This window comes from Roseococcus microcysteis, assembly GCF_014764365.1.
In the GTDB taxonomy this organism is placed as follows: Bacteria; Pseudomonadota; Alphaproteobacteria; order Acetobacterales; family Acetobacteraceae; genus Roseococcus; species Roseococcus microcysteis.
The window spans coordinates 1784852-1839245 of record NZ_CP061718.1 but is presented as its reverse complement, the minus strand read 5'-3'; the positions used below and the strand labels follow the sequence as shown (position 1 = coordinate 1839245).

The following is a 54394-nucleotide window of genomic DNA, read 5'->3' as shown; positions in this document are numbered from 1 at the left end:
CGCGGCTTCTCCCGGAACTGCAACGGAATGTCACACCGGGCGTTGCCCTGGCCGGAACGCACGTCGCGTCCCGCATCGGAGTTGCTGACATGACCCAGTTCAAGATCCTCGCCGCCGGCCTGCTGCTGCTGGGCGCGGCCTGCGCCCAGACCCCCGGCAACCCGCCCGGCACCGAGGCGAGCCGCGCCGCGGACCGCGCCGCGGGGACGAACATCTCGGGCGCCTACCCCTCGCAGCGCGACGGCACGCCCGGCAACCCGCCGGGCACCCAGGCCACGCGCGCCCTGGACCGCGCGGCGGGCACCAACACCTCCGGCGCCTATCCGGGCCAGGCCGATGGCACGCCGGGCAACCCGCCGGGCACGGCGGCCGGCCGCGCGCTGGACCGCGCGACTCGCTGAGGCGTCACGCCTTGTGAAGTTCCAGGAGGGCGGCGGCGAATTCCGCCGGCGCCTCCTGGGGCGGATTGTGGCCCACATTGACCAGGATGCGCCGGGTGAAGCCCGGCGCCACGCCGGGGCCGGGCGGATGCACGCCATCCGCCGCCCCGTGCAGGTCGAAGGCCGGCACGATGATGGGCGGCTTGCGCGCTAGGGCCGTCTCAATCGCCTCATGCGCCGGGTCGCCCGCCACCAGCCCGAAGCGGTGGCGGTAGGAATGCAGCGCCACCTCCACATAGTCCGGATTGTCCCAGTGCGCGGCACTGGCGGCGAATTCTTGCTCGGTGAAGTGCCAGCTGGGCGACCACATGCGCCACAGCAGATGGCCGAATTCACGGCGGTTGGCCGCCAGGCCGCGGGCGCCGCGTTCCCCATGCAGATAGTATTGATACCAGTAGCGCGCTTCGACCTCCGGTGGGCCGGGCTCGTTGGCGCGCGCGATGTCCTGAATGTTGTAGCCGGTGCAGGAGACGAGGCCCGCGCAGCGCGCCGGGTGCAGGGCGGCGACGATGCAGGCGGCCCGCCCGCCCCAGTCATAGCCCGCGAGCAGCGCGCGCGGGATGGCCATGGCGTCCATCAGCGCCAGCAGGTCCGACCCCAGCGCGCCCTGCGCGCCGGAGCGCAGCACGCCGGGTTTCAGCCGGGTTTGCCCATAGCCGCGCAAATGCGGCACCAGCACGCGCAGCCCGGCCTCGGCCAGGAGGGGCGCCACACCGTCATAGCAGCGCGCCGCATAGGGGAAGCCATGCAGCAGGAAGACGGGGGCGCCGCTGGCCGGGCCATGGGCCTCCACCGCCACAACCGCCTGCGGGGTCTCGACGGTGAGAAGCTCCATGGCGGGGTGGTCCTCAGCCCTTGGCGTCGTTCGCCGCCTCGGGGCGGATCACGGCGGAGATGGTGCCCCGCACCACGGTGACGCGCACGCCGTTCGCGATCTCGACCTCCACCTCGTCCGAGGTCTCCTTCACGAGCTTCACCTCGCCCAGGATGCCGCCCGCGGTCACCACGCGGTCGCCGCGCTTCAGCGCGCCCAGCATGGCCTTGTGCTCCTTCATCTTCTTCTGCTGCGGACGGATCAGCAGGAAATAGAAGACGACGAAGATGAGGATGAGCGGCAGAAGCTGCATCACGATGGCGCCAGCGCCGCCGGCGGCGTCCTGGGCGTAGGCCGGGGAGATGAACATGGGTCCTCGCAGGGGCGATGGGGGAGATGGAGAGGCCGCAACCTAGCCACCCGGCCCCCAGCGTCAAGAAGAGGGGGCGTCAAGGCAAGGCGTGCCGGCCCCCACTGGACTTGCGGCCGGGGCGGCGCTTCAACATCCGCATGGACGCTGAACTGCTGGCCCGCATCGCCGCCGCCCTCGAACGCCTGGCCCCGCCGCCCCCGCCGCCGCCGACCCTGGAGGGGGCCGATGCCTTCGTCTGGCACCCGCCCGCCCGGCTGCAGCCGGTGCCGGTGGTCAGCCGGGTGGACATCACGCTGTTGCAGGGGGTGGCGCGGCAGAAGGCGATCCTGCTGGAGAACACGCTGCGCTTCGCCCGCGGCCTGCCGGCCAACAACGCCATGCTCTGGGGCGCGCGGGGGATGGGGAAGTCCTCGCTGGTGAAGGCTGCCCATGCCGAGGCGAACGCCCAGCACCCGGGCAGCCTGGCACTCATCGAGATCCATCGCGAGGACATCCGCACCCTGCCCGAGCTGCTGAACCACCTGCGCGGGCAGGACCGCCGCGCGCTGGTCTTCTGCGACGACCTCTCCTTCGAGAAGGAGGACGCCGACTACAAGGCGCTGAAGAGCGTGCTGGATGGCGGCATCGAGGGGCGGCCGGCGAATGTCCTCTTCTACGCCACCTCCAACCGCCGCCACCTCATGCCGCGCGACATGATCGAGAATGAGCGCAGCACGGCCATCAACCCCGCCGAGGCGGTGGAGGAGAAGGTGTCTCTCTCCGACCGCTTCGGCCTCTGGATCGGCTTCCACAACTGCGACCAGGACACCTTCTTCGCCATGATCGACGGCTATGCCGGGGCGATGAACCTGCCGGTGGGCCAGGAGGAGCTGCACAAGGCGGCCATCGAATGGTCCGTCACGCGCGGCGGGCGGTCGGGGCGCGTGGCCTGGCAGTTCATCCAGGAGATGGCCGGGCGGCTGGGGGTGAAGGCGTGAAGTTCCTGGGCAGCCTGGAGGAGCTGCACGCCCTCTATGGCGTGCCTACCCCCGCCTCGACGCGCAAGGAGGCGCCGCGGATCATCCCCGAATACCGCCGCATCATCGAAGCCGCGCCCTTCCTGGCGCTGGCGACGGCGGGGCCGGAGGGGCTGGATTGCTCGCCGCGCGGCGACCGGCCGGGGCAGCTGGTCCGCATCCTGGACGACACGACGCTCGCCTTGCCCGACCGGCGCGGCAATGACCGGATCGACAGCCTGCGGAACATCCTGCGCGACCCGCGCGTGGCGCTGATGTTCCTCATTCCCGGCAGCGGCAATGCGCTGCGGGTGAATGGCACGGCGCGCATCACGGCGGATGCGGCGCTGTGCGAGAGCTTCACCATGGAAGGCCGCGCCCCGCGCAGCGTGGCCGTGATCAGCGTCGAGACGATCTATTTCCAATGCGCCCGTGCCGTGATCCGCGCGGCGCTCTGGGAGCCGCACGCCAAGCCCGACCTGCCCACCCCCGGCCAGATCCTGGCCGCGCTGACGGCGGGCGAGGTGGGCGGCGCGCGCTATGACAGCGAATGGCCGGAGCGCGCGGCCAAGACGATGTGGTGAGGCTCGGCCCCGCCACCCGCGACGCGCGCGGGCGCTTCCTCAACCCCGATGGCGGCCAGGCCTTCCAGCCGCTGCACCGCGTCGCGCGGATGCTGACCGAAAGCCGGGGCACCCCCTGGCCGCGCGACCTGCGTGATCCGCCGCAGCCCCCGCCGCCCGCCAGCGTGCCGGCGGGACAGGGGGCCTTCACCTTCCTCGGCCACTCCACCTTCCTGGTGCGGTTGGCGGATGGCACCACCCTGCTGACCGACCCCATCTTCAGCGAGCGCTGCAGCCCCTTCACCTGGATCGGCCCCCGCCGCGCCCGGCCGCCCGCCCTGGCGCTGGAGGAACTGCCGCGCATTGACGCCGTGCTGGTCAGCCACGGGCATTACGACCACATGGACCTGCCCAGCCTGCGCGCCCTGCACCAACGCTGGCAGCCGCGGCTCATCACGGGGCTGGGCCATGCCGAATTCCTGGCGCGCAACGGCGTGCCGGGCGCGGTGGAACTGGATTGGGGCCAGGCGGCGCCGCTGCCCGGAGGGCATCAGGCGACCTATGTGCCGATGCGCCACTTCTCGGCGCGCGGCATCCGCGACCGTGCGATGGCGCTGTGGGGCGGCTTCGCGGTGGAGGTGGCAGGCGGCGGCCGCTTCCTCTTCACGGGCGACACGGCGGCGGGCGGGCATCTGGACGCCATCGGCGCGCATTTCGGCGGCTTCGGCGCGGCGCTGATCCCGATCGGCGCCTATGAGCCGCTGTGGTTCATGCAGCATGTCCATATCACGCCGGAACAGGCGTTGGAGGCGCAGCTGCAATTGCGCGCCCGCACCGCCATCGCCATGCATTTCGGCACCTTCAAGCTGACGCAGGAGGGGATCGAGGAGCCGGCGCGGCGCCTGCTCGCGGCGCGGGGCGCGCAGGATTTCCGCGTGCCGGGCTTTGGGGAGACGCTGGTGGTCGGGCTGGGGTAGGCGCCGCAGGACTTGTGCTGCACCCCACCTGCCGACTCTCCCGCAGCGAGCCTGTCCAGGCGCGGAGCGCCTCTTCGCGCCCACCGGCCGCAGGGCGGCCGGCGCGCCCAGACCGCCCGGCCCACCAGCAGGCCCGCGCGCGGCGCGAAAGCCAAGCGGCCAGCGGCCGCGCCCGGCGTTTGAGGGCGTGAACAACATCGGCGCCCGGCGCCTGAGGGCAAAGACTAAGTCCTGATCAGCCGCACCCGCCGGCCCGCCACGCCCAGCGCCAGCCTGCCCTGCTTCAGTGCCAGCGCATCCTCGCCGAACACCTCGCGCCGCCAGCCGGCGAGGCAGCGCACATCGGGCTCCGCCTCGCTGGCGAGCCGCTCCAGATCCTCGGTGTCGGCCAGGAGCTTGGGGGCGACGTTGTGGGCCTCGGCGGCGGCGGCCAGCAGCACCTTCAGCAGCGCCACCAAGGCGGGCGAGGCGCCGGCGCCCTTGCGCGCCTCCAGCGGCTCCGGCAGGGCGTCATCGGGCAAGGCGCGCGCCTCGGCGATGGCCGCCAGCAGGCCGGCACCCGACTTGCCGCGCGCGAAGCCCTCGGTCACGCCGCGGGCGCGGGCCAGTTGCTCGGGGGTGGTCGGGGCGGAGGCCGCGAGCTCCAGCAACGTCTCGTCCTTCACCAGCCGCCCGCGCGGGATGTTCACGCGCTGCGCCTCGGCCTCGCGCCAGCCGGCGGCGGCGCGCAGCACGCCCAGGAAGCGGCGGTTGCTGGTCTTGGGCTTGAGGCGTTCCCAGGCATTCTCGGGGCGGGTGATGTAGGTTTCGGGCTCGGCCAGCGCGTCCATCTCCTGCGCCACCCAGTCGAGCCTTCCCTCGTTCAGCAGCTTTTCCCGAAGCTCCCGGTAGACGCGGCGCAGATGCGTCACGTCGGCGGCCGCATAGGCGATCTGCGCGGGCGAAAGCGGCCGGGCGGACCAGTCGCTGAAGCGGTGCGCCTTATCAATGGCGGCACCCGCGAGCGCGCGCACCAGGCTGTCATAGCTCGCCTGGTCGCCGAAGCCGGCCACCATGGCGGCGACCTGGGTGTCGAAGAGGGGCGTGGGCACGGCGCCGAATTTCAGCAGGAAGATTTCCACATCCTGCCGGGCGGCGTGGAAGACCTTCACCACGGCGGGGTCGGCCAGGAGTTCGCCCAGTGGCGCCAGGTCCATGCCCTCGGCCTGGGCGTCCACCACCGCGACCTCCTCCTGGCCCGCGAGCTGGACGACGCACAGTTCGGGCCAATAGGTGCGTTCGCGCATGAACTCCGTGTCCACCGTCACATAGGGTTCGGTGCGGAGGCGCTCGCAGAGGGCGGCAAGCTCCTCGGCGGAGGTGATGAGGCGGGGGGTGGGGTCGGTGCTGCGGGCCATTGCCCTTGCGTTTAGGGCCTCGCGGGCGGCGCGCAAAGTGCGCCCCGGCCGGTGGCTTGACTTCCCGCCGGGGGCAAGGCCCTTTGCCGCCCCTGCCTCTTCCGTTCGCCAGACCAGGGTTCCCATGCACGCCTACCGCACCCACACCTGCGGCGCCCTCCGCGCCGAGCACGCCGGACATACGGCCCGCCTCTCCGGCTGGGTGCACCGCAAGCGCGACCATGGCGGGCTGCTGTTCATTGACCTGCGCGACCATTACGGCATCACGCAATGCGTGATCCCTTCGGGCTCGGCCGTCTTCGCCGCGGCCGACGCGGTGCGGGTGGAGAGCGTGATCACCGTCACCGGCGAGGTGGTGAACCGCGAACCCGGCACGGTGAACGACAAGCTGCCCACCGGCGCCATCGAGCTTCGCGTGAAGGAGCTTGTGGTGCAGTCCACCGCCGATGTCCTGCCCTTCCAGGTGGCGCAGGAGCAGGAGGCGCCGGAGGAGATGCGCCTGCGCTACCGCTTCCTGGACCTGCGTCGGGAGCGGCTGCAGCGCAACATGATCCTGCGCGCCAAGATCATCGACAGCATCCGCCGCCGCATGATCGAGATCGGCTTCAATGAGTTCCAGACGCCGATCCTGACCGTCAGCAGCCCCGAGGGCGCGCGGGACTTCCTGGTACCGGCCCGCCTGCACCCCGGCAAGTTCTACGCGCTGCCCCAGGCACCGCAGCAATACAAGCAGCTGACCATGGTGGCGGGCTTCGACCGCTACTTCCAGATCGCGCCCTGCTTCCGCGACGAGGCCGGCCGCGCCGACCGCACGCTGATGTTCTATCAGCTCGACGTGGAGATGAGCTTCGTCACGCAGGAGGATGTGTTCTCCGCTATGGAGCCCGTGATCCGCGGCACCTTCGAGGAATTCGCCGAAGGCCGCCCGGTGGATGCCGGGCCCTGGATCCGCATCCCCTATGCCAAGGCCATGCTGGACTATGGCTCCGACAAGCCGGATTTGCGGAACCCGCTGGTGATCCGCGACGTGACGGAGCATTTCGCGGGCTCGGGCTTCGGGCTCTTCGCCAAGATCGCGGCGGGCGGCGGCGTGGTGCGGGCCATCCCGGCCCCTGGCGCTGGCGCCAACCCCCGCAGCTTCTTCGACAAGCTGAACGAGTGGGCGCGGGAACAGGGGGCGGGCGGCCTCGGCTACATCACCTTCGATGCCGAGGGGCCGAAGGGGCCGATCGCCCGCAACCTGGAGGCCGACCGCGCCGAGGCCATCCGTCAGGCCTGCGGGCTGAACCCCGGCGACGCGGTGTTCTTCGCCGCCGGCAAGGAGGCCGATGCCGCCAAATTCGCCGGGCAGACGCGGCTGCGCCTGGGCAATGAGCTGGGCCTGACGGCCAAGGAAGGCTTCCGTTTCTGCTGGATCACCGACTTCCCGTTCTACGAGCTGAACGAGGACACGGGCCAGGTGGATTTCAGCCACAACCCCTTCTCGATGCCCCAGGGCGAGATGGCGGCGCTGGAAAGCCAGGACCCGCTGACCATCCCTGCCTACCAGTATGACATCGTCTGCAATGGCTATGAGATGGCCTCCGGCGCCATCCGCAACCACAAGGCCGAGATCATGGTGAAGGCCTTCGGCATCGCGGGCTATCCGCCCGAGGCGGTGGAGGAACGCTTCGGCGGCATGCTGAACGCCTTCCGCTACGGCGCCCCCCCGCACGGCGGCATGGCGGCGGGCATTGACCGGATCGTGATGCTGCTGGCGGAGGAGCCCAACCTGCGCGAGGTGAACCTCTTCCCCATGAACCAGCAGGGCGAGGAGCTGATGATGGGCTCGCCCTCCACGGTGGAGGAGGCGCGGCTGAAGGAATTGTCACTGCGTGTATCCCTGCCCCCCGCGAAGGCTGCACCCGCCCCGCAAAAGGGCTAGAAGGGCCATATGATCCGACGCGCCCTCCTGACCGGCCTCACCCTGCTGCTGCTGGCACCTGCCGTGCCCGCGCAGCAGGCCACCCCTCCCGCGACTCCAGGCGCCGAGCCGGGGCATGAGCGCATGCTCGCCCACAGGGCGGCCTACCGCCTCACGCTGGACGGCGCGCGCGACGGTTCGGGAGTGGCGGAGGCCCAGGGGCTGATGCTCTTCGACATCCTGGACGCCTGCGATGCCTGGGCGGCGCGGCAGCGCTTCACCCTCATCATCCAGGACCGCGACGGCAACAGCATCGAGACCAGCTCCGAATACAACACGCTGGAGGCGAAGGACGGCACGCGGCTGCGCTTCTCGCTGAACCAGATCACGGAGGGCGCCGTCACCTCCCGCGTGGCCGGCACGGCGGAGCTGACGCCCGAGGGTGGCGTCGCGCGCTATGACGAACCCACCAATGCCGAGGAACGCCTGCCCCCCGGCACGCTGCTGCCCATGCAGCACACCATCCGCGCCCTGGCGGCGGCGCGCTCGGGGCAGCGCATCATGGTCTCCCCGCTTTTCGACGGCACCAGCGACGAGGGCGCGCAGGACACCACGACGCTCTTCGCCGGCGGCTGGACGGCGCCGCAGGCCCATGCGCAATTCCCGCTGCTCTCGCCGCTCGGCAGCGCGCGCATGCGCATCGCCTTCTTCGACCGCGACCAGGCGGCGCAGGGCGGGGCCTCCACCCCCAGCTACGAGGTCAGCCTGCGCTACTACGAGAATGGCGTGGCCGATGAGCTGCTGATGGATTTCGGCGATTTCCGCGTCCGCGGCGAGTTGGCGGAACTGACGCCCATTCCGAGCCCCTGCTAGGCCGTACGGCCTGGCCTGGGTTGCCACCCTCTCCCCCGCGGCCAATCCTGTCGCGGCACCGCCCGGGGGAGACGCCATGCCGATGATCCTTGCCGCCAATGCCAATGCCCAGGGCAGCCATGTGGGCGAGTGGCGGCACCCGGATGCCTGGGACCGGCCGGCCGCCAACCTCGCCAACGCCGTGCGCCTCGCGCAGATCGCGGAGGAGGGCTGCTTCGACCTGCTCTTCCTCGCCGATGGCAATGGCGTGCGGAACATGGACAAGCCTGACCTCTTCGCCGCCACTTCGCCCTCCGACCGGCCGGGCATCTTCGAGCCGGTGACGCTGCTGGCCGCGCTCGCCATGGCGACTTCGCGCATCGGCCTCGTCGCCACCACCACCACCACCTATGACGAGCCCTTCCATGTGGCGCGCCGCTTCGCCTCGCTCGATCACATCAGCGGCGGGCGGGCGGGGTGGAACCTGGTCACCACCTCCAACCCCGGCGACGCCCTGAACTTCAGCCACGACGCGCATGTGCCACGCGACGACCGCTATGAACGCGCCTTCGAATTCGCCGCCGTGGTGAAGGGGCTGTGGGATTCCTGGGCGGATGACGCCTTCCCGCAGGACAAGGCGAGCGGCCGCTTCCTCGACCCCGCCCGTGTCCATGCGCTGAACCATGCCGGCAAGCATTTCCAGGTGGCGGGGCCGCTGAACGCGCCGCGGCCGCCGCAGGGGCAGCCCGTGGTCTTCTCGGCCGGGCAGTCGGAGACGGGCAAGGAGCTCTCCGCCGCCATGGCCGATTGCGTCTTCGCCATCGAGGGCACGCTGCCCCGCGCCCAGGCCCTCTATGCCGACCTCAAGGGGCGGCTCGCCAAGCATGGCCGCACGCCGGACAGTCTCAAGATCCTGAGCGGCGTCACCATCATCGCAGGCGAGACGGCCGAGGAGGCGCAGCGCATTTCCGACGAGCTGGACGCGCTGGTGCCGGACGCCGTGGCGCTGGACTACCTCAACAAGATGACCGGGCTGAAGTTCAAGCTTTCCATGCTGGACCAGCCCTTCCCCGACCTCGACACCAGCGAGGTCGGCCCCACCGCCATCGCCCAGGCCATCGTCGCCCGCGCGCGGGGCGAGGGCATGACCATCCGCCAGGCCAGCCGCGCCATCCTGCCGCAGATGGCGGGCAACCTCTTCGTGGGCAGCGCGACCGAAGTCGCGGACCGCATGGAGGAATGGTATCGCGGCCAGGGCTGCGACGGCTTCATGATCGCGGCCCCGGTGGTGCCCACCGGCCTGGAGCGGTTCATCCGCCTGGTGGTCCCGGAACTGCGCCGCCGGGGCCTGTTCCGCACCGCCTATGAGGGCACCACCCTGCGCGAGCATCTGGGCCTGCCGCGCCCTTCCAACCGCTTCTTCCCGGCCTGACCCGGCTGCCCGATACTGCGGCGAGCTTCCAGGGGGACCCCATGCCGCGCCACGAATTCCCGACCATAGACCTCGCCGCCATCGGGCTGGAGACGGGCCAGGTGACCTCCGCCTCCCTGGTCGAGGAGGCGCTGGTGCGCGCCCAGGCCGGCGAGGGGCCGCGCGTCTTCACCACCCTGCACATGAAGGCGGCGCGGGACGCCGCGCTCGCCATGGATGCGCTGCGCAAATCCGGCCGCGCCCCCAGCCGCTACGCCGGCATTCCCATCACCATCAAGGACCTCTTCGACGAGGCGGGCGTCACCACCATGGCGGGCTCCGTGGCGCGCGAGGGTGCGACCCCCGCCGCACGCCACGCCCCCGTGGTGCAACGCCTGCTGCGCCAGGGCTTCATCGTGCTGGGGCGCACCAACATGACGGAGTTCGCCTTCTCGGGCCTCGGCGTGAACCCACATTACGGCACGCCCCTCTCGCCCTGGGACCGGGAAACGGGGCGGCTGCCGGGCGGTTCTTCCTCCGGTGCGGCAGTCGCGGCAGCCGACGGCATGGGCTTTGGCGGGCTCGGCACCGACACCGGCGGCTCCTGCCGCATCCCGGCCGCGCTGTGCGGGGTGGTGGGCTTCAAGCCCACCGCGCGGCGCGTGCCGATGGAGGGCGTGCTGCCGCTCTCGCCCTCGCTCGATTCGGTGGGGCCGCTGGCGCGCTCGGTCGCCTGCTGCGCGACGCTGGATGCCTTCCTCGCCGGCGAGGAGAACGCCGCGCCGCTGCCGGAGATGAGCCTGTCCGGCCTGCGCCTCGCCATCCTCACCAATGTGGTCGAGGACGACATGGTGGGCGAGGTGGCCCGGCCCTATGCCCGCGCCCTGGCGCGCCTGGAAGCCGCCGGCGCGAAGCTGACCGACCTGAGGCTGCCCGAACTCGACCGCATCCCCGCCATGAACGCCAAGGGCGGCCTCACCGCCAGCGAGGCCTTCCACTGGCACCGCGAGCTGATCATCCAGGCCGGCACGCGCTATGACCCGCGCATCCTCAAGCGCATCAGCCGCGGCGAGCGCATGTCGGCGGCCGACTACCTCGACGTGCTGCGCGAACGCGCCGCCATCATCGCCGAGGCCGCCCGCCACACCGCCCCCTTCGACGCCGTGCTCTGTCCCACCGTGCCGCTGGCCCCGCCCGCCCTGGCCGAGGTGGAGGACGAAGCCGAATACAACCGCATCAACCTGCTGCTGCTGCGCAACACCGCCATCGCCAACATCCTGGACCGCTGCGCCATCAGCATCCCCTGCCACACCCCGGGCGAAGCGCCCGTCGGCCTGATGCTGATGGGCGAAGCCATGCAGGACAAACGCCTGCTGGCCATCGCCGAAGCCGTGGAACGGGCGCTGGAGGGGTAGCGCCGGAAGGGCGCGGGGCAGGGCAGGTGGCGCCGCTGGCAGGGGCTGCCGCCCCCGCCAGACCACCCCCGCCAGGGGCCATGGGCCCCTGACCCCATGTGTGATGGCCATTTGTGGGGAGGGGCATCAAGGTCGCATCCGTGATGAAGGGCGCGCCATGCCCCTCCCCACAAATGGCCATGAGACGGGTTCCGAGGGCCAAGGCCCTCGGCGGGATGGGTCTGGGAAGGGCAGCGCCCTTCCCAGGGCGTGACCTGCCCTGGCCGCGCCCTTCGGCCCTACGCCAGTCCCAGCGCCCAGAGCAGCACGCCCTTCTGGGCGTGCAGGCGGTTTTCGGCTTCGTCGAAGACGACGCTTTGCGGCCCGTCCATCACCTCGTCGGTGATTTCCTCGCCGCGATGGGCGGGGAGGCAATGCATGACGATGGCGTCCGGCGCCGCGTGCTTCAGCAGCGCGGCGTTGAGCTGGTAGGGCGCCAGCATGTTGTGGCGCTGCCGGGCGCTGGTCTTGTCGTCGCTCATGGACACCCAGGTGTCGGTGACGACGCAGCGCGCGCCGGCCACGGCCTCCTGGGGGGAGCTGGTCAGTTCCACCCGCGCGCCCTCGGCCCGCGCCCAGGCGATGAGGTCGGCCTTGGGCGCCAGTTCGGGCGGCGTGGCCACGCGCAGGGTGAAGTCGAAGCGGGCCGCGGCCTGGATGAAGCTCTGCGCCACGTTGTTGCCATCGCCCGTCCAGGCCACCACCTGGCCCGCGATGGGGCCCCGATGCTCCTCGAAGGTCATGACATCAGCCATGAGCTGGCAGGGGTGGGACACGTCCGTCAGCCCGTTGATGACGGGCACGGTCGCGTATTCGGCCAGTTCCCGCATCTTGGAGACGCGGTCGGTGCGCAGGATGATCGCGTCCACATAGCGCGACAGCACGCGGGCCGTGTCGGCGGGCGTCTCGCCCCGGCCGAGTTGCGTGTCCTTGCTGGACAGCGTCACGACCTCGCCGCCCAGCTGGCGGATGCCGACCTCGAAGCTGACGCGCGTGCGCGTGCTGGGCTTCTCGAAGATCATGGCGATGTGCTTGCCAGCCAGCGGCTTGTCCGTGATCTCGCCGCGCTTGGCGCGCTGGCCCAGGTCCAGCATGCGGCGCAGGCTGGCGCGATCAATGTCCATCAGTTCGAGGAAGTGGCGCGGCGCGCCACTTCCGGTCACTTCCTTCAGCGCCGCACTCACTTGGCGGCGGCCTTGGCCTGGGAGGGCGTCATCCGCAGGCAGGCGCGGTCGAGCATTTCCAGCGCCTGGTCGGCCTCGGCCTCGGTGATGATCAGCGGCGGCGCCACGCGCAGCACGTTCATGCCGGCGGCGACCGTCAGCAGCCCCTCGGCCACGCAGGCGGACTGCATCTCGCCATTGTTCACCTCGGGCCGCAGCTTCAGGCCGATGAGCAGGCCGGCGCCGCGCGCCTCCTCCACCACGCTGGGGTGCTTCTGCGCGAGGGCTACGAAGCCGCGCCAGAGGTGCCGCGCCACGCGGTCCACCTGGTCGAGGAAACCGGGCGCCAGGATCACGTCCAGCACGGCATTGCCGGCGGCGGCCGCCAGCGGGTTGCCGCCATAGGTGTGGCCATGGGTGCCGGGCTTGAGGTGCTTCGCCACATGTTCCTTGGCGAGCACGGCACCCAGCGGGAAGCCGCCGCCGATGCCCTTGGCGGCCGACATGATGTCGGGCTCGATGCCCGCCCATTCATGCGCCCAGAGTTTGCCCGAGCGGCCCATCCCGGTCTGAACCTCGTCCAGCGCCAGCAGCAGCCCGAACTCGTCGCAGACGGCGCGCAGGTCCTTCAGGAAGCGCAGATCCGCGGGGCGCACGCCGCCCTCGCCCTGGATGGGCTCGATCATGATGCCGGCGGTCTGGGGCCCGATCGCGTCGCGCACGGCGTTCATGTTGCCGAAGGGCACGTGGTCGAAGCCGTCCACCGGCGGGCCGAAGCCTTCCAGGTATTTCGCGTTGCCGGTGGCCGCGATCATGGCGAGCGTCCGGCCATGAAAGGCGCCCTCGAAGCAGATCAGGCGGTAGCGCTCCGGGTGGCCGTTCTCGGCGTGGTATTTCCGCACCGCCTTGACCATGCCTTCATTGGCCTCGGCGCCCGAGTTGCAGAACAGCACGCTGTCCGCGAAGGAGGCCGCGACATGGCGCGCGGCCAATTGCTCGGCCTGCGGCACGCGATACAGGTTCGAGACGTGCATCACCTTCGCGGCCTGCTCCGCGATGGCCTTCACCAAATGCGGGTGGCCATGGCCGATGCTGGAGGTGGCGATGCCGGAGCCGAAATCGAGGAATCGTCGGCCATCCGTCGTCCACACCCAGGCGCCTTCACCCCGCTCGAAGGCGAGGTCGGCACGGTTGTAGTTGGGCATCAGGGCGGGGATCACGCGACGGCGCTCCTCTGGCGTTGCTCCGGAGGCGAAATGCTTCCGGAAACGGCCAGTTTGCGCCAAATCCTCCATAAGTCCAGCGCGGAAGCCTTGGGGCAGCCGCGCGGCGGGCGCTCAGCGGCCCGAACCGCCGCCCGCGCTGCCCGGGGTCTGCGGCGTCATCGAGGTGCCCGGCCCCACCCGGCCGATATTGCCGAACAGGGTCTGCATGATGGTGCGTTCCGTGCCCGGGGTGGGCGTCTCGCGCGTCACGAAGGCCACGCGCGGCATCTCCCGGTCCTCGATCTGGCGCACCTCGCGCACCGTGCCGGCGCTGTCGAAGGCGACCACGACCACGCGTTGGTCCCGCACCGCCAGCGCCCGGGCGGGCCGCACCTGGCTGACGGAGCTGATGTAGTACCACTCGCCATCGGCGAAGGTGCCGGTCTGGCTGGGGCTGCCCAGCGCCGCCTGGACATCGGCCCGGGTGGAGACGCCGGGCGTCACCTGGCGCAGCTGGTCGGCCGTCACGGCATGGCCGCGATTGATGGCCGGCGTCGTGAAGACGTCGCGCGGGCGCTCGGGCAGTGGGGGCAGGGAGCCGCACCCCGTCAGCAGCAGCCCGGCGGCGAGGCCGGCCAGGGTCGGGCGGAGATTGACCATTCGGAGGGGGCGGACCATGGCCCCACCTCTACCGACAGCTTGCCGCCGCGGTCAATGCGCGGCGGCCTTGCAAGGGCGTCACTCGGGTCGCACCCCCGCCGCGCGCAGGATGGAGGAGTAGCGCTCGGTCTCCGCGCGGACGAACTCCATGACCCTGGCCGATTCCGTGAAGCCCGGCCGTGGTTCCTCGCCGAAGCCCAGCAGCCTTTCGGTATGGACCCGCAGCCCCGCGTGGAAGGCCTGGCTGAGCGAAGCGAGGATGGGGGCAGGCGTGTTGGCAGGGGCGAAGGCCGCGCGCCAGTTCTCGAAGAAGAAGCCTGGCAGGCCGGCCTCGGCGGCGGTCGGCACATCGGGCATCAGCCGGTTGCGGTTGGCCACGGTCAGCACCAGCGGGCGCATGGTGCCGGCGCGCACCTGTTCGAGGCTGGCCGCGATGCTGAGGATGGTCATGTGCGCCTCGCCGGAGACCACCGCCGCCGCGGCCGGGGCGCCGCCGCGATAATGCACCATCTCGAAGGAGACATCGGCCGCGGTGCGGAAGATCTCGGCCGCGATGTGCACGGGCCCGCCCAACCCCGAGGTGGCGAGGTTGTAGCGCCCGGGATTGGCCTTCAGCAGCGCCACGATCTGTTCCAGGTTGCGGGCCGGGACGCTCGGATGGACCGACAGGGCCAGCGGCGCGAAGACCAGCACGCCGATCCCGGTGAAGTCGGTCACGGGGTGGAAGGGCAGGCGCGCCACCAGCGCCGGCGCCACGGCGTGCGCGCTGTCATGCACCAGGACCATGTGGCCGTCCGGCGGCGCCTTGGCCACGAGGTCGGCGCCGATGGCGCCCCCCGCGCCCGATCGGTTCTCCACCGCCATGGGCTGGCCAAGGGCCGCCGAGACGGGGTCCGCCAGCAGCCGGGCCAGGATGTCGGTGGGGCCGCCGGCCGCGAAGGGCACGATGCAGCGGATGGGCCGGCTGGGCCGCCATCCGCCGCCGGCCTGGGCGCGGACGAGGGCGGGGGCGAAGAGGGAAGCGGACGCGGCAAGCACCGCGCGGCGGCGTGTGACCATGGTGGCGTTCTCCCTGGGCGCGGGCACTCTTGGTTGGTGCGCCGTCCCTGCCGCGATACCAGAAGCGGCTCCGCCACTGCCAGGGAATGTTGTGGCCGGGCTGTGCCGCGCGGCCGGCGCGGGCTATTGCCACGCGCCCCACCCGCGACAATCTCTGCCCACGACCTTTGGCGCAGCCCGCGCCCGCCTGACCCGAGGATGCCCCGACCCATGGCCCTGTTCGGCCTGCTCCGCCGCCGCCCCTATGAACGCATGGGATTCGAGCTGTATGGCGCCGCCGTCGCCGCGGCCCGCCAGCCTGAATATTACGCGACGCTGGGCGTGCCCGACACGACCGCCGGCCGCTTCGAGCTGATCAGCCTGCATGTGGCCGTGCTGATCCGCCGGCTGCGCCGCTTCGCGGACAAGCCCGCGCAGGAACTCGCGCAGTCGGTGTTCGACGCGATGTTCTCCGACATGGACGTGACCATGCGCGAGATGGGCGTGGGTGATCTGGGCGTGGGCAAGCGGGTGAAGTTCCTGTGGGAGGGCTTCCACGGTCGCGCCCAGGTCTATGCCACGGCGCTCGACGCCGAGGACATGGCGGGGCTTGAGGCGGCCATCGCGCGCAATGTCTGGGCCGGCCAGCCGCCGCCCGAGGGTTCGGCGGCGGCGCTGGCCGCCCGCGCCCAGGCCATGGCCGCGACGCTGGAAGGCCAGGGCTTCGAGGGCTTCGCCGCCGGCCAGGCGCGCTTCGCATGACGCCGGAATTCCCCCACCCCCTGGTGCTGGCCCATGTGCCGGCGGGCGGGCAGCGCCTGCGCCTCGTGGCCGATGCCGCGCAATGCGCGGCGCTGGCCCGCCGCATGGGCATCCTGGCCGTGCATGCCCTGGCCGCCGAGCTGGATCTCCGCCCGGCGGAGGAGGGCCGCATCGCCGTCCGGGGCCGCCTCTCCGCCGAGGTGGAGCAGGAATGCGTGGTCAGCCTGGAGCCCGTGCGCCAGACCATCGCGGAGGATATCGCCTGGCGCCTGCTGCCCGATGGCATGGAGCCCAGCGACGGCGATGACGACCCCGACGACATCGAGGGCCCCGGCGGCGTGGTGGACCTGGGCGAGGCGGTGGCGCAGCAGCTCTCGCTCGCGCTCGACCCCTATCCCCGCGCCCCCGATGCCCAGCGCCCCGACGACCCTGGGGCGGGCGACGCGCATGGCCCCTTCGCGATGCTGGCAAGGCTGAAACGACCGGGGTAGGTTGCGCGTGAGGCACGGCAGGTGCTATTCGCCCCGGCTCCCGCCCGTTGCAGCCGCAACGGCGAACCCGCTTGGGCCTTCCACCGCCCCGGTATCCTTTATGCATTGGAAAGGCTGGCTCGATGGCCGTCCCTAAGAAGAAGGTGTCTCCCTCTCGCCGTGGCATGCGGCGCAGCCACCACGCCGTGGCGAAGGAGGCGCATGTGGAGTGCTCGAACTGCGGCGAAGTGAAGCGGCCCCACCATGTGTGCCCTTCCTGCGGCCATTATGACGGGCGCGAGGTCGTCGCGGCCGGCGATGGGTCCAAGTCCGTCGTCAACATCTGAGGCCGGCGGCGCGGGACCCAGCTGCGGTGAATGTGGCCACACCCGCTGAGGGGAGCCTCCGGCGTTTCTCCCTCGCCATTGACGCGATGGGTGGGGACCACGCCCCGCAATCCGTCCTGGACGGGCTGGAACTGGCCGCGGAACGTCACCCGCAGGCCCGTTTCCTGGTGGTGGGCGACGAGGCGAAGCTGACGCCGCTGCTGGCCACGCGGCCGGGGGCGGCGAAGCTCTGCGCCATCCGCCACGCGCCGGACGCCATTCCGGGCGACATGAAGCCGACCCAGGCGCTGCGCCAGGGCCGGAACTCCTCCATGCGGCTGGCCATTGACGCCGTCGCGGCCGGTGAGGCCGCGGGCGTCGTCTCCGCCGGGAACACCGGCGCGCTGATGGCGCTCGCCAAGATCGTCGTGAAGACCATGCCCGAGATCGGGCGGCCGGCGCTGGCGGCCATCGCGCCTTCCTCGCGTGGCGACGTGGTCATGCTCGACCTCGGCGCCAATGTGCAATGCGACGCGCGTAATCTGGTCGAATTCGCCATCATGGGCGATGCCTTCGCCCGCGCGGTGCTGGGCCTGCCCGCCCCCTCCATCGGCCTGATGAATGTCGGCAGCGAGGAGCTGAAGGGCGATGAGCGCGTGCGCCAGGCGGCCGAGGTGCTGCGCGGCGGCAGCACGGGCCTGAACTTCCACGGCTTCATCGAGGGCCATGACATCGCGGCCGGCACGGTGGACGTGGTGGTGATGGACGGCTTCACCGGCAATGTCGCGCTCAAGACCGGCGAGGGCGCGCTGAAGCTGATGGGCGGGCTGCTGAAACAGGTCTTCACCTCCTCCATTCCCGCGCGCCTGGGCTACCTGCTGGCCCGGCCCGCGCTGGAACGCCTGCGCGAATGGATGGACCCGCGCCGCTACAACGGCGCCATCCTGCTCGGCCTCAACGGCGTCGTGGTGAAGTCCCATGGCGGCACGGATGCCAAGGGTTTCGCCCATGCCGTGGACGTCGCCATGGACATGGTGACGCATGGCTTCACCCAGCAGATCCGCGAGAGCCTCTCGCGCCTCGCCCCTGAGACACCCCCCCTCGTCGCCCGGCAGGACTGATACGCCAACATGCCCCTTCGTTCCGTGATCCTGGGGTGCGGCGGCTGCCTGCCCGCGCAAGTGCTGGACAATGCGGCCCTGGCCGCGCGCCACGGCCTCGACACCAGCGATGAATGGATTCGCGAGCGCAGCGGCATCACCCGCCGTCACATCGCGGGGCCGGGTGAGACCTGCACCAGCCTCGGCGCCGAGGCCGCGCGCCGGGCGCTGGCCCAGGCGGGTGCGACCGCCGCCGAGGTGGACATGGTGATCGTGGCCACGGCCACGCCCGACAACGCCTTCCCCTCCACCGCCGCGCATATCCAGCGCGAGCTGGGCATGGAGGGCGGCTTCGCCTTCGACGTCTCGGCGGCCTGCACCGGCTTCATCTACGCGCTCTCCATCGCCGATGCGATGCTGCGCGCGGGCCAGGCGCGCAGCGCGCTGGTCATCGGCGCCGAGGTCTATTCGCGCATCATGGACTGGACGGACCGCGGCACCTGCGTGCTGTTCGGCGATGGCGCGGGCGCGGTGTTCCTCCGTGCCGAAGACCGCGCGGACGAACGCGGCATCCTCTCCACCCATCTGCACGCCGATGGGCGGCATTCGGACATCCTCTATGTCGAGGGCACGGGCGGGCCCCTGCGGATGGCGGGGCGCGAGGTGTTCAAGCACGCCGTCACGAAGCTGGCCTCCGTGGTGGAGGAAGCGCTGGCCGCCAATGGCCTGACCCGCGCCGAGGTGGATTGGCTGGTCCCGCACCAGGCCAACATCCGCATCATCGAGGCGATGGGAAAGAAGCTCGGCCTGCCACCGGAGCGCGTGGTGGTCACGGTGGACCGCCACGCCAACACCTCCGCCGCCTCGGTGCCGCTGGCGCTGGCGGAGGCCGTGGGCGAGGGGCGCATCCGCCCCGGCGACATGGTGCTGCTGGAGGCCATCGGCGGCGGGCTGACCTGGGGCGCGGCGCTGGTCCGCTTCTGATGCCCTTGCGTAAATTTGCGGGGGCTGAACAATGCTGCGTTATTGCGAAACGGATTGACGCGCCCGCCCAGTCCTGGCTTTGTTTCAAGGACAGGCACTTGTGGGTGGGGCACCATGGAAACCTTGACGCGGGCCGGGCTGGCGGAAGCCATCTATGCCGAGGTGGGTCTGTCGCGGCATGAATCCGCCGACCTGCTGGAAGCCGTGCTGGAGCGCATCTCTTCCACGCTGGAATCGGGCGAGACGGTGAAGATCTCGGGCTTCGGCACCTTCCTGCTGCGCGAGAAGGGCCAGCGCATCGGCCGCAACCCCAAGACCGGGGTGGAGGTGCCCATCCTCCCCCGCCGCGTGCTGACCTTCCGGCCGAGCCAGGTGCTCAAGGCGCGCATCAATGGCACGCCCGTCCCGCGCGAGACCGCCCGAACATGAGCGAGACCGCCGAACCCGATTCCCGTGCGCGGCCCCGCAAATCCGCGCAGGCCTTCCGCACCATCAGCGAGGCTTCAGAACAGCTCAACGTGCCGCAGCATGTGCTGCGCTTCTGGGAAACCAAATTCCCCCAGCTCAAGCCGCTCAAGCGGGGCGGGGGCCGGCGCTACTACCGGCCGGAGGATCTCGCTTTGCTGCGGCGCATCTCGGGCCTGCTCTACACCGAGGGCTACACGATCAAGGGCGTGCAGCGCCTGCTGGCCGAGGGCGAGCCTGAAGCCCCGTCGGCGCCCGAGGTGCCCGGCGTGGTGGAGGCGCTGGAAGAGCTGGAGGCCCTCGCGGCGCGGCTGCGGGCCATGGCGGGGCGCGGGTAGCAGCCCTACTCCGCGCCGCCCTCTTCCGAAATCCGCCCCCGGCCTTCGCCCCGCGCCATCGGGAAGGCGGCGATGCTGCGCTCCGCGAGGCCGGGCAGGATGTCCAGGATCTGGCGCCAGGCGGGCTGGTCGGCCCGGCGACATGCTTCTTCCAGGTCGCGTGCCGCATCGCGCAGGGCGATGGCGCCGAAGGTGGCGGCCGAGGCCTTGAGGCTGTGCGCCTCATCCTCCACCCGGGCGGGGTCCGTCAGCCCGTGCATGCGGCGCACGCGGTCCTTGGTTTCGGCGGCGAAGACGCTGATGAGGCGGGGCAGACGGCCCGGCCCCACTGCGGCGCGCAATTCCTCCAGCGTCTCGCGGTCCAGCAGCGGGGCCTGGATCTGCGGCCCGGGCTCGGCCATGGCCGGCAGGGGGCGGCGGGGGCGGCTTGCGATGACGCGCTCCACCGCCCGCAGCAATTCCAGCCGGTCCAGCGGCTTGGGCAGGTGGCCATCCATGCCGACCTCCAGGCAGCGCTCGGCATCGTCGGGCATCACGCTGGCGGTCATGGCGATGATGGGCACCCGGCCGCGCGGGCCACGGATGGCGCGGATGGCACGGGTGGCGGCATAGCCATCCATCAGCGGCATGCGCAGATCCATCAGGATCAGGTCGTAATCGCCGGATTCGGCGCAGGCGGCGGCCTCGGCCCCGTCGCGTGCCAGCTCCACCGTGTAGCCGGCCTTGCGCAGGATCGCGACGGCGACCAGCTGGTTGGCCTTGCCATCCTCGGCCAGCAGGATGCGCCCATGGGCCAGGCTGGGCGGCGTGGCCACCTCGCGCCGGGGGGCGAGGCGGCTGGGCGGTGCGCCCGAGGCCGGCACGGGCGGCAGGGGCAGGTCGAAGAAGAAGGTGCTGCCGCGGCCGGGCGTGCTGTCCACCGCGATCTGTCCGCCCATCAGCGACACCAGCCGCTGGCAGATGGCGAGCCCCAGGCCCGATCCCGGCTGATCGCCCCCCGCGCCGATCTGGGTGAAGCGGGTGAACAGCTTCTGGCGCAGCTTGGGCGGGATGCCGATGCCGGTGTCGGTCACGGCGAAGCCCACATGGCCTTCGGGCAGGGCGGCCAAGCGCAGCTCCACGCTGCCGCGATGGGTGAACTTCACCGCGTTGTCCGCCAGGTTCATCAGCACTTGGCGGATGCGCATGGCATCGCCGACCAGCTGCGCGGGCAGCAGGTGGTCCAGGCTGGCCGACAGCTCGATGCCCTTCTCGGCCGCCGCCGGGGCCAGCAGGTCCAGCACATCCTTCACGATGTCGGCCAGGCTGAAGGGGGCGGGGTGGATGTCGAGCTTGCCGGCCTCGATGCGCGACAGGTCCAGCAGCTCGTTCACGGTCTGCAGCAGGGTGGCGCCGCAGCGGCGCGCGGTCTCGGCATAGGCGCGCTGCTCGGCGTCGAGCGGCGTGTCCAGCAGCAGGGAGAGCGTGCCCATGACGCCATGCAGCGGCGTGCGGACCTCGTGGCTGGTGAAGGCCAGGAAGTCGCTCTTTTCCTGGCTGGCGCGTTCGGCGGCGCGGCGGGCCTTGGCGGCCTCCTTCTCGGCGCGCTTGCGGGCGGTGACATCGTGCTGGATGCCCACGAAGGCCAGCAGCGTGCCCGCCGCGTCAAAGACGGGCGAGAGGCGCAGCTCATTGGTGAAGCGGCGGCCGTCGCGGCGGTGGTTGGTGAATTCCACTGTCACGGGCTTGCGGTCCGCGATGGCGCGGCGCAACGCCCGCACGGCCGTGACTTCGGTGGACTTGCCCTGGAGGAAGCGGCAGTTGCGGCCCAGCACCTCCTCGGCCGAGTAGCCGGTGATCTGCGCGAAGGCCGGGTTCATGAAGACGATGGGGCAGTCATGCAGGGAGGGGTCGGCGAGAGTGATGCCCGTGGGCGCGGCCGCGATGGCGAGCGCCAGCACGCCATCCAGCCCAGCGGCCGAGATGGCGTTGCCACTGCCGTCCAGATAGGCGTTGCCGCCCGCGTCCCGGCGGATCTCCGGCGGGGCCGGAGCCCGCGGGGGGGCGCTATTCGTCGTAGGCGAGGAGGGTTTCGACGGGGACATCGAGGCGCCTCCTTCCGCCAAGGAAGGTCAGCTCCAGCATGGCGGCGACGGCGGGCACCTCGGCGCCGGCCTGGCGCAGCAGGGCCACGCCCGCCGCCATGGTGCCGCCGGTGGCCAGCAGGTCATCGAGCAGGACCACGCGCTGCCCGGGGGTGATGGCGTCGGCCTGCATCTCGATCCGGTCGGTGCCGTATTCCAGCGCGTAGTCCAGGCCGATCGTTTCGCCCGGCAGCTTGCGCGGCTTGCGGAGCATGATGAAGCCGAGGCCGAGTTCGAGCGCCAGCGGGGCGGCCAGCAGGAAGCCGCGGCTCTCGATGCCAGCCAGCACCTGGGGGCGGTGCGGGGTGATGCGCTCCGCCATGGCCGCCATGGCGGCCTTCCAGGCTTGCGCATTCCTGAGCAAGGTCGAGATGTCGTAGAAGAGGATTCCGGGCTTGGGAAAATCCGGGATGCCACGGATGTGGCGCTTGAGTTCGCTCTCTGCAAGAATCCCTCATTTCCGGTGACGCGGTTCTGGCGCCGATTCGGCGGGGTTCTGTAGCTGTTCCAAGCTTGGTCGGTTTGGAGCATGGACATGGTGGAGCGGGGTCGGACAGGTGGGCGGCTTGAGGATGTCCGTGCCTTCATTGGCGGCGTCTACGGGCCTGATCTGCACGCCAAGCGGGTTGATGCCCTGGCCGGCGCGACGCTGGGCGTGATGGCCGGCGCATCGCTCGCGGTGTCGCTGATCGGCCAGGCGCTGGCGCAGGCCCGAGGCCTTTCGACCAAGCACGCGGTCAAGCAGGTCGACCGGCTGATGAGCAACGCCGGCATCGACGTGTGGGACAGCTTCGCCCGTTGGGTGCCGCAGCAGGTGGGCCCCCGTCCCGACATCCTGGTGGCAATGGACTGGACCGAGTTTGCCCATGACGGCCAGTCGACCCTGGTGCTGAGCTTGGTCACCGGCCATGGCCGGGCGGCCCCGCTGATCTGGCTTTCCGTCTGGAAGGAGGAACTGGCCGACCGGCGCAACGACTATGAGGACGCCTGCCTGCGTCGCCTGGCCGAGACGCTGCCGCCGGACTGCCGGGCGACGATCCTGGCCGACCGCGGCTTCGGCGACCAAAAGCTGTTCGCGTTCCTGGCCGAGTTGGGCTTCGGCTACGTCATCCGCTTCCGCGGCAACATCCACGTCACCGATGCCGCCGGCGAGACCCGGCCCGCGGCCGAGTGGGTGGGCAAGGGCGGCCGCGCCCGCAAGCTGCGCGATGCGCGGGTGACCGCGCAGGGCCAGCCGGTGGGTGCGGTGGTGTGCGTGCATGCCAGGGGCATGAAGGAGCCTTGGTGCCTGGCGGCCAGCGACCCCGAGGCGACGGCGGCCATGCTGGTCAACCACTATGCCCGGCGCTGGACCATCGAGCCGCAGTTCCGCGACACCAAGGACCTGCGCTTCGGCATGGGGCTGTCGGCGACGCGTGTCGGTGAGCCCATGCGACGGGACCGGTTGCTGCTGGTCAGCGCCTTCGCCATGGCGCTGCTGACGCTGCTCGGCACCGTCGGAGAGAGCCTGGGGATGGACCGCCAACTCAAGTCAAACACATCGAAGACCCGAAGCCATTCGCTGTTCCGCCAGGGCTGCATGCTCTACGAACTGATCCCGAACATGCCCGAGCACAGGCTCGCGCCGCTGATCCAGGCCTTTGCCAAAGCCCTCTCAAACGCAGCCGAATTCAACGGCATGTTCGCTCAGCAGAAATGAGGGGATCGCTGAGCTCTGTCACGGCTTTCTTCGGTGCTCGGCGGGCGGTCCGAGACGGACCGCGCAGGAATTCGCCTCCGGCAAGACTACGCCGCCCCGCCAGTAATTCGCAAGCTCGCCCACCGCTTTATGGCAATGTTCCGCAGGAGATCAGGTCAACACCATGTCACGCACCTCTCTCGCCATCCTGATCGGCGTCGTCGGATTTGTTTTGTATATTTTGGCAGTGGTTGCGCTGGGCGATCATGTGGTGCTGGCGCACTGGGCCGTTCAGACAGTTTATTACGTTGTGGCAGGGATTATCTGGGTCTGGCCGGCCAAATGGCTGATGATCTGGGGCGCCGGTGGCAGGCGTGCGGAGTAGGCCCGCCGCCTCTTTAGCGTGGGATGTATTGACGTGGCATGACCGAAAACGCGGAAGCCCGCTCTCGATCATGGCGGGGGAGGCTGCGTGACAGCAGCGCGCTTCAGCCCGCCAATTCGCGGGAGCGCGCGGTGGCGGCGGCGATGGCCTCGCGCATCAGCTCGGGCAGGGCGCCCTCGCGCATCAGCACGGCCAGCGCGCGTTCCGTCGTGCCCTTGGGGCTGGTGACGGCCCGGCGCAGCGCCGCTGCATCCTGGTCGCTCGCGCCCAGCAGGGCGCCGGAACCCGCGACCGTGGCGCGCGCCATGCGGCGGGCAAGGTCGGGCGGCAGGCCCTGGTCGAGGGCGGCGGCCTCCATCACCTCGGCCAGCAGGAAGACATAGGCCGGCCCGCCGCCCGAGACGGCGGTGACGGCGTCAATCATGCCCTCATCCTCCACCCAGGCGGCCTCGCCGATGGCGGAGAGCAGCCGGTCGCAGAGGTCGCGTTGGCCCGCCTCCACACCAGGGCCCGCGAAGCCCACGGTGAAGCCCTGGCGCACGGCGGCGGGCGTGTTGGGCATGGCGCGCACCACCCGGGCCTCGGGGCCGAGCAGCGCGGAGAGCCCCGCCACCGTCTTGCCCGCCATGATGGAGAGGAACACCACCTCCGGCCGGGCGAAGGGCGCCAGCGCGGGGATGGCCACCGGCGCCTCCTGCGGCTTGGTGGCCAGGATGACGGCGGCGGGCTGGAAACCCGCCGGGATTTCGGCGGTGGTGGCGACATGGCGCACGCGCCCGGCGAAACCCGCCATGGCGGGCGCATGGGGCTCGACCACCACCGTCTCGGGCGGCAGCCCCTGTTCGAGCCAGCCCGACAGCATGGCCCCGCCCATCTTGCCGCAACCGAGAAGCAGCAGGGGGGGAAGCGCCATGGTCACATCTCCAGCATCTTGCGCAGCAGGGACACGTCCTCCGCGAAGGTCGGGTCTTCCTGCATCAATTCCGTGATCTTGTTCACCGCGTGCAGCACCGTGGTGTGGTCGCGGTTACCGAAGCGTTTGCCGATCTCGGGCAGGGAGCGCGAGGTCAGCTGCTTCGCCAGGTACATCGCCACCTGGCGCGGCCGCGCCACGGCGCGGGAGCGGCGGGCGGAGGCCATCTCGGTCAGGCGGATGTTGTAGTGCTCGGCCACCTTGCGCTGGATGTCGTCAATGGACAGGCGCTTGTCATGCGCGCGCAGGATGTCCGACAGCACCTCGGGCACGCTCTCCAGCGTGATGGGCCGGCCGAAGAGGCGGGCATGCGCCACGATCCGGTTCAGCGCGCCTTCCAGGTCGCGGACATTGGAGGCGATCTTGCGCGCCAGCAATTCCAGCACCCGCGCCGGCACCTCCACCCCCGCATGGGCCGCCTTGGCCTGGAGGATGGACAGGCGCAGTTCATAGGTGGTGGCGTGCAAATCGGCCACGATGCCGCCCGAGAGGCGCGTCCGCAGCCGGTCCTCGATGCCCGAGAGATCATTCGGCGCCTTGTCGGCCGAGATGATGATCTGCTTGCCTGCGTCGATCAGCGCGTTGAAGGTGTGGAAGAACTCTTCCTGCGTGTTGTCCTTGCCGATCAGGAACTGCAAATCGTCCACCATCAGCACATGGACCGAGCGCAGCTGCGTCTTGAACTCCATGATGTTCTGCGTCCGCAGCGCATTGATGAAGCGGTACATGAACTTCTCGGCGGACATGTAGGCGATCTGCAGCTCCGCCTCGCGCTCGCGCAGGGACCAGGCGATCGAGTGCATCAGATGCGTCTTGCCCAGCCCCACCCCGCCATAGAGAAACAGCGGGTTGAACCCCGCCTGGGCCGGGCGTTCGGAGACGCGGCGGGCGCAGGCATGGGCGAATTCATTGGGCTTGCCGACCACGAAGCTGTCGAAGGTGAAGCGCGGGTCGAGCGGCACCAGCCAGTCATTCTTCCCGCCCTCGGCGGCGGCGGGTGCGGCGGGCGGGGGGCTCAGGCTCTCGGCGAGACCGGGGGGCGAGGCGGGCGCGGCCACGGCCTCCTGCACCAGCTCCGGCGCCTCGGCCGCCACGCGCAATTCCACGCGGCGCACGCCGCCCATCTCGGCCTGGCACAGCACGCGCAGGCGGTCGCCGTAATGGTCGCGCACCCAGTCACGCAGGAAGCGGGTGGGAAGGGTGATATGCGCGACATCCCCCTCCAGGCCCGAGAGGGTGAGCTGGCGCAGCCAGGTCCGATACTCCACATCGCCCACCTCCTGGCGGAGGCGGCTGCGAACCTTGGCCCAGGCCGTGGCGGCCTTCCCGGCATTCGGGGGGAGTTCGCCGGCTTCGTGATTCATTCCCGACCTCTGCCTCTCCACCGCGGAGATGTTTCCGCACAACCTTCCGGGAGGCGAATCCCGGAGAACCAATTGCAACCTATCCGGGCCCCGAGGGCCGTAGGGCCCACCCGCCTTTCACCTTGCGTGCAACAGTAACTGAGTCCGGCTCAAGAAGTGAACGTCACTTCGCGGGACTCTGAAACAGAGCGACACATGTGGCATAGAAACACCACTGTCACGAAGGCATGCGGACGCAGTAATGCGGACCGAAGGGGAAATCCCCTTCAGCCGCACAACAGCTGGTTATTTTGAGGGCAGGCCTCAGGCCGCGGCGCTGAGCGCCTTGATCCGGGCCGAAAGCCGCGAGAGCTTGCGGGCCACGGTGTTCTGATGGAGCACGCCCTTGGTCACGGCACGCTGCATCTCAGGCTGGGCCTCGCGGAACGCGGCCTCGGCCTTGGGCTTGTCCGCGGTGGCGATGGCCAGTTCCAGCTTGCGCAGGAAGGTGCGCACGCGCGAACGGCGCATACGGTTGCGCTCGGTGCGCTTCGCGGTCTGACGGATGCGCTTGCGCGCGGAAGCGTTGTTGGCCATGGGCGGGCGGGCTATCGCTCTATGTCAAGTGAAAAGGATGGAGCAGCGAAGGCGAGGCCGCCGCTGCGCGAGGCACGGTCTTACGCCGGCCCCCCCGCAACGTCAACCCGGGAGCGGCCGGCGGGCCAACTCAGCGGTTGCGGAAGTTCGGCGCGCGCTTCTCGGCGAAGGCGGCCATGCCCTCCTTCTGGTCCTCCGTCGCGAAGAGGGAATAGAAGATCTTGCGCTCGAAGCGCACGCCCTCGGCCAGCGTCGTCTCGAAGGCGCGGTTCACGCTTTCCTTGGCGATGGCGACGGAGGGGGCCGACAGGCTCGCGATCTTGGCGGCGACCTTGCGCGCCTCGTCCAGCAGCTGGTCGGCCGGCACCACGCGGGCGACCAGGCCGCAGCGCTCGGCCTCCTCGGCGTCCATCATCCGGGCGGTCAGCACCAGGTCCATGGCCTTGGCCTTGCCCACGGCCCGCGTCAGCCGCTGGGTGCCGCCGGCGCCGGGGATGATGCCGAGGTTGATCTCGGGCTGGCCGAACTTCGCCGTGTCGGCCGCAATGATCATGTCGCACATCATGGCCAGCTCGCAGCCGCCGCCCAGCGCGAAGCCCGCAACCGCCGCGATGACGGGCTTCTTGATGGTGGGCACCACCTCCCAGTTCGCGGTGATGAAGTCCTCGAAATACACATCCGGGTAGGTGCGGGCCTGCATCTCCTTGATGTCGGCGCCGGCGGCGAAGGCCCGCTCGCTGCCCGTGATGATGATGGCGGCGATGGCGGGGTCCGCGTCATAGGCGCGCAGCGCCTCGCCCAGCTCGCGCATCAGCTGGTCGCACAGCGCGTTCAGCGCCTTGGGGCGGTTGAGGCGGATGAGGGCGGTGGCGCCCTCCGTCTCGGTCAGGATCATGTCATACGCCATGTGGGCGGTCCTCAACGCTGGTGTTTGGGGCAGTAGAAGGTGGATCGGCCGGACTGCACAAGCCGCGTGATCCCGGGGCAGCGGGGCGGGCCGGGGCAGTCGCGGCAGGGCTGGCCCTCGCGGTCATAGACGTCGAAGCGGTCCTGGAAGCGCCCCACCTCGCCATCCGCGCGGACATAGTCGCGCAGGCTGGAGCCCCCGGCCGCGATGGCCTCGCGCAGCACGGCCTGGATCGCGCCATGCAGCCGCGCGGCCCGCGCACCTGGAATGGTGGCCGAAAGCCGGCGCGGCGAGATGCCCGCGCGGAACAGCGCCTCGCACACATAGATGTTGCCGAGGCCGGCCACCGTCTTCTGGTCCAGCAGCGCGGCCTTGATGGGGGTGAAGCGGCCTTCCAGCGCCTTCTCCAGCGCGGCGATGGTGAAGCCTTCCTCCAGCGGTTCCGGCCCCAGCCCCGCCAGCAGCTTGTGGCTGTCCTCGGCCTCGCGCGGCACGAGGTCGAGGCTGCCGAAGCGGCGGGGGTCCACGAAGCCCACGCGCCAGCCGCCCTCGGTCTCCATCACCAGGTGCTCATGGGCTTCGGGTGGCGCGTTGTGGCCGCGCGCGTCCGACGCGGCACCCTGTGGGCCCGTCCGGGGCACGAAGGGCGCGTCGCGGTGCCGCGCCACCATCCGGCCCGACATGCCGAGGTGGATCAGCACGCTATCGCGCCCCTCCAGCCGCATCAGCATGTATTTGCCACGCCGGCGAAACCCTTCCACCCGCGCGCCCGCCAGCGTGGCGGCCAGGTGCGCGGGCAGGGGCCAGCGCAGGTCGGGCCGGCGCAGCTCCGCCATGCGGATCACCTGGCCCTCCAGAACGGCGGCAAGTCCGCGCATGACGGTCTCGACTTCGGGCAATTCGGGAATGGCGGGCCTCCTTCGCGCGTGCGCCCCTCATGGTGCAGTTCGGCCCCGCGCGCTATATCCCCGGCATGACCGACACGCCCACCGTCGATTTCGGCTTCAAGACCGTCCCGGCCGAGGAAAAGGCCACCCTGGTGCGGGAGGTCTTCGACAGCGTCGCCCCTCGCTACGACGTGATGAACGACCTCATGTCGCTCGGCGTGCATCGCGTCTGGAAGCGCATCTTCATCAACGCCATCCAGCCGCGGCCGGGCGAGACGCTGCTCGACCTCGCGGGCGGCACCGGGGATATCAGCTTCCTGGCGCTCAAGGCCGGCGCGGGGCGCGTCATCTGCTCGGACATCAATGCCGAGATGCTGCAGGTGGGGCAGGGGCGCGCGCTGGAGCGGGGCTTCGCCCATGGCCTCTCCTTCCTCTGCGCCGATGCCGAGCACCTGCCTTTGCCGGACCGCAGCGTGGAGAAGGTCAGCATGGCCTTCGGCCTGCGCAACTGCACCGACAAGGACGCGGTGCTGCGCGAGGTGCGGCGCGTGCTGCGGCCGGGCGGGCGGTTCCATTGCCTGGAGTTTTCCAAGCTGGAAATCGCGGCGCTGGCGCCCCTCTACGACGCCTGGTCCTTCAAGGCGCTGCCGGCCATCGGTGGCCGTATCGCCAAGGACAGCGAGAGCTATCGCTATCTGGCCGAGAGCATCCGCACCTTCCCCGACCAGGCCACGCTGGCCCGCAAGATGGAGGCGGCGGGGCTGGAGCGCGTGGCGCACCGCAACCTTTCCGGCGGCATCGTCGCCATCCACACGGGCTGGAGGCTCTGAGGGCATGCCGTTTTCCGAGATGCAGAAGCGCATTGATGCGAGCTTCGCGCAGCAGGGCCTGATGCGCGTGATCGAGGCGCGCATCAGCGAGGTCGCCCCCGGCCGCTGCACCATCGAGGCGCCCTTCCGCAAGACGCTGACCCAGCAGCAGGGCTTCCTGCATGCGGGCGTGCTGACCACGCTGGCCGACAATGCCTGCGGCTATGCCACCCTCTCCCTCCTGCCGCCGGGGCAGGAGGTGCTGACGGCCGAACTGAAGGTGAATTTCCTCCGCCCGGCGCGCGGCGTGATGGCCATTGCCCGCGCCGAGGTGCTGAAGCCCGGCCGGACGCTGACGGTGGCGCGGGCGGAGGTCTGGATGCGGGCCGAGGATGGCTCGGAGGTTCTTTGCGCCGCCATGCAGGCGACGCTGGTGCCCTCGGCGATCATTTAATCCCCACGAAATCGCTGCGCGCTTTCGTGGGGGCGCCCTATCCCCAACAAGTCGCCTTCGGCGCCTTGCCGGGGGCCCCGAATCGGCGTTGATCCTGGCAGGGTTCGTGCCGGCCACGGCAAAGCCGCGGCCGGTTTGCACGCGGGCCGTTTGTTTGGGCGCGCTGGTTCTGGGAGGGTGCGTTGATCTCTGGCAAGGCCAGGCTGGCGGGGGTGGCGGGGTGGCCCGTGTCGCATTCGCGCTCGCCCCGCATGCACAACCACTGGATCGCGGCGCATGGGCTGGATGCCGCCTATGTCCCGCTGGCCATCCCGCCCGAGCGCTTCGCCGAATGCGTTCGCGCACTCGCCGCCTGCGGCTTTCGCGGCATGAACGTGACCATCCCGCACAAGGAAGCCGCCTTCGCCCTCTGCGACGAGGTGACGCACCGCGCCCGCCGCGCCGGGGCCGTGAACACGCTGGTCTTCGCGGACGGCCGCATCACCGGCGACTGCACGGATGGCTTTGGCTTCCTCGCCTCGCTGGGCGGCTATGACGCCGCCTCGGGCCCGGCCGTGGTGCTGGGCGCGGGCGGGGCGGCGCGGGCCATCGCGGCCGCGCTGCTCGATGCGGGGGCGCCGCGCGTCACGCTGGTCAACCGCTCCCGCGCGCGGGCGGAGGCGCTGGCCGAAGCCCTGGGCGGCCCGGTGGAGGTGGCCGAGGCGCCCCCGCTCGACGGCGCCGCCCTGCTGGTGAACGCCACCAGCCTCGGCATGGCCGGCCAGCCGCCGCTGGAGTTAGACCTCGCCCCGCTGCCACCCCACGCCCTGGTGGCGGACATCGTCTATGTGCCGCTGGAAACCCCGTTGCTCGCCGCCGCCCGCGCCCGCGGCCTGCGCGCCGTGGGTGGCCTCGGCATGCTGCTGCACCAGGCGCGGCCGGGTTTCGAGGCCTGGTTCGGCGTGATGCCCGAGGTGGACCAGGCGCTCTTCGACATGCTCGCCGCGGACATCCCCGCCCGATGAAGGTGTGGGGCCTCACCGGCAGCATCGGCATGGGCAAGTCCACCGCCGCCGCCGCCTTCCGCCGCCTGCGCGTGCCGGTCTTCGATGCCGACGCCGCCGTGCATGCCCTGCAAGGCCCGCGCGGCCGCGCCGTGCGCCCCATTGAGGCCGAATTCCCCGGCACCACCAACGCCCAGGGCGTGAACCGCGAGGCGCTGCGCCGCGCCGTCCTCGGCAACCCGACGGCGCTGACCCGGCTGGAGCGCATCGTCCACCCGCTGGTGCGCGACGAGCAGCGCCGCTTCCTGGCCCGCGCGCGGGCGCGCGGCGCTTCGCTGGTGGTGCTGGACATCCCCCTGCTGTTCGAGACGCGGCGGGATCTGCGGGAGTTCGACGCCATCCTGGTCGTTTCCGCCCCCGCCCGCGTGCAGCGCGCCCGCGTGCTGGCGCGCGGCGGCATGACGCCCGAAAGGCTCGACGCCATCCTCGCCCGCCAGATGCCCGACGCCCAGAAGCGCCGCCGGGCCACCCATGTCATCCGCACCGGCCTGTCGCGCCACCACGCCCAGGCCGCGGTGCGGCGCCTCGTGAAGGATGCGCGATGAGGGAGATCATCCTCGACACCGAGACCACGGGCTTCGAACCCAGCGAAGGCCACCGCGTCATCGAGGTCGCGGCCATCGAGGTGATGAACCTGCTGCCCACGGGCCGCTTCTACCACGCCATCATTGACCCGCAGCGCGACGTGCCGCCCGAGGCCTCGCGCATCCATGGCTTCACCCGTGCGGACCTGGAGGGCAAGCCGCTCTTCGCCGCGCAGATGGACGCGATGCTGGCCTTCCTGGGCGACAGCCCCATCGTCGCCCACAACGCGCCCTTCGACTTCAAGCACCTGGACGCCGAGCTGGTGCGCGCCGGCCGCCCGCCGCTCGACGCCGCGCGCATGGTGGACAGCCTGGCGCTGGCCCGCGAACGCTTCCCCGGCGCGCCCAACAGCCTGGACGCGCTGTGCCGCCGCTTCGAAATTGATCTGAGCGAACGCACCACCCACAACGCGCTGCTGGACGTGCGCCTGCTGGCCCAGGTCTATCTGGAACTGCGCGGCGGCCGGCAGCTTGGCCTGACGCTGGGTGCGGCGCCCTTCGCGGCGGCCGCGCTGGTGCAGGCGACGGAGGCCGCCGCCCCGCGCACCCCACGCCCCATCCAGGTCCCGGAGGAGCGCGCGGCGGCGCACGCGGCCTTTCTGGGCAAGCTCAAGGACCCTCTCTGGAATCGCCTCTGAATTCCGGCATGGTGGCGTGGCCCTCCGCCGCCACGCCGCGGCCGCGCAGCAGCACCGCCGCGCAGCGCAGGATGATGACGGCATCGCCCCAGGCCGTGACGCGCGCGGCATAGCGCGCATCCCATTCCAGCCGCTCCTCCCAGGGCACGGCGTTGCGGCCCATGGATTGCGCCAGGCCGCACAGACCCGGGCGCACGCGAAGCCGTTCCGCCTGGCGGGGGGTGTAGCGGGGGGTATAGGCCGGCGGCAGGGGACGGGGGCCGACCAGGCTCATCTCGCCGCGCAGCACGTTCACCAGCTGCGGCAGCTCATCCAGCGCGGTGGCCCGCAGGGCGCGGCCGAGCGGCGTCAGGCGCTCGGCATCACTGCCGGTTCCATCGCGCATGCTGCGGAACTTCCACAGGGTGAAAGGCACGCCGCCTTGCCCCGCGCGCTCCTGCCGGAACAGCACGGGCCGGCCCAGTCGCCACCAGACCAGCAGGGCCACCGCCGCCAGGACCGGCGACAGCAACAACAGCAGCAGCGCCGCCCCCGTCACATCGAGCAGCCGCTTGCCGACCGCGCTATACATGGCGGGGCAGGGCGTGGCGCGCCCGCGCCTCCACCCCCAGCGAGAGGGCGAGGCCCAGGGTGAACCACACCATCCGGTTGCCCAGATCGGTCGAGACCATGGCCGAGAGCGCCACCGGCAACCCTATGGCGAAGACTTCCGCTGCCCGCACCGGCGCCACACGCAGCGCCAGCCGCAGCGCCACGCCGGTGGCGCCGAGGAAGGTGAGGCCCCAGAGCAGCAGCCCGACGGCGCCGCCCTCGACCAGCGCCTCCAGCGCGTGGTTGTGCGGGTGCAGGCCGCGATCCAGCCCCACCCCGATGGCCGGCGGAAAGCCGCCCGGCCCAAGCCCGGCCCAGCCACCCAGCCGCCAGGCCTCGGTCCAGAGCTGCCCGCGGGCGCTGTCCAGCGCGGGGCCGGGCCGCAGCAGGCGTTCCAGCGTGGCCAATTGGTCGGACAGCGCCGGCAGCACCCAGAGCGCCGCCAGCCCCGCGCCCCCCGCCACGCCCACCGCCCCCAGCCACAGCGCCGCGGCGCCAAGCCGCCCCTGCAACAGGAACAGCAGCGCCGGCCCCGCCGCCACGGAGACGAGCAAGGCCAGGAAGGCCGCCCGCCCCCCCGGCAGCAGCGCCAGCGCGCCCAGCAGCAGCAGCACCAGCCCCCAGCCGATCCGCGCCCGGCCCGCCGACTGGGTGAAGCGCAGCGCCACCAGCCCGCCGGCGCAGGCCAGCGCCAGCCCCACGATCTGGTAGGCGACGCGCAGCCGCGTTGGGTCGCGCCCTATTTCGCCGCCCAGAACCAGGCTGCCGCGCCAGAGACCCAGCGCCACCGACAGCCCGACCAGCAGCCCGATGGCGATGGTGGCCGCCATGAAGCCCGCCCGCGCGCGGGCATCGGCGCCGAGCAGCAGACCGGACGCCAGCATGAACGGCCCCAGCAGCAGGATGTCACGCAGGCGTTCGGAGGCGCCGGCGGGCCAGGGGCTCCAGGCCGAGGCCACCACCCACCACAGCCAGAGCAGCCCGCAGCCCAGCAAGGGCGGGCCGAGCCAGGGCGAGAGCACCACCTCGCGCGTCGCCAGCAGCAGCACCAACCCCGCCAATGTCGCGGCCAGCGCCAGCACGGTCAGGTCCACCGGCAGCCGCGCCAGGGGCTCCACCGCCTTCAGCGCGCCGGCGAAGTGCAGCACCGCCCCCGCCACCCCCGCGAAGAGGGCGAGGCCCGCGCTCATCCCGCGCGGTCGGCGCGGCCGCGCGTCAGCGCGGGTTCGCGCCGCAGGACGGGGCCGGGTGGCCAGGTGGCGAGGTTGGGCGCGGGGCGTGGGGCCGGCCCACGCAGCAGCAGCAGCGCCGTGGCGCCCAGCAACCCGGCCAGCGTGACGCCCACCGCCAGCAGCGCCAGCAGCAGCGGCCGGTTGGGCACGGAGGGCCGCAGCGCGGCGGCGGCCGGTGAGACAAGGCGCGCCGCCGCCGCCTCATCCGCCGCCACCACCAGCGCCGCGCGCTGCTGCTGCGCCAGAAGCTCGTGCAGGGTGTTGCGGAGGAACAGGTCCTGCTCCGTGCGCAGCCGCGCCTCCAGCGCCAGGATGCGGCGCGAGGCGAGTTCGGCCAGCGTCTCGCGCACCCGTGCCTCGGCCGCGGCATGGATGCGCTCCAGCATCGCCAGCGCGAGCGCGCGGTCGCGGTGGACGAGGTCCAGCGTCCAGGTCACGGAGGTGAGCGAGGCGGTGGCCGCCAGGTTGCGCTCCAGATAGGCCTGCACGTCATCCACATCGGCCTCGATGCGCAGGCCGAGCCATTCCCGCACCGGCCCCAGCGGCGGCGCGGCGCGGCGTTCGGTGAGCGCCGCCAGGATGGCGGTGTCGCGCGCCACGGCCTGCGCCGTCTCGGGCGTGCGGAGCGCGGCAAGATAGACGGCGAAATTGCCGCCCGGCCGCTGGTCCAGAAGAGAGGGCTGGAGGAAGGGCGCCGGCGTCAGCAGGGCGGAGGTGGCGATGCCGGTGGTCTCGGCCGGGGCCACGACCAGCCGCGCCACATGGCTTTGCGGCCAAAGCCAAATGAGCGTCGCCAACAGGACATAGGTGATCGCGCCCAGGAGGAGTAACCGCCCGCGCAAACGCCAAAGTCCCCGGAGCACATCATCCAGGCCCACAACACCCCGTCCAGGCCGGGTGGCCCGACCAACCGGGGGTGAAATAACTCCATTCGCTAAGGTAAATGCAACCGAAAGCGTCAGGGCAGGGTGATGCGGGTCTCGATCCGGGCGGGGCCGGGGCCCAGCGCCACCTCCAGAACCGGCGCGGGCGAGGCCTGGCCATAGGCGAGGCTTTCCTCGCCCATCACCAGGCGGTGGCGGAGCGGCTGGTCGGCCGTGACCTCGATGCGCGCCAGGGGGCCGACCACGCCCGTCTCGGTCGGCCGCCATTCGCCGGGGGCAAGGCGCCAGCGGAGAACGGCCTCACGGTGGGGGCCCGCGATGCTGTCGCGCACCGTCCAGACCCGCCCCTCGGCCGTGACCTCGCGCGCATGGCGGCGGCCGCGATGGTCGCGCATCCAGCCGCCATCGGGCAGCGGCCCCGTGCGGGGCCAGCGGGCGAAGAGAAAGGTGCCGACGCGCGGCATCTGGTCCTCGCCGTCGAAGCCGATGGTGTTGTGGGCAGCCGTGCCCTGGAAGGCGGCCGCCCGCGCCGGGTCGGAAGGGTTGTAGGCGAAGCTGCCGCCATCGCGCAGCAGGTTCGCCGGCCCGTCCCAGAGGTCCAGGTGCAGAAGGTCCGCATGGCCCGGGCGGAAGCGCAGCGGGCCGGTGCGGAGGATGGCCCGCGCCCCCTCCGCGCTGCGGCCGAGGAAGCCCTGGCTTTGCCACTGCGCCTCGCGGAACAGCGGTGATTCGGGTCGGGGCAGGCCCAGCGCGGCGCAGCCGGGGTCATCGGGGAAGCCCGCCGTGGCGTCGCAGAACATCCGCGCCGCGCGCTCCACGCTGCCGCGCGCGTCATCGGGGCCGCAGCCCGAGAGGTCGGCCACGCAGCTGCCATCCTGGTGACCGATGCGGGGCAGGGCGCCCGTCTGCCGGCAGGTGAGGCGGTCCAGCCAGTCGGTCGCGGCGCCCAGCCGCCCGCGCGCCTCGGGTGTCAGCGGCGGGCCGCCCATGCGGGTGCGCAGCCATTCGGTGACGGCCGCCACGTCCAGCATCATGCGGTGATAGGCGGGGCTGGGCTGGGCGAAGCTGCCATCGGGGTGGACGAGGCGCGCCACCGAGGCCTCGAAGCGCCGCGCGCCGCGCGCGGCCATGGTGGCGTCACCCAGGCTCAGCCCGCAGAGCATCAGCCCCGCGGCCTCGCTGATCGGGTGGTTGTTGTCCTGCGCCATGGCATAGGCGGGGTTGGCGGCGATGCGGCGCGCCAGGGCCGTGACGACCTCGGCCGGGGCCTGGACCCGCGCGATCTGCGCCGCCAGCAGCAGGTGCAGCGCCCGCAGCGCCGCTTCCTGCCCGCACAGCCAGAGGGGGCCGCGAAAAGGCGGGTGGGACGCCAACCAGGCGCGGGCCTCCTGCATGGCGTGCGCGCCATGGCCGGCGAGGGCCAGGGCGGGCAGCCCGGCCCAGCGATGCGCCTCCCACAGCGGCCGCAAATCCTCCTCGCCCAGCGTGTCGGTGTGGGTGAGGCCGGGCAGGGCACGCCGCAGCCGACGTCGCGCCCATGGCCCACGGCCCAGCAGCGCCAGCGCGACGGGCCTGAGGCCCAGCTGCCGCGCGGCGCTCAATCTCAGGAACCAGAGGGATTGCGACATGGGCCGGCGAAAGGCGCGCGCGAAGGTTGCATCAGGCATCAATTTCCATGCAAGAATTGCCCTTAACAGGAAAGAAAGTGTTGTCGTGTCACCCTTCAAGTTCACCGTTTTTGGGACATGGCTTCTTCTTAACCTGATATGGGGGGTTTCGGCACCTGTCATCGCGCAATCCGCGCTGGTGGGCCCGCCCAGCCTGCCCCCGAACTTGTCCGCGCCGCTGCCGCAGACCTTGCCGGGCGGCGCGCCCATACCCGGCCTGCCGCCGGCCGCGCAGCAGGAGATTTTGCAACGCCTGCTCGATGCCGGGGCGGGGCGGACCATGGGGGGCGCACCGCCGCCGCAGGGCTTGGCACCGGCCCCGCCACGCCCCCCGCGCCGCCCGCCACCCTGCCGCCCGCCTGGACCCAGGCGCCCACCCCCGCCGCGCCCGCCCAGGCGGAGGCGCCCTTCTCGCCCGTCGAGCAGTTCTTCGCCGGCCGCCTGACCACGCCGCTGCGCCAATTCGGCTATGACAGCTTCGCCGCCGGCCCACCCGGCACGCCGGGCTTCGGCGCCACGCCGGATGACTACGTCATCGGCCGCGACGACGAGGTCATCATCGCCTTCCGCGGCCGCGCCCGCAGCACCCTGAACCTGCGCGTGACGCGCGAGGGCATGTTGATCCTGCCCGACCTGCTGCCCATCGTCGCCGCGGGCCGAACCTTGCGGGACCTTCGGGGCGAACTGGAATCCCGCGCCCAACGTGAGCTCCAGGGCAGCGAGGTCTTCGTCACGCTGGGCCAGATGCGCCAGGTGACGGTCTTCGTGGGGGGCGAGGTGGGGCGGCCGGGGGTCGTCACCCTCTCGCCGCTCGGCAATGTGCTGGATGCGCTGGTGGCGGCGGGCGGCGTGCGGCCCACCGGCACGCTGCGCAACATCCGCGTGGAGAGCGGCCAAGGGCGGCGGCGCGTGGACCTCTACCCCGTCATCGCGGGCGAGGGCGAGCCGCCCGATCTCTCCCTGCGCGAGGGCGAGCGCATCCTCGTGCCCCCCATCGGCGGCGTGGTGGCGCTGGGCGGCGAGGTGGCGCGCCCGGCCATCTATGAACTGCCCGCCGGCGCCGCCAGCGCCCCCCTGGGCGAGATGCTGCGCTTCGCCGGTGACGCGCTGCGCCCCGCCGGCAACCGCTATTTGCTGGAAACGACCGACCCCGAGGGCCGCCGCGCCTTCCGCGAGATCAGCCTGACCAGCCCCCTGCGCCGCGGCGATGCGCTGCTGGTGCAGCCGGGCTCGGACGTGCAGTCGCAGCAATTGCGCCTCTCGGGCCATGTGGTGCAGCCCACCACGCGCGCGCTGGGCGGGCGTGGGGCCACTTTGCGCGGGCTGCTGGCCGATTCGCGCATGGTGCGGCCCGACCCCTATGCGCGCATGGGCGTGATCCAGCGCGTGGACCCCCGCACGCGCGGCCGGCGCTTCCAGCCCTTCGACCTCGCCGCCGTGCTGCAAGGCCGGGCCAATTTGCCGCTGGCGGAGGGCGACGAGGTCATCATCATCTCGATGGCCGACATTGCCTGGCTGGCCGCGCCCTCGGTGCAGCGGGCCTTGCGTGGCGAGGTGGGTGGTGCCGTCCCCGCCCCCGGCCTGCCGGTCGCGCTGCCGCAGCCGCGCGGGGGCTCGGGCTTCGCCAGCCCGCCTGTGCCGGAGCCGCAGCCGGGTCTCGAATGCCCGGCGCTGACGCAGCTGGCCGTCGCCGCGCGCTCCTCACCGCAGCGCTTCGCCCATGCGCGGGTGGCGGGTTTTCCGGACATCGGCGCCATACCCTGCCCGCAACTCTTCCTGGACCATCCGGGGCTGCTGGCCTTCCTGCTGGACCAATCGGTGCTGCTCTCGGGCGAGGCGGGGCTGCCTGGCCTCTACCCCATCATGGACAACACCGGGCTGGACGCGCTGCTGGCGGTCGCGGGCAATGTGACCGACACGGCCGACCTCTCCTCGGTGGAACTGGCGCGGGAGCCGGCGGACCAGACCTCGGCCATCCCGCTCAGCCGTCAGGTGCTGGACCTGCGCAGCCGCAACTTCGCGGCCGTGCGCCTGTCGCCGCGCGACGGCATCCGCATTCCGCGCGGCTTCGGCGACCGCGACAGCGGGCCGGTGACGCTGATGGGCGAGTTCCTGCGCCCCGGTGTCTATGAAATCCGGCGCGGGGAGCGGCTGTCGGAGGTGATTGCCCGTGCGGGCGGCCTCACCCCCCAGGCCTACCCCTATGGCGCCGTCTTCACGCGGGAGAGTGTCCGCAACCGCCAGCAGGAGGGTTTCCAGCGCACGGCGCGCGAGATGGAGCAGGGGCTGCTCCAGATGGCGGCCGGCCAGGCCGTGATCGGCAGCGGGCGGGGCGGGGGCGGGACCGATGTCTCGGGCGCCATCGCCGCCGGGCGCGAGATGGCGGCGGCATTGCGTGAGGCCCGCGCCGCCGGGCGCATGGTGGTGGAGGCCAACCCCGTGGTGCTGGCGGGGCGGCCCGAACTCGACGTGCTGCTGGAGCCCGGCGACCTGATCATGATGCCCAAGCGCCCCAATGAGGTGACGGTGGTGGGGGCGGTGCAGAATCCGGGCTCGCTGCAATTCACCTCGGGCTGGCGGGCGACGCGCTATGTCGAGGCGGCGGGCGGGCTGCAACGCTTCGCCGACCAGGGCCGCGCCTTCCTGGTGCTGCCCAATGGCCAGGCGGTGCCGGCCGGCCTGGGCGCCTGGCAGCAGGGCGGGCCGCCCGTGCCGCCGGGCAGCCTGGTGATCGTGCCCAATGACCCCTCGCCCTTCGAACGCTGGGGCTTTCTCCGAGATATCACCCAGCTCGCGAGCCAGGTGGCGATTTCGGCGGCGGCGCTGGCTGTCATCTCCCGGGGGAGATGACAGCTTTTTTTCGCCCTCAGGCGCCGGGCGCGCGCGCCGCGCGCTTGGCGGCGCGCCGCGCGCTGGCGCGCCAGGCCATGAGGGCGGTCTGGGCGCGCCGGCCGCCTTGCGGCCGGTGGGTTGTCGGGGCCGCTCTGGTTGTGGGGCTGCTTCCGCTGCCCGCCCTCGCCCAGGACGGCTTCCAGCCCACCGGCTCCAATTTCGGCCGCGTGGGCCTGCTGGAAATGCCGAACGCCCGCTTCCGCCCGGACGGCACCATCGAGACGGGCATCGCCATCCGTCGCCAACGCTCCTTCTGGACGGTGAACTTCCAGGCGCTGCCCTATCTGGAGACCACCTTCCGCCTGACCGAGCGCCTGAACGCCACCTTGGGCCGAGGCACCAGCAATGACCGCGCCTTCGACCTGAAGCTGCGCCTCTGGGAAGAGGATGAATGGATGCCGGCGCTGGCCATCGGCCTGCAGGACCTGATCGGCACCGGCATCTACCAGGGCGAATACATCGTGGCCTCCAAGCGCTTCTGGGGCTTGGACGCGACGGTGGGGCTGGGCTGGGGGCGGCTCGCCACGGGCGCGGACTTCCCCAACCCGCTGGGGCAGCTCGACGCGCGCTTCCTCACGCGCCCGCGCGGCGTGGGGGCGGGCGGCACCGTCTCGGCCAATTCCTTCTTCCGGGGCGGGCGCGTGGGGGTCTTCGCGGGGCTGGAATACTCCATCCCGCCCATCACCACCCCCTGGGGCGAGATCGAGGGGCTGCGCGCCAAGATCGAATACTCCGCCGACTCCCTGCGCGATGAGCGCGGCGGTTTCCCGGGCCCGCGCCGCAACGCGCGGGGGGATGCGGCCTCGCGCATCAATGCCGGGCTGCAATGGCAGCCCAACCGGCATCTGGACCTCGGCCTCTCCTTCCTGCACGGCACGGACCTGCTGGTGCGCGCCTCGCTGCGCCTGCACCCCGACGACCCGCCCGACCTGCCGCGCCGCCCCCCGCCGCCGATGCTGGCGCGGCCGGAGCCGGTGGCGGAAAGCATCGCCCCGCCCGTCGCTGCGCGCCCCGGCACCCCCGCCGTGCGGCTGATGGCTGCGCTGGCGGGCGGCGTGGGTGGCGGCGCGCGCGCGGGGCTCGCGGGTGGCAGCCCGCGCAACGCGGCGGTGGCGGCGCGCCTCTTTCCCGCCCTGCGTGCCGCGGGCTTCACGCCGCTCGCCTTGGACCTCGAGGGCGCGGAGGCGCGCATCCATGTCGCGGGCGGCCCCTTCCGCACCCTCGCGCAATCCACCGCCCGCGTGGTCCGCGCCGCCCAGCCGCACCTCCCGCCCGAAATCGAGCGCCTGCGCCTGGTGTTCGAGCATGAAGGCGCCGTCACCGCCCGCCTGGTCACGCTGCGGACGGGCTTCGAGGCGCTGGGCCGACACCAGGGCAGCGCGGAGGAGATCTACGCCCTCACCACCCTGCTGCCCGCCACCGCGGAGCACCGCCCGGGCGAGGCACGCGCCGCCACGCCGCGCTTCAGCTGGGGCATCGAGCCACGCCTGAACCTGCAGGTGGGTGACCCGCAGACCTCGGTGCGCTGGCAGGCGGGCATCGCGGCGGGCGGGCGCATCGGGCTCGGCTGGAACATGGGCCTGGCCGGCGCGGTGGAGCAGCGCATCGCGGGCAATCTCGGCGGTGGGCTGCCCAGCGATTCCGTCCTGCCCCGTGTCCGCAGCGACTTCGCGCGCTATGCCAGGGCAGGGTCCACCACCATCCCGGCGCTGTATCTGGAGCGGCTGTGGAACCCGGCGCCGGATGTCTTCGCGCGCGTCACGGGCGGGTATCTGGAACCGATGTTCGCCGGCATCTCGGCCGAAATCCTGTGGCGCCCGCAGGACCGCCCCTGGGCCGTGGGTCTGGAGGTCGCACACGTCGCCCAGCGCGGCTACCGCCAGCTCTTCGACACGCTGGGCTACAGCGTCACCACCGGCCATGTGTCGCTCTACGCGGACCTGCCCTGGCACAACCTCTATGGCGTGCTGCGGGCCGGGCGGTATCTTGCGGGCGACTGGGGCGGGACCATCGAGCTCGGCCGGCGCTTCGACAGCGGCATCGAGGTGGGCGGCTTCGCCACCCTCACCAATGTCCGCTTCCGCGACTTCGGCGAGGGCAGCTTCGACAAGGGCATCTATGTGCGCGTGCCCTTCGACTTCCTGGGGCTGGAAACCCGCTCCCGCGCCAACCTCAACATCCGCCCCGTGCAGCGCGATGGCGGGCAGCGCCTGTCGGTGGACAATGGGCTGTGGGGCGTGACGCGCGACGGGCGGGCGGCGGCGTTGCGGGCGGGCTATGTGGGGTTCGGCAGGTGATCTGGAGCGATGGATTCAGCGCTCCGGCGCTCCCGCCTTCGCGGATCAGACGCCGGCGGCCGGTTCCAGCCGCTGCGCGATGGCCCGCGCCAGGTCGCGGAAGGCGCCCGCGCGGGGGCTGCGCGGCCGCCAGGCCAGGGCGAGGGTGCGGGCCGGCACGGCCTCGCCCGCCGCATCCGCCACCAAGGGGCGCAGCACCAGCTCCGTGCCCGCCAGCACGCCGCCCTCCGCGGCCAGGCGCGGCAGCAGCGTGACGCCCAGGCCGCCGGCCACCATCTGCACCAGCGTGTGCAGTGAGGTGGCGGCGAAGCCCTCATGGGCGCTGAGGCCACGCGGCAGGCCGCAGGCCTCCTGCGCCTGGGCGCGCAGGCAATGGCCATCCTCCAGCAGCAGCACCGTCTCGGCGGCCAGGGCGCAGAGCCGCACCTCGGGCTGGGAGGCCAGCCGGTGGCCGGGGGGCAGGGCCAGCAGGAAGGGGTCGCGGCCGATGGGCTCCACCTCCGCCGCCGCGCAGTCGCAGGGCAGGGCGAGCAGCAACAGGTCGAGCTTGCCGGCGTCGAGCTGGGCCATCAGCCGCTCGGTCATGTCCTCGCGCAGGTAGAGCTTCAAGCGCGGGAAGGCGGCGCGCAGCGCGGGCATCAGCCGCGGCAGCAGGAAGGGGCCGATGGTCGGGATCACGCCCAGGCGCAGTGGCCCGGAGAGCGGGTCGCGCCCCGCCGAAGCGCTTTCCGCCACCGCCTCGAGTGCCGCCAGCGCCACGCGGGCGCGTGCCACCACCTCCAGCCCCGTGGGCGTGAAGACGGGGCGCTTCGAGGCCCCGCGCTCGATCAGCGCGGCGTCGAGCTGCCGTTCCAGCGCCAGCAGCCCGGCGGAGAGCGTGGATTGCGTCACCGCGCAGGCCGCCGCCGCGCGCCCGAAATGCCCGTGCTCGGCCAAGGCGGTCAGGTAGCGAAGCTGCTGTGGCGAAGGGAGGATCATCTCCCCCACCCATGATCCCGCGATGCAGCATCGGTCAAGCGTGCGCGCGGGGCGTATCCGGGGCAGGCTGCGCCGCATGGACCCTGTCGCACGCGACTACGACGCCCTCGCCTCCGCCTACCGGCGCGAGGTTTCGGGCGAACTGGCGCACAAGCCCATGGACCGCGAATGGCTGCGGGGTTTCGCCCGCGCCATGGCCGGGCGCGGCCTGGTGGGAGATGCGGGCTGCGGCCCAGGCCACGTCACGGCCTTTTTGGCGGAAGAAGGCGCGGAGGTGCTGGGCCTCGACCTCTCGCCCGGCATGGTGGAGGCCGCCCGTGCCGCCCATCCCGGGCTGCGCTTCGAGGTGGGGGACCTGCGGGCGCTCGACGCGGCGCCGGGTCGCTTCGCTGGGCTGCTCGCCATGTATTCGCTGATCCATCTGGAAGGTTCGGACCTGCCGCGCGCGCTCGCCGCCTGCCATGCCGCGCTGCGGCCAGGCGGGCAGTTCCGCGCCGCGGTCCATCTGGGCGAGGGCGTGCTGCGGCCGGGGCGGATGTGGGGCGTGGAGGTGGGGCTGGGCTTCCGCCTCTTCGCCCCCGGCGAATTGGAGGCGGCGCTGCGGGCGGCGGGCTTCACCCTGGTCGAGAGCCGGGCCCGCCCGCCGGTGGAAGGCCATGAATACCCCTCGCGGCGCGGCTATGTGATCGCCCAGCGCTGAGCCACCGGAAAGCTGGCAATCCGTCGGCGGCCCGTTCTAGCCTTCCTGCAATCACAAGGTCGGGGCGTGCCCTTCCGGGGGCGCGACACCCGTCCAGGGAGGAACGAGACATGGCGCAGCGCCCCTTGCCGGCGATGCCCCGGCGCGGCCCCGCCGCACCCGCCGCGCGGGGCCGGTTGGTCGTGACCGGCGACATCACCTGCCTCACCCGCGCGCGGCTGTTCGCGGAACGGGGGAAGGCCACCCCGCTCTGGCTGCGGCTGCCCGCCGAGGGGGAGGCGGTGTTCCCGCCGGCGCCACTCACGCTGACGCTGCACACCGAGGATGGCCCCTGGGAATTGCCGCTGCGCCGCCTGCCGGTGGAATTCCTGCGCCGCCCGGACCAGCGCGCCGCCATGGGCGAGGCCGTGACCCAAGGCCCGGCGGCGCTGTGGGAATTCTGCGCGCACCACCCGCCGACGCTGCACGCCATCCTGCACGGCTTCGCCGATGCCGCCTGGCCGCGGTCCTGGCGCGCCGCGCCCTTCTTCGGTGCCGAGGCCTATGCGCTGGAGCGCGACGGGCGCCAGCTCTGGTGCCGGCTGCACCTGGTGCCCTTGCAGGGGGAAGGGCCCGCCGAGGGGCTGGACCCGCGCGCCCTGTTCGGCGCCTTGACCCCCGAGGCGCCCGCGCGCTGGCGGCTCTGCGTGCAGATCATGTCCGAGGCCGAGGCGCGTGAGGCCCCCTTCGACGCCTTCGACGCGACGCGCCTCTGGCCCAGCGTGCGCTGGCCGCTGATCGAGGTGGGAATCGTCGCGCTGGAGGGGCGGCTGGACATCGCGCCCCGCCTGGCCGCCCGGCCTGCCTTGCCCGGCATGGCCCTGGCACCGCGCGCGCCACGGCGGCCCGGCGCGGGGGAGCCGCCCGCCGGCGCCTTCTACCGCGGGCTGGAGGGCGCCGAACGCGCAAGGCTGATGGACCGCCTGGCCGCCGCCCTGCACGGCCTGCCGGAGGCGACCACGCGCCGGCTGCTGGACCTCTTCACCGCGGCGGATGCCGAACTGGGCGCGGGGCTGCTGCGCCGCCTGCGGCCGCGCCCCTTCCTGCGGGCGGCCGAGTAGCGCGCGCCACAACCCATGGCTGCGGTGCCGAATAAGCTTGCACCTCGCGCCCCGGTTTCGCTTCCATGACGCTTGATCGAATGGAGGCCTGCCCATGCACCGGCGTTCCCTTCTCACGACCGGCGCGGCCCTGGCCGTGCCCGCGGCGGCCCCGCCCCGCCCCGCCCGCGCCGCCGAACCCGTGGATGTGCTGCTGGTGCTGGCCGTGGATGTCTCGCGCTCGATTGACGAGGAGGAGGCCCGGCTGCAACGCGAGGGCTACCGCGAGGCGCTGGGCGACCCGCGCGTGGTGGAGGCCATCGGCCGCGGCATGATCGGCGCCATCGCCGTCGCCTATGTCGAATGGGCGGGCATCGAGTACCAGCGCCTGATCCTGCCCTGGGCACGCATCGCGAGCCAGGCCGACGCCGACCGCTGGGTGGACGCGCTGGCCGAGGCGCCGCGCAACTCCATTTCCTGGACCTCGATCTCGGGCGCGATCGACTTCTCGCGCCGCGTGCTGGCCGAGGCGCCCTTCGAGGGCACGCGCCGCGTCATTGATGTCTCGGGCGACGGGGTGAACAATTCCGGGCGCCCCTCGGAACTGGCGCGGGACGAGGCGGTGGCCGAGGGCATCGTCATCAACGGCCTGCCCATCGTGAACGACCGGCCCACCTTCGGCCGGATGCCGCCCATGCCTCTGGACCAGTATTTCGCGCAGAACGTCATCGGCGGCCCCGGCGCCTTCATGATCGTGGCCGAGGATTTCAACGTCTTCGCCCAGGCCGTGCGCCGCAAGCTGATCCGCGAGATCGCCTGAGCCCCGCATGGGGCTTCGGCTTGACGGCGCGCGGGCGGCGGCCGGATATGGCGGCATGGACGCAGAGACCGGCGCCGGCGCGCCCCCCCGGCTGAGCCGTTCCCTCGTGCGCTGGACCTACCGCTTCGCGCTGGGCCGCGAGCCCGAGAGCGAGTCCGTGCTGGCCGCCTGGGCCGGCAGCGACGATTTCACCGGCCTGCGCGAAGGCGTGCTGAGCAGCTCCGAATTCGTCTCTCATGCGCTGGGCGGCTTCGTGGAGCGCGGCGGCTGGACGCTCGGCCCCGTGACGCCCGAGGCGGTGGCCGCGCTGCTGGCGCTGCGCGATGGCGTGCAGCCGGCACCCGACGCCGTGGAAGCGGTCCGCGCCGCCTGCCCGGATTTGCGCCGCCTGCGCCGCCTGTTGCTGGAGGCGCCGGAAATCCTGGCCCGGCTGCCCGCTTTGCCAGCGCCCGCGGAGCGCGCCTTGCACCTTGCGGGCCGCAGCTTCACCCTCCGCGCCCTCGGCATGCCCGATTTCCCTGGCGCGGCGCCGCTGTTGGCGCGGCTGCTGCGGGCCGCCCTGCCCGAAGGCGGTGAGGGCGCCGTGATCCTGGATGATGGCGCGGGCATCGGGTTGTCGCTGCTGGGCCTTGCCGCCGGCGCGCCGGGCCACGCCGCGCTGCTGGGCTTCGAGGCCGACCTGCACGCGGCCGCGCTGCTCTCGGCCCATATCGCGGCCAATGACCTTCCGCGCGCCCGCGCCCTGGCCGTGCCGCTGGATGACCCCGAGGCGCTGCTGGCGCGGGAAGGGCTCTCGCGCCTCGACGTGCTGCGCCTGGCGGGGCCGGGGGTGGGCGCGCGGCTGGCCGCCTGGGCGCCCGCCCTGGCCGCGCGCGGCACGCTGCTGGTGGTGGAATTCGACCTGGCCGAGGCGTTGGCCGACCCCGCCACCCATCCCCGCGCCGTGGTCGAGGCCTGGCGCGCGCTCTACCCCCACGCCACCGCCTTCACGCCGGAAGGCGAGGCCTATGGGCTGGAGGAGGAGGGCGCCGTCACCCGCTTCCTTCTGGGGGCGCTGGCGCGGCCCGCCACCCTGGTGCTTTCCACCGATTCCGGCTGGCGGGCGGGTCTCTAGAGCATGCTGCGTTCACATGCGTTCACGCAGCCTGCTCTCACCTTTGTTGAGAGCGGGATTCAGCGTTCTCGGTGATTCCACCTCAACGCATCCCGCTCTAGCTCACCCCGCCGCCCGGATCACCGGCGTCCAGCGCGCCTGCTCGGCCGCCACCCAGCCCGCGAGTTGCGGCTGGGCCACGCCCTCCGCACGCACGAAGGCGGCCGCGTTCATGCGGTTCACGATGTCGGCTTCGTCCAGGATGGTGTTGATGGCCGCGTGCAGCCGCTCCGCGATGGCGGGGGAGAGGCCGGCGGGGCCGCACAGCATGAACCAGTTCAGGCTGACCACATTGGGGAAGCCCGCCTCGGCCGCGGTGGGCACGTCGGGCAGCGTCGCGGCGCGGGTGGCGGAGGAGACGGCGAGGCCGCGCAGCGTGCCGCCCCGCACCGCCGCCACATTGCCCGCCGCCGTGTCCCACAGCGAGATGGTGGTGTTGCCCAGCACGGCCGCCTGCGCCTCGGGCGCGCCGCGGAAGGGCACATGGACCATGCGCGCATCCGCCTGCATGCCGAACAGCGTGCCCGTCAAATGCCCCATGGAGCCGATGCCCGAGGAGCCGAAATTCATCGCCTCCGGCGCGCGGCGGGCGGCGGCGGCGTATTCCGCGAGGTTCGTGATGGGGCTGTCGGCCTTGACCGCGCAGAGGATGGGCGCGCCGGCCATGAGCGAGATGTAGGTGAAGCTGCGCGCGCTGTCATAGGCGAAGGCACCGCCCGACTGCATCTGCGGCAGCAGGACCAGGGGGCCGGGGGTGGTCACCAGCAGCGAATAGCCATCGGCCGGCTGGTTGGCCGCGAAGCCCACGCCCACCGCGCCGCCGCCGCCCGCGCGGTTGTCCACCGTGAAGGGCTGGTTGAACATCTGCTCCAGGCGCTGGGCCACCGGCCGCACCATGATGTCGGAGGCGCCGCCGGCCGTGAACGGGATCGTGATGCGGACGGGCCGCGTGGGCCAGGCCGGCTGGGCGGCGACGAGGGCGGGGGCGGCCAGCAGAGGCGCGGCGGCCAGGAGGGTGCGACGGTTCATCATGCGCCCGGCCTTGCAAAAAGCGTGCAAGCGGCCCGGGGCGATACGATGCGCGGATTTCGCGCCGCCGCCCCGCACAGCCCGCCCAGCGCGGCGGCAGGCTGCGCGCCGGCTGGGCAGTTCAGACGGCGGGCATGATGGGGCTGAGGCGCCCGCCCATCCGCAGCGGCTCCACCCGCCGCGCGAGCCCCGTGGCGTCCTGGGTTTCCACGAAGAGGCCGCACAGCGTGGCCTCGCCCTCGGCGGGTGCGAGGCGCTCGCCGGGCATCTTGCGCCAGAAGCGCAGCGAGGCGCCGCCCTTTCCCATGCCGATCACGCTGTCATAGTCGCCGCACATGCCCGCATCGGTCTGGTAGGCCGTGCCGCCGGGCAGGATCTGGTGGTCGGCGGTCGGCACATGGGTGTGGGTGCCGACGACGAGGCTGGCCAGCCCGTCGAAGGAATGGCCGAAGGCCTGCTTCTCGCTCGTCGCCTCGGCATGCACGTCAATGATGGCGGCCTGGATGGTCTGGCCGAGCTTGTGCTTCGCCAGCTCCGCCTGGACGGCGCGGAAGGGGTCGTCCAACGGGTCCATGAAGAGGCGGCCCATCACGTTCACCACCAAAGCGCGGCGGTTGCCCGGCACCTCCACCACCACCGCCCCCTGGCCCGGCGTGCCGGGGGGGAAGTTGATGGGGCGGATCACGCGGCGTTCCTCCTCCAGATAGGGAATGATCTCACGCCGGTCCCAGGCGTGGTTGCCGAGCGTGATGACGTCCGCGCCGGCGGCCAGGAAGGCGCGCGCCATGTCGGGGGCGAGGCCGAAGCCGTGGCTGGCGTTCTCGCCATTCACCACCACGAGGTCGAGCGCCAGCCTGGCGCGCAGGCCCGGCAATTCACGCACCAGCGCATCGCGCCCCGAACGGCCCACCACATCGCCGAGGAAGAGCAGCCTCATGCGCGGAGGCCGGTGGCGGGGGCGGGTCTGGAAGCGGGCATGCGGTGTTCTGGCCGCCGCCCGCGGGCCGCGCAAGAGCGTGCCGTCATCGCAGGAAAATGGCCGCGGCCAGCAGCGCCGTGCCGGCCAGGATGGCGCCCGCGATCCAGCGCCCCGCCGCGCGGATGGCGTCGGGCTGCACCGAGGGCGGGGCGGGCTCTGCCTCCAGCCGCCGCAGCAGGGCCCGCAGCAGGCGCGGCGCGTCCTCGCTGACCCGCCCCAGCTCCCAGAGCAGGGATTGCAGGATGGGCCACCAGCGCTCCGGCGAGAGGCGCGCGCGGGCGATCCGCAGCGTGGCGCGGCGCATGGCGTCGGACAGGTCGAAGCCTGGCGCGATGCGCGTCACCACGCCATCCAGCGTCACCATCGCCTTGAAGGCCAGCAGCAGGTCGGGCGGGAGGGTGACGCCCTCCTCGCGCAGCAGGGGCAGGAAATCGGCCACCATGTCGCTCAGCACCACCCGGCCGCCGCCATGGCGTGCCACCAGCCGGTCCGCCACCGCGCGCAACCGGGCGCGCGGCACCTCCCCGCCCTCCGACCAGGCGGCGAGCACATCGGCCAGCAGCGCGGGGTCGCCGGCCGCGAGGGATTGCACGAAGCCGATGAACTCCTCCCGCCGCTTGGGCGAGACATGGCCGATCATGCCCATGTCCAGCAGCGCGATGCGGTTGCCGGGCAGGCAGAGCATGTTTCCCGGGTGCGGGTCGCCGTGAAAGCGGCCATGGATCAGCACCATGTCCAGCACGATGTCGGCGCCCAGCGCGGCGATGGATTCAGGGTCAATTCCGGCCGCGCGCAGCGTGTCGCCATCGCGCGGCGGGATGCCGGCGATGTGGTCCATCACCAGAAGCGTCTCGGAGGTCCAGGCCCAATGGATCTCGGGCAGCACCACGCGCGCATCGCCCGCGAAATCGGCGCGCAGGCGATCGGCGTTGCGGCCTTCCTGGGTGAAATCCAGTTCGGCCAGGATCGCGTCGGCCAATTGGCGCGTCATGCCGACGGGGCCGAAGCGGCGGGCCTCGGCGCTGGTGGCTTCCAGCGCGGCGGCGAGCTGCGCCATCAGCCGCAGGTCGGATTCGATGCGCGGGCGGATGCCGGGGCGGCGGATCTTCAGCACCACCTCCCGCCCGTCGTGCAGCGTGGCGCGATGCACCTGCGCCATGGAGGCGGCGGCCAGCGGCGTGGTGTCCACAGTGGCGAAGGCCTCTTCCGGCGGCTGGCCCAGCGCCTCCTCCACGGCCGGGCGCAGTTCCTCGAAGGGCAGGGTGGGGGCGTGGCTGTGCAGCCGCTCCAGCTCATTCGTCCATTCGGGGGGCAGCAGGTCGCCCCGCATGGCGAGGATCTGGCCGAGCTTCACATAGGTGGGCCCCAGCGCCTCCAGCGCGAGGCGCGTGCGGACGGGCAGGCTTCGCGTCTCCCCCGGCGCCCCCTCCGCCGCCGCGCCGCGTTCCAGGCCCAGCCGCGCCAGCAGCACGCCCAGCCCGAAGCGCGAGGCGATGCCCACCACCTCCTGCAACCGCGCGCGGTCGCGCCGCGAAAGCAGCAGCGTGCCGATCATGGCGTGGTCACAGGTCGAGCCTGGGGCCGCCCTCGTCGCGTTCCAGCACGAAGGCGTAGGGGTGGGGCATGCCGCGCATGTCCATCAGGCCGAGCATCGTGTTCGCGTCCACGCGGGCGAAGTGGTCCATGACGGGGATCTGGTCGTAGATCATGGTCGCGGTCGGGCGGCCGCGATATTCCACCATCCGCAGCCGCGCCCGGGGTTCGCGCGTCCGCAGCAGCAGGCGCGAGGCCGCGACCACCCGCGACAGCCGCGCCGCCCGCGGCACCCATCCCGCCAGCGACAATGGCAGTCGGCCGGGGTCCATCGCGAAGACCTCCGTGCGGTCCTGGTTGTGCATGAGCAGGGGGTGGACCTCCTCCGCGCTGGCGAAGAGCTTGCCATACCAGCCCGAGGCTTCCAGCAACCCGTCCATGGGATGGCCGGTCGTGATCTCGAAGCCTTTCCAGCGGCCCTGCATCTCCTCGACGGCGACGGGCGCCAGCGCGTCGAAGAGGGCGGGCAGCGCGGCGGGCGTGGCGTGGCGCTCGCGCAGAATCTCGGCGATGTCCGGCATGGGGTGTCTCCTGGCTGCCCTCCATCAAGCCTGGCCTGGCGGGTGGGTTGCAGCCGGCGGTCACGCCCCGGTTCGCAGCAGCCCCGCCTCGGTGGCGATGGCCGGCAGGCGGATGTCGTGCGGGCCGGTGGGCAGCTGCGGCACCTCCTGGAAGGCATAGGCGATGCCGATGGCCGTGGCGCGCGGCAGCGCGGCCAGGGTGCGGTCGTAATAGCCGCCGCCATAGCCGAGCCTGGCGCCCGTGCGGTCGAAGGCCAGCAGCGGCACGGCCAGCCAGTCGGGCGTGAGGGTGGCGCCCTCCTCCGGGAATTGCGTGCCGAGCGGGCCGCGCGCCATGGCCGCGCCCGGCGCCCAGGCGCGGAATTGCAAAGGCTGCCCGCGCGGCGGCGTCACGGGCAGGGCGATGGCATGGCCGCGCGCGTGGAGCGCCTCCAGCAGCGGACGGATGTCGGGCTCGCTGCCCATGGGCCAGAAGCCCGCCACCACGGCGCCGGGGGGCGGGGGCGCCTCGGCCAGGATATGGGCCGTGATGCGCGCGCCCAGCGCCGGGTCCGCGCTGGCGCGGCGGGCCATGGCCTCGCGGCGCAGGGCGGATTTGGCGGCGTCCATCATCGGCCCGCGCCCCGCCGGCGGTGCGCGTTTCCAGGGAAGCGTTTCATGACCATGCGGCGAGGCTGCCGCAAAGCCCCGCGCCCCGGCAAGGCCAGGGCGGATTTCCGGGAAACGGCCACCCTGGTCCAAGCTGTTCCCATCCAAGGGGAGCGAAACATGCCTGAACGATCCTTGCCGCCCGGACATGCGGTGGTGCTGGGCCTTGGCCTGATGGGCTGCGACATCGCGGCGATCTTCCTGGCCGGCGGCTGGCGCGTGACGGCGGTGGAACCGCGCGAGGCCGTCTGGCCCGCGGCGCGCGAGCGCATGGCGCGCGCCGTCGCGCAGCTGGGCGGCGCGGCGGCCGAGGCGCAGATCGTGGCCGCGCCCGAGGGGGTGGACTACAGCGACGCGGGTGTGGTGATCGAGGCGGTGCCGGAGAACCTCGCCATCAAGCGCGACCTTTTCGCGCGGCTGGACAAGCTGGTGCCGGCGGGCGTGCCCGTGGCCACCAACGCCTCGGGGCTGCGCATCACCGACATCGCGGCCGGCTGCGCCACACAGTCGCGCATGGCCAATTTGCACTTCTTCCTGCCCGCGCACCTCGTGCCCGGGGTGGAGGTGGTGCGCGGCGAACACACGGACCAAGCGGTGTGCGAACGCCTCGCCGCCATCATGGCGGCGCTTGGCCGCAAGCCCATCATGGTGGCGCGCGACGTGCCGGGCTTCCTCGCCAACCGCCTCCAGCACGCGATGATGCGCGAGGCCTTCGCCGCGATCGAGGAGGGCCTCGCCTCCGCCGATGATGTGGACGCGGCGGTGCGCTACACCTTCGGCTTCCGCTACATCGCGGGCGGGCCGATCTTGCAGAAGGAATTGGCGGGGCTGGAGACGCAGCTCGCGGCGGCCAGTTCCATCTACCCTTCGCTCAACACCTCGCCCGAGCCTTCGCCGGGGCTGCGCCGCCTGGTGGAGGCGGGCCATTACGGCGCCAAGACCGGCCAGGGCTTCCGCGAATGGCCGCCCGCGCGCGTGGCGCGGGAGCAGGCGCGCTACGAGAAGGCGCTCCAGGCCGCACTCCACGTGCTGCGCGAGGCCGATGCGGATTGATGCAAACACGGCGCGGCTTGGCCTTGGCGGACAAGCGGGGATAGCATCCGGGCAACGACAACGAACCGGAGGAAACACGATGATCACTCGCCGCCAACTGGCGGGCGCGGGCATTGGCCTGCTCGCCGCCCCCGCCGCGCTCCGCGCCCAGCCCGCCTGGCCCACCGAGAAGCCCATCCAGGCCATCGTGCCCTATCCGCCCGGGGGCGGCGTGGACGTGATGACGCGCCTCGTCCTGCCGGTGGTGGAGAAGCACCTGCCCGGCGCGCGCTTCGTGGTTCAGAACCGCGCCGGCGCGGGCGGGCAGATCGGCTTCGAGGCGAGCTTCAATTCCGCCCCGGACGGCTACACCATCGGCGCCGTCGCCGTGCCCGCCATCAACACCATCCCGCGCGAGCGGGCCGCGCGCTACCGTCCGATGGACTACACCTTCCTGGCCAATGTGGTGGACGACCCGAACACCATCTTCGTGCCGCCCAACTCGCCTTTCCGCACGGTGGATGACCTGGTGCAGGCCGCCCGCGCGCGGCCGGGGCGCATCAACTACGGCACGACGGGCGTGGGTTCGGACGACCATATCCTCATGCTCGCCTTGCAGGCCCAGGCGCGGCTGGAACCGCTGGAGCACGTGCCCTTCGCCGGCGCCGCCCCCCTGCTGGCGCAGGTGCTGGGCGGGCATATCGAGGTGGGCGTGGGCAATGTCGCCGAAATCCTGGGCCCGATGCGCGAAGGCCGCGTGCGCGCGCTGGGCCAGGCGGCGGCCGAGCGCTGGTCCGCGGCACCCGACTTGCCGACCTTCCGCGAGCAGGGCTTCGACCTGGTGGCGGGTTCGGCCCGAGGCATCATCGCACCCCCCGGCCTGCCGGATGCCATCCGCCTGCGGCTGGAACAGGGCTTCCGCGCCGCCCTGGCCGACCCGGACTTCCTGCGCGACGCGGCCCGCGCCTCGCTGCCGCTGCGCATCGCCATCGGCGCCGACTACCGCCAGCTGGTGCAGGAGGTGGACAACCGCGTGCAGGAGCTGTGGCAGATCAGGCCCTGGGGGCAGTGAGCGACCGGGGCATCTCGCCCCTCCACCCTACTGGACGATGACGCGGATGAAGTAGCTCTGCGTCTGTCCCATTTCGCTCTCGCTCGTCGGGGTCTGGGTGCGCAGCGCCTGCATCCGGTTGCCGCCCCGAGGGCTGAAATTGGCGCGCGCCGCCGCCGAGACGGTGGGCGTGCCATCTTCCCGCGCGCCCACGATCTGCACGAAGACCTCGCGCGCCGCCTCATCCTGCCGCGTGGCGGAGACGGTGAAGAGATGGGTGCGGAGCGCGTCCTCCGCGGGGCTGGCCCGGCCGGCGCGCTCCTCGGCATAGACCATGAAATTGTTGACCCGCATCCCGCCGCCGGAAAGGTCCAGGTGTTCGAGATCCGACGAGGCGACGCGCCGCCAGCCGCTGTCATAGAGCTGGGCGAAGGCGAGCGATGGCGCGAGCGCGAGGGCAAGGCCAAAGAGCATGGCGCGCATGGATGGTCTCTCCTCAGTCATGTTGAGGAAAGGATAGGCGCTGATAAATGACTGTCAAACCATGCCGGGTTTAAATCAATCAAGAGTAAGTATATCCTGAAAAAGTCACGGACATGTTGTGGTTGAGTTACGCGTGTGGCCGTGATGTCGGCATTTTGTTCTGTGCGCGCCGGCATCTCGGGATGACGTGCACCATGCGGGCGTACAGGATCTAGCCGGGTTTGGGCTTGGCCCGACCCGTCCGCCGCCTTCCTTGCAGATGGCCTCGCCTGCTCGCGGGGATGTCTTGTCCCAACGCTCCCCCTATCCGCGACCAACGATGGACCGGCATCGACGTGCCTTCAGCAACCCTGTCGATGAGCCGCGGCAAGCTTCAGCGACGATTGCTTCACGGTCTCCGGCCACGTTGACCCATTGGCAAGCCGCAATTAAGAATGACTCGCACTCGCATAAAGGGGCCCGGAGCCATGCAAGAGTCGACACGCGCAACGGGTGGCATGGCCGCCATCGCCAGCTTGAGCCTGGGCGCGGCCATGGTGGGCGGCTTCGCCCTGGCCCAGACGCCATCGCCCGCCATGTCCATCCCCGAGGTCGCGATCGAGGCCGGCACGGCCAATGCCCCCCTGCGCGCGCCCACGGGCAATCCGCGCCAGC

Annotated in this window: 56 protein-coding genes (1 of these 56 only partly in view); 31 read left to right on the top strand and 25 right to left on the bottom strand. The window is 71.9% G+C overall.

The genetic code is table 11. The annotated features are described in order from the left end of the window. Positions 1 to 89 precede the first annotated feature (89 nt). Entirely contained in the window at positions 90 to 401 is a 312-nt protein-coding gene (locus ICW72_RS08840; protein ID WP_223880930.1) for a hypothetical protein, read from the top strand. Positions 402 to 405: 4 nt separating this feature from the next. Here ICW72_RS08840 and ICW72_RS08835 read toward each other — a convergent pair whose 3' ends face one another. Together ICW72_RS08835 and yajC are read right to left on the bottom strand one after the other, a co-directional pair. Continuing rightward, the gene (locus ICW72_RS08835) at positions 406 to 1275 is read right to left on the bottom strand and encodes an alpha/beta fold hydrolase (RefSeq protein WP_191085853.1); all 870 of its coding nucleotides are present in this window, start codon (positions 1273 to 1275) and stop codon (positions 406 to 408) included. Between the two features lie 13 nt (positions 1276 to 1288). Further along, entirely contained in the window at positions 1289 to 1624 is a 336-nt protein-coding gene (yajC, locus tag ICW72_RS08830) for a preprotein translocase subunit YajC (protein ID WP_191085852.1), read from the bottom strand. A 140-nt stretch (positions 1625 to 1764) separates the two neighbouring features. Here yajC and ICW72_RS08825 point away from each other — a divergent pair, with 140 nt between their 5' ends. From ICW72_RS08825 to ICW72_RS08815, 3 genes are read left to right on the top strand one after another with little or no spacing between them, the layout of a single operon-like run. Beyond that, positions 1765 to 2604, top strand: coding sequence for an ATP-binding protein (locus ICW72_RS08825; protein WP_191085851.1), 840 nt, complete (start codon positions 1765 to 1767; stop codon positions 2602 to 2604). Next, positions 2601 to 3206, top strand: a complete 606-nt coding sequence (locus ICW72_RS08820; RefSeq protein ID WP_223880929.1) for a pyridoxamine 5'-phosphate oxidase family protein — start codon at positions 2601 to 2603, stop codon at positions 3204 to 3206. The genes ICW72_RS08825 and ICW72_RS08820 overlap by 4 nt, the downstream gene beginning before the upstream one ends. Further along, entirely contained in the window at positions 3203 to 4162 is a 960-nt protein-coding gene (locus ICW72_RS08815; RefSeq protein ID WP_223880928.1) for an MBL fold metallo-hydrolase, read from the top strand. The genes ICW72_RS08820 and ICW72_RS08815 overlap by 4 nt, the downstream gene beginning before the upstream one ends. Positions 4163 to 4386: 224 nt before the next feature. On the opposite strand, the gene rnd is transcribed toward ICW72_RS08815, so the two are convergent. Next, positions 4387 to 5559, bottom strand: coding sequence for a ribonuclease D (gene rnd / locus ICW72_RS08810; RefSeq protein WP_191085849.1), 1173 nt, complete (start codon positions 5557 to 5559; stop codon positions 4387 to 4389). Between the two features lie 124 nt (positions 5560 to 5683). Here rnd and aspS point away from each other — a divergent pair, with 124 nt between their 5' ends. The 4 genes from aspS (at position 5684) to ICW72_RS08790 (ending at position 11140) form a co-directional block, all read left to right on the top strand. After that, positions 5684 to 7483: an aspartate--tRNA ligase gene (aspS, locus tag ICW72_RS08805; RefSeq protein WP_191085848.1), complete on the top strand. Its 1800-nt coding sequence runs from the start codon at positions 5684 to 5686 to the stop codon at positions 7481 to 7483. Between the two features lie 9 nt (positions 7484 to 7492). After that, the gene (locus ICW72_RS08800; RefSeq protein WP_223880927.1) at positions 7493 to 8335 is read left to right on the top strand and encodes an EipB family protein; all 843 of its coding nucleotides are present in this window, start codon (positions 7493 to 7495) and stop codon (positions 8333 to 8335) included. Positions 8336 to 8411: 76 nt separating this feature from the next. Continuing rightward, positions 8412 to 9746: an LLM class flavin-dependent oxidoreductase gene (locus ICW72_RS08795; RefSeq protein WP_191085847.1), complete on the top strand. Its 1335-nt coding sequence runs from the start codon at positions 8412 to 8414 to the stop codon at positions 9744 to 9746. Positions 9747 to 9787: 41 nt separating this feature from the next. Beyond that, complete coding sequence (locus tag ICW72_RS08790) at positions 9788 to 11140, top strand: amidase (protein WP_191085846.1); 1353 nt, start codon at positions 9788 to 9790, stop codon at positions 11138 to 11140. 278 nt (positions 11141 to 11418) lie between these two features. Here ICW72_RS08790 and argF read toward each other — a convergent pair whose 3' ends face one another. From argF to ICW72_RS08770, 4 genes are all read right to left on the bottom strand, one after another. Next, positions 11419 to 12363 carry an ornithine carbamoyltransferase gene (argF, locus tag ICW72_RS08785; protein WP_223880926.1) on the bottom strand — a complete coding sequence of 315 codons (945 nt, stop codon included), beginning with the start codon at positions 12361 to 12363 and terminating at the stop codon, positions 11419 to 11421. Then, positions 12360 to 13562, bottom strand: a complete 1203-nt coding sequence (locus tag ICW72_RS08780; RefSeq protein WP_191085845.1) for an aspartate aminotransferase family protein — start codon at positions 13560 to 13562, stop codon at positions 12360 to 12362. The genes argF and ICW72_RS08780 overlap by 4 nt, the downstream gene beginning before the upstream one ends. A gap of 117 nt (positions 13563 to 13679) precedes the next feature. Next, complete coding sequence (locus ICW72_RS08775; RefSeq protein ID WP_191085844.1) at positions 13680 to 14225, bottom strand: outer membrane protein assembly factor BamE; 546 nt, start codon at positions 14223 to 14225, stop codon at positions 13680 to 13682. Positions 14226 to 14285: 60 nt separating this feature from the next. Continuing rightward, positions 14286 to 15266 carry a Bug family tripartite tricarboxylate transporter substrate binding protein gene (locus tag ICW72_RS08770; protein WP_191085843.1) on the bottom strand — a complete coding sequence of 327 codons (981 nt, stop codon included), beginning with the start codon at positions 15264 to 15266 and terminating at the stop codon, positions 14286 to 14288. Between the two features lie 210 nt (positions 15267 to 15476). On the opposite strand from ICW72_RS08770, the gene ICW72_RS08765 reads away from it, so the two are divergent. The 7 genes from ICW72_RS08765 to ICW72_RS08735 all read left to right on the top strand — a co-directional run bounded on the left by ICW72_RS08765 (position 15477) and on the right by ICW72_RS08735 (position 19690). Next, a complete protein-coding gene (locus tag ICW72_RS08765; protein WP_191085842.1) occupies positions 15477 to 16007 on the top strand; it encodes a ubiquinol-cytochrome C chaperone family protein in 531 nt (176 codons plus the stop codon). Continuing rightward, the gene (locus ICW72_RS08760; protein ID WP_191085841.1) at positions 16004 to 16498 is read left to right on the top strand and encodes a YceD family protein; all 495 of its coding nucleotides are present in this window, start codon (positions 16004 to 16006) and stop codon (positions 16496 to 16498) included. Before ICW72_RS08765 ends, ICW72_RS08760 begins: the two co-directional genes overlap by 4 nt. Positions 16499 to 16620: 122 nt before the next feature. Then, positions 16621 to 16824: a 50S ribosomal protein L32 gene (gene rpmF, locus ICW72_RS08755; RefSeq protein ID WP_184386511.1), complete on the top strand. Its 204-nt coding sequence runs from the start codon at positions 16621 to 16623 to the stop codon at positions 16822 to 16824. Between the two features lie 26 nt (positions 16825 to 16850). Next, positions 16851 to 17924, top strand: coding sequence for a phosphate acyltransferase PlsX (gene plsX, locus ICW72_RS08750; RefSeq protein ID WP_269749845.1), 1074 nt, complete (start codon positions 16851 to 16853; stop codon positions 17922 to 17924). Between the two features lie 9 nt (positions 17925 to 17933). Next, on the top strand, positions 17934 to 18887 hold the full coding sequence (locus ICW72_RS08745) for a beta-ketoacyl-ACP synthase III (protein ID WP_191085839.1): 954 nt from the start codon (positions 17934 to 17936) through the stop codon (positions 18885 to 18887). Between the two features lie 114 nt (positions 18888 to 19001). Beyond that, positions 19002 to 19316: an integration host factor subunit alpha gene (locus tag ICW72_RS08740; RefSeq protein ID WP_191085838.1), complete on the top strand. Its 315-nt coding sequence runs from the start codon at positions 19002 to 19004 to the stop codon at positions 19314 to 19316. Continuing rightward, positions 19313 to 19690: a MerR family transcriptional regulator gene (locus ICW72_RS08735; RefSeq protein WP_191085837.1), complete on the top strand. Its 378-nt coding sequence runs from the start codon at positions 19313 to 19315 to the stop codon at positions 19688 to 19690. Before ICW72_RS08740 ends, ICW72_RS08735 begins: the two co-directional genes overlap by 4 nt. A gap of 5 nt (positions 19691 to 19695) precedes the next feature. Here the strand turns inward: ICW72_RS08735 and ICW72_RS08730 are convergent, their stop codons facing one another. Both ICW72_RS08730 and ICW72_RS08725 read right to left on the bottom strand, forming a co-directional pair. After that, a complete protein-coding gene (locus ICW72_RS08730) occupies positions 19696 to 21774 on the bottom strand; it encodes an ATP-binding protein (protein WP_191085836.1) in 2079 nt (692 codons plus the stop codon). Next, positions 21737 to 22264 (bottom strand): adenine phosphoribosyltransferase, encoded by a 528-nt coding sequence (locus ICW72_RS08725; protein WP_191086192.1) that lies wholly within the window; start codon positions 22262 to 22264, stop codon positions 21737 to 21739. Before ICW72_RS08725 ends, ICW72_RS08730 begins: the two co-directional genes overlap by 38 nt. An 84-nt stretch (positions 22265 to 22348) precedes the next feature. Here ICW72_RS08725 and ICW72_RS08720 point away from each other — a divergent pair, with 84 nt between their 5' ends. Together ICW72_RS08720 and ICW72_RS08715 are read left to right on the top strand one after the other, a co-directional pair. Then, the gene (locus ICW72_RS08720) at positions 22349 to 23512 is read left to right on the top strand and encodes an IS4 family transposase (RefSeq protein ID WP_191086069.1); all 1164 of its coding nucleotides are present in this window, start codon (positions 22349 to 22351) and stop codon (positions 23510 to 23512) included. Positions 23513 to 23675: 163 nt separating this feature from the next. After that, positions 23676 to 23876 carry a DUF2842 domain-containing protein gene (locus ICW72_RS08715; RefSeq protein ID WP_191085835.1) on the top strand — a complete coding sequence of 67 codons (201 nt, stop codon included), beginning with the start codon at positions 23676 to 23678 and terminating at the stop codon, positions 23874 to 23876. Between the two features lie 103 nt (positions 23877 to 23979). Here the strand turns inward: ICW72_RS08715 and proC are convergent, their stop codons facing one another. From proC to mutM, 5 genes are all read right to left on the bottom strand, one after another. Further along, positions 23980 to 24789, bottom strand: a complete 810-nt coding sequence (proC, locus tag ICW72_RS08710) for a pyrroline-5-carboxylate reductase (protein WP_191085834.1) — start codon at positions 24787 to 24789, stop codon at positions 23980 to 23982. A gap of 2 nt (positions 24790 to 24791) precedes the next feature. Beyond that, the gene (gene dnaA, locus ICW72_RS08705) at positions 24792 to 26213 is read right to left on the bottom strand and encodes a chromosomal replication initiator protein DnaA (protein WP_191085833.1); all 1422 of its coding nucleotides are present in this window, start codon (positions 26211 to 26213) and stop codon (positions 24792 to 24794) included. 303 nt (positions 26214 to 26516) lie between these two features. Beyond that, a complete protein-coding gene (rpsT, locus tag ICW72_RS08700; RefSeq protein ID WP_184386521.1) occupies positions 26517 to 26789 on the bottom strand; it encodes a 30S ribosomal protein S20 in 273 nt (90 codons plus the stop codon). A gap of 130 nt (positions 26790 to 26919) precedes the next feature. After that, on the bottom strand, positions 26920 to 27696 hold the full coding sequence (locus ICW72_RS08695) for an enoyl-CoA hydratase (RefSeq protein WP_191085832.1): 777 nt from the start codon (positions 27694 to 27696) through the stop codon (positions 26920 to 26922). A gap of 11 nt (positions 27697 to 27707) precedes the next feature. Next, complete coding sequence (gene mutM / locus ICW72_RS08690) at positions 27708 to 28604, bottom strand: bifunctional DNA-formamidopyrimidine glycosylase/DNA-(apurinic or apyrimidinic site) lyase (protein ID WP_191086191.1); 897 nt, start codon at positions 28602 to 28604, stop codon at positions 27708 to 27710. 65 nt (positions 28605 to 28669) lie between these two features. Here mutM and ICW72_RS08685 point away from each other — a divergent pair, with 65 nt between their 5' ends. From ICW72_RS08685 to dnaQ, 5 genes are all read left to right on the top strand, one after another. Beyond that, on the top strand, positions 28670 to 29413 hold the full coding sequence (locus ICW72_RS08685) for a class I SAM-dependent methyltransferase (RefSeq protein WP_191085831.1): 744 nt from the start codon (positions 28670 to 28672) through the stop codon (positions 29411 to 29413). A gap of 4 nt (positions 29414 to 29417) precedes the next feature. Continuing rightward, positions 29418 to 29846, top strand: coding sequence for a PaaI family thioesterase (locus ICW72_RS08680; protein ID WP_191085830.1), 429 nt, complete (start codon positions 29418 to 29420; stop codon positions 29844 to 29846). Positions 29847 to 30028: 182 nt separating this feature from the next. Then, positions 30029 to 30850 carry a shikimate dehydrogenase gene (locus ICW72_RS08675; RefSeq protein WP_191085829.1) on the top strand — a complete coding sequence of 274 codons (822 nt, stop codon included), beginning with the start codon at positions 30029 to 30031 and terminating at the stop codon, positions 30848 to 30850. Then, a complete protein-coding gene (gene coaE / locus ICW72_RS08670; protein WP_191085828.1) occupies positions 30847 to 31434 on the top strand; it encodes a dephospho-CoA kinase in 588 nt (195 codons plus the stop codon). The genes ICW72_RS08675 and coaE overlap by 4 nt, the downstream gene beginning before the upstream one ends. Continuing rightward, on the top strand, positions 31431 to 32111 hold the full coding sequence (gene dnaQ, locus ICW72_RS08665; protein WP_191085827.1) for a DNA polymerase III subunit epsilon: 681 nt from the start codon (positions 31431 to 31433) through the stop codon (positions 32109 to 32111). Before coaE ends, dnaQ begins: the two co-directional genes overlap by 4 nt. Here the strand turns inward: dnaQ and ICW72_RS08660 are convergent. From ICW72_RS08660 to ICW72_RS08645, 4 genes are all read right to left on the bottom strand, one after another. Beyond that, the gene (locus tag ICW72_RS08660) at positions 32083 to 32682 is read right to left on the bottom strand and encodes a sugar transferase (RefSeq protein WP_191085826.1); all 600 of its coding nucleotides are present in this window, start codon (positions 32680 to 32682) and stop codon (positions 32083 to 32085) included. The genes dnaQ and ICW72_RS08660 overlap by 29 nt on opposite strands. Further along, positions 32675 to 33892, bottom strand: a complete 1218-nt coding sequence (locus ICW72_RS08655) for an O-antigen ligase family protein (protein ID WP_191085825.1) — start codon at positions 33890 to 33892, stop codon at positions 32675 to 32677. Before ICW72_RS08655 ends, ICW72_RS08660 begins: the two co-directional genes overlap by 8 nt. After that, positions 33889 to 34731 (bottom strand): hypothetical protein, encoded by an 843-nt coding sequence (locus ICW72_RS08650; RefSeq protein WP_191085824.1) that lies wholly within the window; start codon positions 34729 to 34731, stop codon positions 33889 to 33891. The genes ICW72_RS08655 and ICW72_RS08650 overlap by 4 nt, the downstream gene beginning before the upstream one ends. Before the next feature lie 161 nt (positions 34732 to 34892). After that, positions 34893 to 36446: a heparinase II/III domain-containing protein gene (locus ICW72_RS08645; protein WP_191085823.1), complete on the bottom strand. Its 1554-nt coding sequence runs from the start codon at positions 36444 to 36446 to the stop codon at positions 34893 to 34895. Between the two features lie 138 nt (positions 36447 to 36584). Here ICW72_RS08645 and ICW72_RS08640 point away from each other — a divergent pair, with 138 nt between their 5' ends. Together ICW72_RS08640 and ICW72_RS08635 are read left to right on the top strand one after the other, a co-directional pair. Continuing rightward, entirely contained in the window at positions 36585 to 39335 is a 2751-nt protein-coding gene (locus tag ICW72_RS08640) for a polysaccharide biosynthesis/export family protein (protein ID WP_191085822.1), read from the top strand. A gap of 140 nt (positions 39336 to 39475) precedes the next feature. Further along, positions 39476 to 41674: a YjbH domain-containing protein gene (locus ICW72_RS08635; protein ID WP_223880924.1), complete on the top strand. Its 2199-nt coding sequence runs from the start codon at positions 39476 to 39478 to the stop codon at positions 41672 to 41674. Between the two features lie 45 nt (positions 41675 to 41719). On the opposite strand, the gene ICW72_RS08630 is transcribed toward ICW72_RS08635, so the two are convergent. Beyond that, on the bottom strand, positions 41720 to 42652 hold the full coding sequence (locus ICW72_RS08630; RefSeq protein WP_191085820.1) for a hydrogen peroxide-inducible genes activator: 933 nt from the start codon (positions 42650 to 42652) through the stop codon (positions 41720 to 41722). A gap of 76 nt (positions 42653 to 42728) precedes the next feature. Between ICW72_RS08630 and ICW72_RS08625 the strand changes: the two genes are divergently transcribed. From ICW72_RS08625 to ICW72_RS08610, 4 genes are all read left to right on the top strand, one after another. Then, positions 42729 to 43352 carry a class I SAM-dependent DNA methyltransferase gene (locus ICW72_RS08625; RefSeq protein WP_191085819.1) on the top strand — a complete coding sequence of 208 codons (624 nt, stop codon included), beginning with the start codon at positions 42729 to 42731 and terminating at the stop codon, positions 43350 to 43352. A 110-nt stretch (positions 43353 to 43462) separates the two neighbouring features. After that, positions 43463 to 44452: a catalase gene (locus ICW72_RS08620; protein WP_191085818.1), complete on the top strand. Its 990-nt coding sequence runs from the start codon at positions 43463 to 43465 to the stop codon at positions 44450 to 44452. A gap of 94 nt (positions 44453 to 44546) precedes the next feature. Beyond that, on the top strand, positions 44547 to 45251 hold the full coding sequence (locus tag ICW72_RS08615) for a DUF1194 domain-containing protein (RefSeq protein WP_191085817.1): 705 nt from the start codon (positions 44547 to 44549) through the stop codon (positions 45249 to 45251). A 55-nt stretch (positions 45252 to 45306) separates the two neighbouring features. After that, positions 45307 to 46365: a hypothetical protein gene (locus tag ICW72_RS08610; protein WP_191085816.1), complete on the top strand. Its 1059-nt coding sequence runs from the start codon at positions 45307 to 45309 to the stop codon at positions 46363 to 46365. A gap of 102 nt (positions 46366 to 46467) precedes the next feature. Here the strand turns inward: ICW72_RS08610 and ICW72_RS08605 are convergent, their stop codons facing one another. From ICW72_RS08605 to ICW72_RS08585, 5 genes are all read right to left on the bottom strand, one after another. Further along, the gene (locus tag ICW72_RS08605) at positions 46468 to 47436 is read right to left on the bottom strand and encodes a Bug family tripartite tricarboxylate transporter substrate binding protein (RefSeq protein WP_191085815.1); all 969 of its coding nucleotides are present in this window, start codon (positions 47434 to 47436) and stop codon (positions 46468 to 46470) included. Between the two features lie 118 nt (positions 47437 to 47554). Beyond that, entirely contained in the window at positions 47555 to 48370 is an 816-nt protein-coding gene (locus tag ICW72_RS08600; RefSeq protein WP_191085814.1) for a TIGR00282 family metallophosphoesterase, read from the bottom strand. Positions 48371 to 48455: 85 nt separating this feature from the next. Then, positions 48456 to 49967: an ABC1 kinase family protein gene (locus tag ICW72_RS08595; protein WP_191085813.1), complete on the bottom strand. Its 1512-nt coding sequence runs from the start codon at positions 49965 to 49967 to the stop codon at positions 48456 to 48458. 7 nt (positions 49968 to 49974) lie between these two features. Further along, positions 49975 to 50526 (bottom strand): DUF4334 domain-containing protein, encoded by a 552-nt coding sequence (locus ICW72_RS08590; protein ID WP_191085812.1) that lies wholly within the window; start codon positions 50524 to 50526, stop codon positions 49975 to 49977. A 60-nt stretch (positions 50527 to 50586) separates the two neighbouring features. Then, entirely contained in the window at positions 50587 to 51138 is a 552-nt protein-coding gene (locus tag ICW72_RS08585) for a 5-formyltetrahydrofolate cyclo-ligase (RefSeq protein ID WP_191085811.1), read from the bottom strand. A gap of 156 nt (positions 51139 to 51294) precedes the next feature. Here ICW72_RS08585 and ICW72_RS08580 point away from each other — a divergent pair, with 156 nt between their 5' ends. Together ICW72_RS08580 and ICW72_RS08575 are read left to right on the top strand one after the other, a co-directional pair. After that, positions 51295 to 52227, top strand: coding sequence for a 3-hydroxyacyl-CoA dehydrogenase family protein (locus ICW72_RS08580; protein WP_191085810.1), 933 nt, complete (start codon positions 51295 to 51297; stop codon positions 52225 to 52227). A 79-nt stretch (positions 52228 to 52306) separates the two neighbouring features. Beyond that, positions 52307 to 53278 (top strand): tripartite tricarboxylate transporter substrate binding protein, encoded by a 972-nt coding sequence (locus ICW72_RS08575; RefSeq protein ID WP_191085809.1) that lies wholly within the window; start codon positions 52307 to 52309, stop codon positions 53276 to 53278. A gap of 27 nt (positions 53279 to 53305) precedes the next feature. Here ICW72_RS08575 and ICW72_RS08570 read toward each other — a convergent pair whose 3' ends face one another. Next, positions 53306 to 53740: a hypothetical protein gene (locus ICW72_RS08570; protein WP_191085808.1), complete on the bottom strand. Its 435-nt coding sequence runs from the start codon at positions 53738 to 53740 to the stop codon at positions 53306 to 53308. Positions 53741 to 54237: 497 nt separating this feature from the next. Between ICW72_RS08570 and ICW72_RS08565 the strand changes: the two genes are divergently transcribed. After that, positions 54238 to 54394: the 5' portion of a TonB-dependent receptor gene (locus ICW72_RS08565; RefSeq protein ID WP_191085807.1), read on the top strand. 2048 nt of this gene lie beyond the right edge of the window; the window shows 157 of its 2205 coding nt (coding positions 1–157); its start codon is at positions 54238 to 54240; the stop codon falls past the right edge of the window.

What these genes read in the sequence shown, in the direction of transcription:
- ICW72_RS08835 (WP_191085853.1), bottom strand. Translation starts at nt 1,275, where the DNA reads ATGGAGCTTCTCACCGTCGAGACCCCGCAGGCGGTTGTGGCGGTGGAG.
- rpmF (WP_184386511.1), top strand. Translation starts at nt 16,621, where the DNA reads ATGGCCGTCCCTAAGAAGAAGGTGTCTCCCTCTCGCCGTGGCATGCGG.
- ICW72_RS08720 (WP_191086069.1), top strand. Translation starts at nt 22,349, where the DNA reads ATGGTGGAGCGGGGTCGGACAGGTGGGCGGCTTGAGGATGTCCGTGCC.
- ICW72_RS08615 (WP_191085817.1), top strand. Translation starts at nt 44,547, where the DNA reads ATGCACCGGCGTTCCCTTCTCACGACCGGCGCGGCCCTGGCCGTGCCC.
- ICW72_RS08730 (WP_191085836.1), bottom strand. Translation starts at nt 21,774, where the DNA reads ATGTCCCCGTCGAAACCCTCCTCGCCTACGACGAATAGCGCCCCCCCG.
- ICW72_RS08625 (WP_191085819.1), top strand. Translation starts at nt 42,729, where the DNA reads ATGGACCCTGTCGCACGCGACTACGACGCCCTCGCCTCCGCCTACCGG.
- ICW72_RS08575 (WP_191085809.1), top strand. Translation starts at nt 52,307, where the DNA reads ATGATCACTCGCCGCCAACTGGCGGGCGCGGGCATTGGCCTGCTCGCC.
- rnd (WP_191085849.1), bottom strand. Translation starts at nt 5,559, where the DNA reads ATGGCCCGCAGCACCGACCCCACCCCCCGCCTCATCACCTCCGCCGAG.
- ICW72_RS08620 (WP_191085818.1), top strand. Translation starts at nt 43,463, where the DNA reads ATGGCGCAGCGCCCCTTGCCGGCGATGCCCCGGCGCGGCCCCGCCGCA.
- ICW72_RS08660 (WP_191085826.1), bottom strand. Translation starts at nt 32,682, where the DNA reads ATGTATAGCGCGGTCGGCAAGCGGCTGCTCGATGTGACGGGGGCGGCG.
- ICW72_RS08600 (WP_191085814.1), bottom strand. Translation starts at nt 48,370, where the DNA reads ATGAGGCTGCTCTTCCTCGGCGATGTGGTGGGCCGTTCGGGGCGCGAT.
- dnaA (WP_191085833.1), bottom strand. Translation starts at nt 26,213, where the DNA reads ATGAATCACGAAGCCGGCGAACTCCCCCCGAATGCCGGGAAGGCCGCC.
- ICW72_RS08630 (WP_191085820.1), bottom strand. Translation starts at nt 42,652, where the DNA reads ATGATCCTCCCTTCGCCACAGCAGCTTCGCTACCTGACCGCCTTGGCC.
- yajC (WP_191085852.1), bottom strand. Translation starts at nt 1,624, where the DNA reads ATGTTCATCTCCCCGGCCTACGCCCAGGACGCCGCCGGCGGCGCTGGC.
- ICW72_RS08570 (WP_191085808.1), bottom strand. Translation starts at nt 53,740, where the DNA reads ATGCGCGCCATGCTCTTTGGCCTTGCCCTCGCGCTCGCGCCATCGCTC.
- ICW72_RS08735 (WP_191085837.1), top strand. Translation starts at nt 19,313, where the DNA reads ATGAGCGAGACCGCCGAACCCGATTCCCGTGCGCGGCCCCGCAAATCC.
- rpsT (WP_184386521.1), bottom strand. Translation starts at nt 26,789, where the DNA reads ATGGCCAACAACGCTTCCGCGCGCAAGCGCATCCGTCAGACCGCGAAG.
- ICW72_RS08790 (WP_191085846.1), top strand. Translation starts at nt 9,788, where the DNA reads ATGCCGCGCCACGAATTCCCGACCATAGACCTCGCCGCCATCGGGCTG.
- ICW72_RS08825 (WP_191085851.1), top strand. Translation starts at nt 1,765, where the DNA reads ATGGACGCTGAACTGCTGGCCCGCATCGCCGCCGCCCTCGAACGCCTG.
- ICW72_RS08655 (WP_191085825.1), bottom strand. Translation starts at nt 33,892, where the DNA reads ATGAGCGCGGGCCTCGCCCTCTTCGCGGGGGTGGCGGGGGCGGTGCTG.
- ICW72_RS08695 (WP_191085832.1), bottom strand. Translation starts at nt 27,696, where the DNA reads ATGGCGTATGACATGATCCTGACCGAGACGGAGGGCGCCACCGCCCTC.
- dnaQ (WP_191085827.1), top strand. Translation starts at nt 31,431, where the DNA reads ATGAGGGAGATCATCCTCGACACCGAGACCACGGGCTTCGAACCCAGC.
- ICW72_RS08745 (WP_191085839.1), top strand. Translation starts at nt 17,934, where the DNA reads ATGCCCCTTCGTTCCGTGATCCTGGGGTGCGGCGGCTGCCTGCCCGCG.
- ICW72_RS08580 (WP_191085810.1), top strand. Translation starts at nt 51,295, where the DNA reads ATGCCTGAACGATCCTTGCCGCCCGGACATGCGGTGGTGCTGGGCCTT.
- coaE (WP_191085828.1), top strand. Translation starts at nt 30,847, where the DNA reads ATGAAGGTGTGGGGCCTCACCGGCAGCATCGGCATGGGCAAGTCCACC.
- ICW72_RS08770 (WP_191085843.1), bottom strand. Translation starts at nt 15,266, where the DNA reads ATGGTCACACGCCGCCGCGCGGTGCTTGCCGCGTCCGCTTCCCTCTTC.
- ICW72_RS08590 (WP_191085812.1), bottom strand. Translation starts at nt 50,526, where the DNA reads ATGCCGGACATCGCCGAGATTCTGCGCGAGCGCCACGCCACGCCCGCC.
- ICW72_RS08610 (WP_191085816.1), top strand. Translation starts at nt 45,307, where the DNA reads ATGGACGCAGAGACCGGCGCCGGCGCGCCCCCCCGGCTGAGCCGTTCC.
- ICW72_RS08765 (WP_191085842.1), top strand. Translation starts at nt 15,477, where the DNA reads ATGGCCCTGTTCGGCCTGCTCCGCCGCCGCCCCTATGAACGCATGGGA.
- ICW72_RS08740 (WP_191085838.1), top strand. Translation starts at nt 19,002, where the DNA reads ATGGAAACCTTGACGCGGGCCGGGCTGGCGGAAGCCATCTATGCCGAG.
- ICW72_RS08585 (WP_191085811.1), bottom strand. Translation starts at nt 51,138, where the DNA reads ATGATGGACGCCGCCAAATCCGCCCTGCGCCGCGAGGCCATGGCCCGC.
- ICW72_RS08775 (WP_191085844.1), bottom strand. Translation starts at nt 14,225, where the DNA reads ATGGTCCGCCCCCTCCGAATGGTCAATCTCCGCCCGACCCTGGCCGGC.
- ICW72_RS08760 (WP_191085841.1), top strand. Translation starts at nt 16,004, where the DNA reads ATGACGCCGGAATTCCCCCACCCCCTGGTGCTGGCCCATGTGCCGGCG.
- ICW72_RS08645 (WP_191085823.1), bottom strand. Translation starts at nt 36,446, where the DNA reads ATGTCGCAATCCCTCTGGTTCCTGAGATTGAGCGCCGCGCGGCAGCTG.
- ICW72_RS08680 (WP_191085830.1), top strand. Translation starts at nt 29,418, where the DNA reads ATGCCGTTTTCCGAGATGCAGAAGCGCATTGATGCGAGCTTCGCGCAG.
- ICW72_RS08840 (WP_223880930.1), top strand. Translation starts at nt 90, where the DNA reads ATGACCCAGTTCAAGATCCTCGCCGCCGGCCTGCTGCTGCTGGGCGCG.
- ICW72_RS08800 (WP_223880927.1), top strand. Translation starts at nt 7,493, where the DNA reads ATGATCCGACGCGCCCTCCTGACCGGCCTCACCCTGCTGCTGCTGGCA.
- ICW72_RS08715 (WP_191085835.1), top strand. Translation starts at nt 23,676, where the DNA reads ATGTCACGCACCTCTCTCGCCATCCTGATCGGCGTCGTCGGATTTGTT.
- ICW72_RS08685 (WP_191085831.1), top strand. Translation starts at nt 28,670, where the DNA reads ATGACCGACACGCCCACCGTCGATTTCGGCTTCAAGACCGTCCCGGCC.
- ICW72_RS08640 (WP_191085822.1), top strand. Translation starts at nt 36,585, where the DNA reads ATGGGGGGTTTCGGCACCTGTCATCGCGCAATCCGCGCTGGTGGGCCC.
- ICW72_RS08795 (WP_191085847.1), top strand. Translation starts at nt 8,412, where the DNA reads ATGCCGATGATCCTTGCCGCCAATGCCAATGCCCAGGGCAGCCATGTG.
- ICW72_RS08605 (WP_191085815.1), bottom strand. Translation starts at nt 47,436, where the DNA reads ATGATGAACCGTCGCACCCTCCTGGCCGCCGCGCCTCTGCTGGCCGCC.
- ICW72_RS08595 (WP_191085813.1), bottom strand. Translation starts at nt 49,967, where the DNA reads ATGATCGGCACGCTGCTGCTTTCGCGGCGCGACCGCGCGCGGTTGCAG.
- proC (WP_191085834.1), bottom strand. Translation starts at nt 24,789, where the DNA reads ATGGCGCTTCCCCCCCTGCTGCTTCTCGGTTGCGGCAAGATGGGCGGG.
- aspS (WP_191085848.1), top strand. Translation starts at nt 5,684, where the DNA reads ATGCACGCCTACCGCACCCACACCTGCGGCGCCCTCCGCGCCGAGCAC.